Annotated in this window: 62 protein-coding genes; 7 read left to right on the top strand and 55 right to left on the bottom strand. The window is 61.8% G+C overall.

Translation table 11 applies throughout. The annotated features are described in order from the left end of the window. Nucleotides 1-124 precede the first annotated feature (124 nt). From NCS67_RS11635 to NCS67_RS11645, 3 genes are all read right to left on the bottom strand, one after another. Complete coding sequence (locus NCS67_RS11635) at nucleotides 125-1,591, bottom strand: glutamate synthase subunit beta (RefSeq protein ID WP_008344103.1); 1,467 nt, start codon at nucleotides 1,589-1,591, stop codon at nucleotides 125-127. A gap of 68 nt (nucleotides 1,592-1,659) precedes the next feature. Continuing rightward, nucleotides 1,660-6,363 carry a glutamate synthase-related protein gene (locus NCS67_RS11640; protein WP_250435262.1) on the bottom strand — a complete coding sequence of 1,568 codons (4,704 nt, stop codon included), beginning with the start codon at nucleotides 6,361-6,363 and terminating at the stop codon, nucleotides 1,660-1,662. A gap of 330 nt (nucleotides 6,364-6,693) precedes the next feature. Continuing rightward, on the bottom strand, nucleotides 6,694-7,401 hold the full coding sequence (locus tag NCS67_RS11645; RefSeq protein ID WP_250435276.1) for a transposase: 708 nt from the start codon (nucleotides 7,399-7,401) through the stop codon (nucleotides 6,694-6,696). A gap of 206 nt (nucleotides 7,402-7,607) precedes the next feature. Here NCS67_RS11645 and NCS67_RS11650 point away from each other — a divergent pair, with 206 nt between their 5' ends. Together NCS67_RS11650 and NCS67_RS11655 are read left to right on the top strand one after the other, a co-directional pair. After that, entirely contained in the window at nucleotides 7,608-8,333 is a 726-nt protein-coding gene (locus NCS67_RS11650) for an OmpW/AlkL family protein (protein WP_034473121.1), read from the top strand. A 294-nt stretch (nucleotides 8,334-8,627) separates the two neighbouring features. Further along, nucleotides 8,628-9,005 carry an ElaB/YgaM/YqjD family protein gene (locus tag NCS67_RS11655; RefSeq protein ID WP_033536968.1) on the top strand — a complete coding sequence of 126 codons (378 nt, stop codon included), beginning with the start codon at nucleotides 8,628-8,630 and terminating at the stop codon, nucleotides 9,003-9,005. Nucleotides 9,006-9,015: 10 nt separating this feature from the next. Here the strand turns inward: NCS67_RS11655 and ugpQ are convergent, their stop codons facing one another. The 12 genes from ugpQ to pilM all read right to left on the bottom strand — a co-directional run bounded on the left by ugpQ (nucleotide 9,016) and on the right by pilM (nucleotide 21,051). Then, on the bottom strand, nucleotides 9,016-9,765 hold the full coding sequence (ugpQ, locus tag NCS67_RS11660) for a glycerophosphodiester phosphodiesterase (protein WP_244807667.1): 750 nt from the start codon (nucleotides 9,763-9,765) through the stop codon (nucleotides 9,016-9,018). Between the two features lie 13 nt (nucleotides 9,766-9,778). Next, nucleotides 9,779-10,864, bottom strand: a complete 1,086-nt coding sequence (locus NCS67_RS11665; RefSeq protein ID WP_250435263.1) for a sn-glycerol-3-phosphate import ATP-binding protein UgpC — start codon at nucleotides 10,862-10,864, stop codon at nucleotides 9,779-9,781. Nucleotides 10,865-10,867: 3 nt separating this feature from the next. Next, nucleotides 10,868-11,713 (bottom strand): sn-glycerol-3-phosphate ABC transporter permease UgpE, encoded by an 846-nt coding sequence (gene ugpE / locus NCS67_RS11670; RefSeq protein ID WP_008344090.1) that lies wholly within the window; start codon nucleotides 11,711-11,713, stop codon nucleotides 10,868-10,870. Further along, the gene (gene ugpA / locus NCS67_RS11675) at nucleotides 11,710-12,594 is read right to left on the bottom strand and encodes a sn-glycerol-3-phosphate ABC transporter permease UgpA (RefSeq protein WP_008344088.1); all 885 of its coding nucleotides are present in this window, start codon (nucleotides 12,592-12,594) and stop codon (nucleotides 11,710-11,712) included. The genes ugpE and ugpA overlap by 4 nt, the downstream gene beginning before the upstream one ends. Before the next feature lie 49 nt (nucleotides 12,595-12,643). Further along, nucleotides 12,644-13,969 (bottom strand): sn-glycerol-3-phosphate ABC transporter substrate-binding protein UgpB, encoded by a 1,326-nt coding sequence (gene ugpB, locus NCS67_RS11680; RefSeq protein WP_250435264.1) that lies wholly within the window; start codon nucleotides 13,967-13,969, stop codon nucleotides 12,644-12,646. Nucleotides 13,970-13,998: 29 nt separating this feature from the next. Beyond that, nucleotides 13,999-15,219 (bottom strand): deoxyguanosinetriphosphate triphosphohydrolase, encoded by a 1,221-nt coding sequence (locus tag NCS67_RS11685; RefSeq protein WP_250435266.1) that lies wholly within the window; start codon nucleotides 15,217-15,219, stop codon nucleotides 13,999-14,001. A gap of 44 nt (nucleotides 15,220-15,263) precedes the next feature. Further along, nucleotides 15,264-16,340, bottom strand: coding sequence for a 3-dehydroquinate synthase (gene aroB, locus NCS67_RS11690; protein WP_034473117.1), 1,077 nt, complete (start codon nucleotides 16,338-16,340; stop codon nucleotides 15,264-15,266). Between the two features lie 16 nt (nucleotides 16,341-16,356). Next, entirely contained in the window at nucleotides 16,357-16,902 is a 546-nt protein-coding gene (locus NCS67_RS11695) for a shikimate kinase (RefSeq protein ID WP_008344080.1), read from the bottom strand. 93 nt (nucleotides 16,903-16,995) lie between these two features. Beyond that, nucleotides 16,996-18,453: a type IV pilus secretin PilQ gene (locus NCS67_RS11700; protein ID WP_250435268.1), complete on the bottom strand. Its 1,458-nt coding sequence runs from the start codon at nucleotides 18,451-18,453 to the stop codon at nucleotides 16,996-16,998. 53 nt (nucleotides 18,454-18,506) lie between these two features. Next, complete coding sequence (locus tag NCS67_RS11705; protein ID WP_250435269.1) at nucleotides 18,507-19,376, bottom strand: type IV pilus inner membrane component PilO; 870 nt, start codon at nucleotides 19,374-19,376, stop codon at nucleotides 18,507-18,509. Continuing rightward, a complete protein-coding gene (locus NCS67_RS11710) occupies nucleotides 19,373-20,053 on the bottom strand; it encodes a PilN family protein (RefSeq protein ID WP_033536969.1) in 681 nt (226 codons plus the stop codon). The genes NCS67_RS11705 and NCS67_RS11710 overlap by 4 nt, the downstream gene beginning before the upstream one ends. Continuing rightward, nucleotides 20,050-21,051 carry a type IV pilus biogenesis protein PilM gene (gene pilM / locus NCS67_RS11715; RefSeq protein WP_175983049.1) on the bottom strand — a complete coding sequence of 334 codons (1,002 nt, stop codon included), beginning with the start codon at nucleotides 21,049-21,051 and terminating at the stop codon, nucleotides 20,050-20,052. The genes NCS67_RS11710 and pilM overlap by 4 nt, the downstream gene beginning before the upstream one ends. A gap of 262 nt (nucleotides 21,052-21,313) precedes the next feature. On the opposite strand from pilM, the gene NCS67_RS11720 reads away from it, so the two are divergent. Further along, nucleotides 21,314-23,722: a penicillin-binding protein 1A gene (locus tag NCS67_RS11720; RefSeq protein ID WP_175983048.1), complete on the top strand. Its 2,409-nt coding sequence runs from the start codon at nucleotides 21,314-21,316 to the stop codon at nucleotides 23,720-23,722. Between the two features lie 63 nt (nucleotides 23,723-23,785). On the opposite strand, the gene cyaY is transcribed toward NCS67_RS11720, so the two are convergent. Further along, nucleotides 23,786-24,103 (bottom strand): iron donor protein CyaY, encoded by a 318-nt coding sequence (cyaY, locus tag NCS67_RS11725; protein ID WP_008344070.1) that lies wholly within the window; start codon nucleotides 24,101-24,103, stop codon nucleotides 23,786-23,788. Nucleotides 24,104-24,138: 35 nt separating this feature from the next. On the opposite strand from cyaY, the gene lptM reads away from it, so the two are divergent. Further along, nucleotides 24,139-24,420, top strand: coding sequence for an LPS translocon maturation chaperone LptM (lptM, locus tag NCS67_RS11730; RefSeq protein ID WP_008344068.1), 282 nt, complete (start codon nucleotides 24,139-24,141; stop codon nucleotides 24,418-24,420). Between the two features lie 44 nt (nucleotides 24,421-24,464). Continuing rightward, complete coding sequence (lysA, locus tag NCS67_RS11735) at nucleotides 24,465-25,727, top strand: diaminopimelate decarboxylase (protein WP_175983046.1); 1,263 nt, start codon at nucleotides 24,465-24,467, stop codon at nucleotides 25,725-25,727. A 50-nt stretch (nucleotides 25,728-25,777) separates the two neighbouring features. On the opposite strand, the gene msrQ is transcribed toward lysA, so the two are convergent. From msrQ to NCS67_RS11760, 5 genes are all read right to left on the bottom strand, one after another. Further along, entirely contained in the window at nucleotides 25,778-26,416 is a 639-nt protein-coding gene (gene msrQ, locus NCS67_RS11740) for a protein-methionine-sulfoxide reductase heme-binding subunit MsrQ (RefSeq protein ID WP_008344065.1), read from the bottom strand. 3 nt (nucleotides 26,417-26,419) lie between these two features. After that, entirely contained in the window at nucleotides 26,420-27,409 is a 990-nt protein-coding gene (gene msrP / locus NCS67_RS11745; RefSeq protein ID WP_250435270.1) for a protein-methionine-sulfoxide reductase catalytic subunit MsrP, read from the bottom strand. A gap of 132 nt (nucleotides 27,410-27,541) precedes the next feature. Continuing rightward, nucleotides 27,542-28,744 carry a c-type cytochrome biogenesis protein CcsB gene (gene ccsB, locus NCS67_RS11750; protein WP_008344060.1) on the bottom strand — a complete coding sequence of 401 codons (1,203 nt, stop codon included), beginning with the start codon at nucleotides 28,742-28,744 and terminating at the stop codon, nucleotides 27,542-27,544. Nucleotides 28,745-28,748: 4 nt separating this feature from the next. After that, nucleotides 28,749-30,980 (bottom strand): cytochrome c biogenesis protein ResB, encoded by a 2,232-nt coding sequence (locus NCS67_RS11755; protein WP_250435271.1) that lies wholly within the window; start codon nucleotides 30,978-30,980, stop codon nucleotides 28,749-28,751. A 176-nt stretch (nucleotides 30,981-31,156) separates the two neighbouring features. Next, entirely contained in the window at nucleotides 31,157-31,831 is a 675-nt protein-coding gene (locus tag NCS67_RS11760; protein ID WP_033536975.1) for a c-type cytochrome, read from the bottom strand. Between the two features lie 300 nt (nucleotides 31,832-32,131). Between NCS67_RS11760 and yihA the strand changes: the two genes are divergently transcribed. Both yihA and hemB read left to right on the top strand, forming a co-directional pair. Next, nucleotides 32,132-32,794, top strand: coding sequence for a ribosome biogenesis GTP-binding protein YihA/YsxC (gene yihA / locus NCS67_RS11765; protein ID WP_008344055.1), 663 nt, complete (start codon nucleotides 32,132-32,134; stop codon nucleotides 32,792-32,794). Nucleotides 32,795-33,048: 254 nt separating this feature from the next. After that, nucleotides 33,049-34,047, top strand: a complete 999-nt coding sequence (gene hemB, locus NCS67_RS11770) for a porphobilinogen synthase (RefSeq protein ID WP_008344053.1) — start codon at nucleotides 33,049-33,051, stop codon at nucleotides 34,045-34,047. A gap of 36 nt (nucleotides 34,048-34,083) precedes the next feature. Here the strand turns inward: hemB and dsbD are convergent, their stop codons facing one another. The 34 genes from dsbD to rpsG form a co-directional block, all read right to left on the bottom strand. Next, the gene (dsbD, locus tag NCS67_RS11775; protein WP_250435273.1) at nucleotides 34,084-35,904 is read right to left on the bottom strand and encodes a protein-disulfide reductase DsbD; all 1,821 of its coding nucleotides are present in this window, start codon (nucleotides 35,902-35,904) and stop codon (nucleotides 34,084-34,086) included. Continuing rightward, nucleotides 35,897-36,208, bottom strand: a complete 312-nt coding sequence (gene cutA / locus NCS67_RS11780; RefSeq protein WP_250435277.1) for a divalent-cation tolerance protein CutA — start codon at nucleotides 36,206-36,208, stop codon at nucleotides 35,897-35,899. The genes dsbD and cutA overlap by 8 nt, the downstream gene beginning before the upstream one ends. 168 nt (nucleotides 36,209-36,376) lie before the next feature. After that, nucleotides 36,377-36,772, bottom strand: coding sequence for a 50S ribosomal protein L17 (gene rplQ, locus NCS67_RS11785; protein ID WP_008344047.1), 396 nt, complete (start codon nucleotides 36,770-36,772; stop codon nucleotides 36,377-36,379). Nucleotides 36,773-36,910: 138 nt separating this feature from the next. After that, complete coding sequence (locus NCS67_RS11790; protein WP_008344045.1) at nucleotides 36,911-37,888, bottom strand: DNA-directed RNA polymerase subunit alpha; 978 nt, start codon at nucleotides 37,886-37,888, stop codon at nucleotides 36,911-36,913. A 134-nt stretch (nucleotides 37,889-38,022) separates the two neighbouring features. Beyond that, nucleotides 38,023-38,646 carry a 30S ribosomal protein S4 gene (gene rpsD / locus NCS67_RS11795; protein ID WP_008344042.1) on the bottom strand — a complete coding sequence of 208 codons (624 nt, stop codon included), beginning with the start codon at nucleotides 38,644-38,646 and terminating at the stop codon, nucleotides 38,023-38,025. A gap of 160 nt (nucleotides 38,647-38,806) precedes the next feature. Then, nucleotides 38,807-39,211 carry a 30S ribosomal protein S11 gene (gene rpsK / locus NCS67_RS11800; RefSeq protein WP_006052224.1) on the bottom strand — a complete coding sequence of 135 codons (405 nt, stop codon included), beginning with the start codon at nucleotides 39,209-39,211 and terminating at the stop codon, nucleotides 38,807-38,809. A gap of 28 nt (nucleotides 39,212-39,239) precedes the next feature. Next, nucleotides 39,240-39,605: a 30S ribosomal protein S13 gene (rpsM, locus tag NCS67_RS11805; RefSeq protein ID WP_008344037.1), complete on the bottom strand. Its 366-nt coding sequence runs from the start codon at nucleotides 39,603-39,605 to the stop codon at nucleotides 39,240-39,242. Between the two features lie 41 nt (nucleotides 39,606-39,646). Beyond that, entirely contained in the window at nucleotides 39,647-39,763 is a 117-nt protein-coding gene (rpmJ, locus tag NCS67_RS11810) for a 50S ribosomal protein L36 (protein ID WP_004199844.1), read from the bottom strand. 20 nt (nucleotides 39,764-39,783) lie between these two features. Continuing rightward, a complete protein-coding gene (gene infA / locus NCS67_RS11815) occupies nucleotides 39,784-40,002 on the bottom strand; it encodes a translation initiation factor IF-1 (RefSeq protein ID WP_004521905.1) in 219 nt (72 codons plus the stop codon). Between the two features lie 8 nt (nucleotides 40,003-40,010). Next, on the bottom strand, nucleotides 40,011-41,357 hold the full coding sequence (gene secY, locus NCS67_RS11820; protein ID WP_008343935.1) for a preprotein translocase subunit SecY: 1,347 nt from the start codon (nucleotides 41,355-41,357) through the stop codon (nucleotides 40,011-40,013). A gap of 41 nt (nucleotides 41,358-41,398) precedes the next feature. Continuing rightward, nucleotides 41,399-41,833: a 50S ribosomal protein L15 gene (gene rplO, locus NCS67_RS11825; RefSeq protein WP_008343934.1), complete on the bottom strand. Its 435-nt coding sequence runs from the start codon at nucleotides 41,831-41,833 to the stop codon at nucleotides 41,399-41,401. A 29-nt stretch (nucleotides 41,834-41,862) separates the two neighbouring features. Further along, complete coding sequence (gene rpmD / locus NCS67_RS11830; RefSeq protein ID WP_006400644.1) at nucleotides 41,863-42,045, bottom strand: 50S ribosomal protein L30; 183 nt, start codon at nucleotides 42,043-42,045, stop codon at nucleotides 41,863-41,865. A 10-nt stretch (nucleotides 42,046-42,055) separates the two neighbouring features. Beyond that, nucleotides 42,056-42,574, bottom strand: coding sequence for a 30S ribosomal protein S5 (rpsE, locus tag NCS67_RS11835; protein WP_008343875.1), 519 nt, complete (start codon nucleotides 42,572-42,574; stop codon nucleotides 42,056-42,058). A 14-nt stretch (nucleotides 42,575-42,588) separates the two neighbouring features. Next, the gene (rplR, locus tag NCS67_RS11840) at nucleotides 42,589-42,954 is read right to left on the bottom strand and encodes a 50S ribosomal protein L18 (protein WP_008343872.1); all 366 of its coding nucleotides are present in this window, start codon (nucleotides 42,952-42,954) and stop codon (nucleotides 42,589-42,591) included. A 12-nt stretch (nucleotides 42,955-42,966) separates the two neighbouring features. Next, a complete protein-coding gene (rplF, locus tag NCS67_RS11845) occupies nucleotides 42,967-43,497 on the bottom strand; it encodes a 50S ribosomal protein L6 (RefSeq protein WP_008343868.1) in 531 nt (176 codons plus the stop codon). A gap of 18 nt (nucleotides 43,498-43,515) precedes the next feature. After that, nucleotides 43,516-43,911, bottom strand: coding sequence for a 30S ribosomal protein S8 (gene rpsH / locus NCS67_RS11850; protein ID WP_008343866.1), 396 nt, complete (start codon nucleotides 43,909-43,911; stop codon nucleotides 43,516-43,518). A gap of 14 nt (nucleotides 43,912-43,925) precedes the next feature. Beyond that, nucleotides 43,926-44,231 (bottom strand): 30S ribosomal protein S14, encoded by a 306-nt coding sequence (gene rpsN, locus NCS67_RS11855; protein ID WP_008343864.1) that lies wholly within the window; start codon nucleotides 44,229-44,231, stop codon nucleotides 43,926-43,928. A gap of 7 nt (nucleotides 44,232-44,238) precedes the next feature. Next, nucleotides 44,239-44,778: a 50S ribosomal protein L5 gene (rplE, locus tag NCS67_RS11860; protein WP_008343862.1), complete on the bottom strand. Its 540-nt coding sequence runs from the start codon at nucleotides 44,776-44,778 to the stop codon at nucleotides 44,239-44,241. A 14-nt stretch (nucleotides 44,779-44,792) separates the two neighbouring features. Continuing rightward, entirely contained in the window at nucleotides 44,793-45,101 is a 309-nt protein-coding gene (gene rplX / locus NCS67_RS11865) for a 50S ribosomal protein L24 (RefSeq protein WP_008343860.1), read from the bottom strand. A 9-nt stretch (nucleotides 45,102-45,110) separates the two neighbouring features. Next, nucleotides 45,111-45,479, bottom strand: a complete 369-nt coding sequence (gene rplN / locus NCS67_RS11870) for a 50S ribosomal protein L14 (protein WP_006998478.1) — start codon at nucleotides 45,477-45,479, stop codon at nucleotides 45,111-45,113. Nucleotides 45,480-45,781: 302 nt separating this feature from the next. Next, nucleotides 45,782-46,054: a 30S ribosomal protein S17 gene (gene rpsQ, locus NCS67_RS11875; RefSeq protein WP_008343854.1), complete on the bottom strand. Its 273-nt coding sequence runs from the start codon at nucleotides 46,052-46,054 to the stop codon at nucleotides 45,782-45,784. Then, on the bottom strand, nucleotides 46,051-46,245 hold the full coding sequence (gene rpmC / locus NCS67_RS11880) for a 50S ribosomal protein L29 (protein WP_008343853.1): 195 nt from the start codon (nucleotides 46,243-46,245) through the stop codon (nucleotides 46,051-46,053). The genes rpsQ and rpmC overlap by 4 nt, the downstream gene beginning before the upstream one ends. A gap of 10 nt (nucleotides 46,246-46,255) precedes the next feature. Beyond that, nucleotides 46,256-46,672, bottom strand: coding sequence for a 50S ribosomal protein L16 (rplP, locus tag NCS67_RS11885; RefSeq protein ID WP_008343852.1), 417 nt, complete (start codon nucleotides 46,670-46,672; stop codon nucleotides 46,256-46,258). A gap of 2 nt (nucleotides 46,673-46,674) precedes the next feature. Continuing rightward, entirely contained in the window at nucleotides 46,675-47,469 is a 795-nt protein-coding gene (gene rpsC, locus NCS67_RS11890) for a 30S ribosomal protein S3 (protein ID WP_008343851.1), read from the bottom strand. Between the two features lie 10 nt (nucleotides 47,470-47,479). Beyond that, entirely contained in the window at nucleotides 47,480-47,809 is a 330-nt protein-coding gene (rplV, locus tag NCS67_RS11895) for a 50S ribosomal protein L22 (protein WP_007730533.1), read from the bottom strand. Nucleotides 47,810-47,821: 12 nt separating this feature from the next. Continuing rightward, on the bottom strand, nucleotides 47,822-48,097 hold the full coding sequence (gene rpsS / locus NCS67_RS11900) for a 30S ribosomal protein S19 (protein WP_008343850.1): 276 nt from the start codon (nucleotides 48,095-48,097) through the stop codon (nucleotides 47,822-47,824). Nucleotides 48,098-48,107: 10 nt separating this feature from the next. Next, entirely contained in the window at nucleotides 48,108-48,935 is an 828-nt protein-coding gene (gene rplB, locus NCS67_RS11905; protein WP_008343849.1) for a 50S ribosomal protein L2, read from the bottom strand. A 2-nt stretch (nucleotides 48,936-48,937) separates the two neighbouring features. Further along, nucleotides 48,938-49,252, bottom strand: a complete 315-nt coding sequence (gene rplW / locus NCS67_RS11910) for a 50S ribosomal protein L23 (RefSeq protein ID WP_008343846.1) — start codon at nucleotides 49,250-49,252, stop codon at nucleotides 48,938-48,940. Then, nucleotides 49,249-49,869, bottom strand: a complete 621-nt coding sequence (rplD, locus tag NCS67_RS11915; RefSeq protein WP_008343845.1) for a 50S ribosomal protein L4 — start codon at nucleotides 49,867-49,869, stop codon at nucleotides 49,249-49,251. The genes rplW and rplD overlap by 4 nt, the downstream gene beginning before the upstream one ends. Continuing rightward, nucleotides 49,869-50,528: a 50S ribosomal protein L3 gene (rplC, locus tag NCS67_RS11920; protein ID WP_008343843.1), complete on the bottom strand. Its 660-nt coding sequence runs from the start codon at nucleotides 50,526-50,528 to the stop codon at nucleotides 49,869-49,871. Before rplC ends, rplD begins: the two co-directional genes overlap by 1 nt. Before the next feature lie 210 nt (nucleotides 50,529-50,738). Next, on the bottom strand, nucleotides 50,739-51,050 hold the full coding sequence (gene rpsJ, locus NCS67_RS11925) for a 30S ribosomal protein S10 (protein WP_006998489.1): 312 nt from the start codon (nucleotides 51,048-51,050) through the stop codon (nucleotides 50,739-50,741). A 145-nt stretch (nucleotides 51,051-51,195) separates the two neighbouring features. After that, nucleotides 51,196-52,386: an elongation factor Tu gene (gene tuf, locus NCS67_RS11930; RefSeq protein WP_008343820.1), complete on the bottom strand. Its 1,191-nt coding sequence runs from the start codon at nucleotides 52,384-52,386 to the stop codon at nucleotides 51,196-51,198. A 69-nt stretch (nucleotides 52,387-52,455) separates the two neighbouring features. Then, nucleotides 52,456-54,558 (bottom strand): elongation factor G, encoded by a 2,103-nt coding sequence (gene fusA, locus NCS67_RS11935; protein WP_008343818.1) that lies wholly within the window; start codon nucleotides 54,556-54,558, stop codon nucleotides 52,456-52,458. A 119-nt stretch (nucleotides 54,559-54,677) separates the two neighbouring features. Further along, nucleotides 54,678-55,148, bottom strand: coding sequence for a 30S ribosomal protein S7 (rpsG, locus tag NCS67_RS11940; protein WP_008343817.1), 471 nt, complete (start codon nucleotides 55,146-55,148; stop codon nucleotides 54,678-54,680). Nucleotides 55,149-55,233: the final 85 nt, after the last annotated feature.

The raw sequence follows: 55,233 nt of genomic DNA on the forward strand, positions 1-55,233 counted from the left end.
GCTGAAAGGGCTGAGTCCTGTGATGTACAGAACTCAGCCCTTAGCGGCCTAGCCCAAAACTGTCCAACTTTGCGGGGACAGTTCACAATCGCGTGGCCTTTTTGCATGAAGCGTCGAGCGACGCTTACCGCGGCAACTCGCTCGATCCCATCAGATACGCATCCACCGATCGTGCGCACTGACGTCCTTCGCGAATCGCCCAGACGACCAGCGACTGCCCGCGACGCATATCGCCGGCGGTGAAGACTTTATCGACCGACGTGTAATACGCCTTGTCGCCTTCGGTCGCGGCGCGCACGTTGCCGCGCGCATCCTTCTCGACGCCGAACGCATCCAGCACCGGCGACACCGGCTGCGTGAAGCCCATCGCGAGCAGCACGAGATCGGCCTTCATCTCGAACTCGGAACCCGGCACTTCCTGCATCTTGCCGCCCTTCCACTCGACGCGCACGGCGATCAGCTTCTCGACCTTGCCGTTCTTGCCTTCGAAGCGCTTCGTCGCAACCGACCAGTCGCGCTCGCAACCTTCTTCATGCGACGACGACGTACGCAGCTTGATCGGCCAGTACGGCCACACGAGCGGCTTGTTCTCTTCCTCGGGCGGCTGCGCGAGCAGTTCGAACTGCGTCACGCTCTTCGCGCCATGACGATTCGACGTGCCCACGCAATCCGAACCCGTATCGCCGCCGCCGATCACGACGACATGCTTGCCCTTCGCGAGCAGTTGATCCGGCAGCTTGTCGCCCGCGTTGACCTTGTTCTGCTGCGGCAGGAATTCCATCGCGTAGTAGATGCCTTCGAGCTCGCGCCCCGGCACCGGCAGATCGCGCGGCGTTTCCGAGCCGCCCGCGATCACGACCGCGTCGAACTGTTCCTTCAGCTCGTCGGGCGTGATGGTTTCCTTCGCCGTATTCGCGATGTATTCCGGCAGCGCATCCTTGCCGATGAACACGTTCGTGCGGAACGACACGCCTTCCGCCTCCATCTGACGCATGCGGCGATCGATCAGCCACTTCTCCAGCTTGAAATCGGGGATGCCGTAACGCAGCAGACCGCCGATGCGATCGTTCTTTTCGAACACGACGACTTCATGGCCCGCGCGTCCGAGTTGCTGCGCGGCCGCGAGACCCGCGGGCCCCGAACCGACGACGGCGACCTTCTTGCCCGTCTTGTGCTTCGGCGGTTGCGGCACGACCCAGCCTTCGGCGAAAGCCTTGTCGATGATCGCGTGCTCGATCGACTTGATGCCGACCGGATCGTCGTTGATGCCCAATGTGCACGCCGCTTCGCACGGCGCCGGGCAGATGCGGCCCGTGAATTCCGGGAAGTTGTTGGTCGAATGCAGCACGTTGATCGCGCTCTTCCAGTCCTGCTGGAACACGAGATCGTTGAAGTCCGGAATGATGTTGTTGACCGGGCAGCCGTTGTTGCAGAACGGAATGCCGCAGTCCATGCAGCGCGCGCCTTGAACCTTCGCGTCTTCATCGGTCAGCGCGGCGACGAATTCCTTGTAATGCTTGACGCGGGTAAGCGGAGCTTCGTACGCCTCGTGGCGGCGTTCGAACTCGAGAAAACCGGTTGCCTTGCCCATTTCTTTCTCTGTATTTAGTGAGGATCGCGCGCGCTCCCGGAGCGCGCGTCTGTCTGATTGAACGAGGCTTAAGCCGCGACCGCTTCCTTGCCCTTCTTCGCGCCCATTTCGGTGAGCGCGCGACGGTACTCGGTCGGGAACACCTTGACGAACTGACGGCGAGCCGAATCCCAGTTTTCCAGCAGCGACTTCGCGCGCGGCGAGCCGGTGAACTGGAAGTGACGCTCGATCAGCCCCTTGAGCAGCGCTTCGTCGGTCTTGCCGGCGTGCCACAGCGTGCGATCCACCGTGCGCTCCTGTTCGGCCTGCTGCAGCACCGGATCGAGCGCGACCATCGACTTGTTGCACTTGCCGGCGAACGCGCCTTCCGGGTCGTACACGAACGCGATGCCGCCCGACATGCCCGCCGCGAAGTTGCGGCCCGTCTCGCCGAGCACGACCACCGTGCCGCCCGTCATGTATTCGCAGCCGTGATCGCCCGTGCCTTCGACGACCGCCGTCGCACCCGAGTTGCGCACGCAGAAGCGCTCGCCCGCGACGCCGCGGAAATACGATTCGCCTTCGATCGCGCCGTACATCACCGTGTTGCCGCAGATGATGTTTTCCTCGGACTTGCCGCGGAAGTCGTTGGTCGGGCGAATGATGATGCGCCCGCCCGACAGGCCCTTGCCGACGTAGTCGTTGCCGTCGCCGACGAGATCCAGCGTCACGCCCTTCGCGAGGAACGCGCCAAAGCTCTGGCCCGCCGTGCCCTTCAACTGGATGTGAATCGAGTCGTCGGGCAGGCCGTCGTGACCGTGCGTCTTCGCGATGAGGCCGGACAGCATCGCGCCGACCGTGCGATTCACGTTGCGCACCGGCTGGATGAACGACACATGCTCGCCCTTCTCGATCGCCGCCTTCGACTTCTCGATCAGCACGTGATCGAGCGCCTTGTCGAGACCGTGATCCTGCACGTCGACGTGCTTGCGCGCGACGTCTTCGCCCACCGGCACCTGATAGAAGATGCGCGAGAAGTCGAGGCCCTTAGCCTTCCAGTGCTCGATGCCCTTCTTCATGTCGAGCAGATCGACGCGGCCGATCAGGTCATCGAACTTGCGGATACCGAACTGCGCCATGATTTCGCGCACTTCTTCCGCAACGAAGAAGAAGAAGTTGACGACGTGTTCCGGCTGGCCCGAGAACTTCGCGCGCAGCACCGGGTCCTGCGTCGCGACGCCGACCGGGCACGTGTTCAGATGGCACTTGCGCATCATGATGCAGCCTTCGACGACGAGCGGCGCCGTCGCGAAGCCGAATTCGTCCGCGCCGAGCAGCGCGCCGATCACGACGTCGCGGCCGGTTTTCATCTGACCGTCGGCCTGCACGCGAATGCGCCCGCGCAGACGGTTCAGCACCAGCGTCTGCTGCGTTTCGGCGAGGCCGAGTTCCCACGGCGTGCCCGCGTGCTTGAGCGACGACAGCGGCGATGCGCCCGTGCCACCGTCATGGCCCGCGATCACGACGTGATCCGCCTTCGCCTTCGCAACGCCCGCGGCCACCGTGCCGACACCGACCTCCGACACCAGCTTCACCGAAATGCTCGACGACGAATTCACGTTCTTCAAATCGTGAATGAGTTGCGCGAGGTCTTCGATCGAATAGATGTCGTGGTGCGGCGGCGGCGAAATGAGGCCGACGCCCGGCACCGAATAACGCAGCTTGCCGATGTATTCGGACACCTTGTGGCCCGGCAGCTGACCGCCTTCGCCCGGCTTCGCGCCCTGCGCCATCTTGATCTGGATCTGGTCCGCCGACGACAGATACTCCGCCGTCACGCCGAAACGTCCCGACGCGACCTGCTTGATCTTCGAGCGCAGCGAATCGCCTTCCTTCAGCGGGATGTCGGTGACGACTTCCTTGCCGATGATCGATTGCAGCGTGTCGCCGTTCTTGATCGGAATGCCGCGCAGTTCGTTGCGATAACGCGTTTCGTCCTCGCCGCCTTCGCCCGTGTTCGATTTGCCGCCGATGCGGTTCATCGCGACGGCGAGCGTGGCGTGCGCTTCCGTGCTGATCGAGCCGAGCGACATCGCGCCCGTCGCAAAGCGCTTGACGATTTCCTTCGCCGATTCGACTTCATCGAGCGGAATCGCCTTCGACGGCGACACCTTGAACTCGAACAGACCGCGGAACGTCATGTGACGCTTCGTCTGGTCGTTGATGATGTGGGCGTATTCCTTGTACGTCTGATACGAGTTGCTGCGCGCCGAGTGCTGCAGCTTGGCGATCGCATCCGGCGTCCACATGTGCTCTTCGCCGCGCACGCGATACGCATATTCGCCGCCCGCGTCGAGCATGTTCGCGAGGACCGGGTTGTCGCCGAACGCTTCGCGATGCAGATGAATCGCTTCTTCCGCCACTTCGAAGATGCCGATGCCGCCGACCTTCGTCGCCGTGCCCTTGAAATACTTCTCGACGAGTTCCGACGACAGGCCGACGCCTTCGAAAATCTGCGCGCCGGTGTAGGACATATACGTCGAAATGCCCATCTTCGACATGACCTTCAACAGGCCCTTGCCGACCGCCTTCGTGAAGTTGTAGATGACCTTCTCCGCCGACAGATCGCCCTTCAGGCCTTCGGCCATGTTGGCGAGCGTTTCCAGCGCGAGGTATGGGTGAACGGCTTCCGCGCCGTAGCCCGCGAGCAGCGCGAAGTGATGCGTTTCGCGCGCCGAGCCCGTTTCCACGACGAGACCCGTGCTCGTGCGCAGACCGTGCGCGACGAGATGCGAGTGGATCGCGGACGTGGCGAGCAGCGCCGGGATCGCGACGTTGTCGCGGTCCATCTTGCGATCGGACACGATCAGGATGTTGTAGCCGGAGCGCACGGCATCCACGGCTTCCGCGCACAGCGACGCGATACGCGCCTCGATGCCTTCCTTGCCCCACGCCGCCGGATAGCAGATGTTCAGCTCATACGAGCTGAATTTGCCGCCGGTGTACTTGTCGATCGCGCGGATCTTCGCGATGTCCTTGAAGTCGAGCACGGGCTGCGACACTTCGAGGCGCATCGTCGGGTTGATGTTCGTCGTGTCGAGCAGGTTCGGTTTCGGGCCGATGAACGAGTTGAGCGACATGACGAGGTTTTCGCGGATCGGGTCGATCGGCGGGTTCGTCACCTGCGCGAACAGCTGCTTGAAGTAGTTGTAGAGCGTCTTGTTCTTGTTGGACATGACCGCGAGCGGCGAGTCGTTGCCCATCGAGCCGACGGCCTCTTCGCCCGATTGCGCCATCGGCGCCATCAGGAACTTGAGGTCTTCCTGCGTGTAGCCGAACGCCTGCTGACGGTCCAGCAGTGCGGCGGCTTCGCGGCGCTGCGTTTCGACGTCTTCCGCCTTCGGCTCGATCTCGTCGAGCTTGATGCGAACCGCGTCGATCCAGCTCTTGTACGGCTTCGCGTTGGACAGGTTGTCCTTCAGCTCCTTGTCCTCGATGATGCGGCCCTGCTCCATGTCGATCAGGAACATCTTGCCCGGCTGCAGACGCCACTTCTTGACGATCTTCGACTCGGGAATAGGCAGCACGCCGGATTCCGACGCGAGGATCACGAGATCGTCGTCGGTGACGAGATAGCGCGCCGGACGCAGGCCGTTACGGTCCAACGTCGCGCCGATCTGGCGGCCGTCCGTGAACGCGATGGCGGCGGGGCCGTCCCACGGTTCCATCATCGCGGCGTGGTATTCGTAGAACGCGCGGCGGTTGTCGTCCATCAGCGTGTGCTGTTCCCACGCTTCCGGGATCATCATCATCATTGCGTGGACGAGCGGGTAGCCGGCCATCACGAGCAGTTCGAGACAGTTGTCGAACGAAGCCGTGTCGGACTGGCCCGGATAGATCAGCGGCCAGAGCTTCGGCAGATCGTCGCCGAGCACGTACGACGCGATCGCGCCGGTGCGCGCGTTCAGCCAGTTGACGTTGCCCTTCACGGTGTTGATTTCACCGTTGTGCGCGATCATGCGATACGGGTGCGCGAGTTCCCACGCGGGGAACGTGTTCGTCGAGAAGCGCTGGTGCACGAGCGCGAGCGCCGACACGACGCGCTCGTCCTGCAGATCGCGGTAATACACGCCGACCTGGCCGGCCAGCAGCAGACCCTTGTAGACGACCGTGCGCGACGACATCGACGGCACGAAGTATTCCTTGCCGTGCTTGAGCTTCAACGCCTGGATGCGATGGCTCGCCGTCTTGCGGATGATGTACAGCTTGCGCTCGAGCGCGTCCGTCACGACGATGTCCTTGCCGCGCCCGATGAAAATCTGGCGGATCAGCGGCTCGCTCGCCTTCACGGTCGGCGAAATCGGCATGGTGGAATCGACCGGCACGTCGCGCCAGCCGAGCACGACTTGGCCCTCGGCCTTGACCGTGCGCTCCAGTTCCTGCTCGCACGCGAGACGCGATGCGTGCTCCTTCGGCAGGAAGATCATGCCGACGCCGTATTCGCCAGCAGGCGGCAAGGTCACGCCTTGCTTGGCCATTTCTTCGCGATAGAAGCCGTCCGGCACCTGAATGAGGATGCCGGCGCCGTCGCCCATCAGCGGATCGGCGCCGACCGCGCCGCGGTGATCGAGATTCTCAAGAATCTTGAGACCCTGCTGAATGATCTCGTGGCTCTTTTTTCCCTTGATATGGGCGACGAAACCGACGCCGCACGCGTCGTGTTCGTTCGCAGGGTCGTACATGCCCTGCGCGGCGGGAAGCGAACCGGCTGCCGGCTGCTGATGATCGTTCATGGGGACACCGTCTCTACTGTGAGGGGCCGAATCGACTCGGCCGTTGAACCATTTTCTTGTCGCTTGCGACGGTTTCTTTCAACTTGATGTGTCACGAAGCACGGTCGTGCGCGGCACGCTGCACCGCGGCAATTGCCGGAAATCGAAATATACGCGACGAATCAAAGCGATGGCAAATAAAACTTGATGATCTGACACCGATTATCGATATGGTGCAAAGGTGCCCCAACATATTGGGGTCGCATCGCTGACAGTCAAAAAGAAACGGCGAGACTCGGAAAATTCGAGACGCCGTTTCGTTTTTTGCTTCAGGAACGCCCGTGAAGGCCGTTATTGAGTCTGTGGAGTTTCGCGAATCTTGGGCGGACGTCCGCGCGGCAGCGGCGACACCCGGCGGTTGGCAGCATGCGACGCCCATTCCCGATAGGCATCGCTGCCGAGCACCCAGCCTTTAAGTGTCGCTTGCAGGAGACGGTTGGCCTCGCGCTCATCGGGCGGTTGCTCGCACAGTTCCTTGTAGGCGTGCTGGCGTTCGAACGGCGTATTGCCGAGCGACCAGAACAGCGGATGGTCGGTGATGAGGCTATCGAGCGTGAGCCCGATGTGATGACGGAAGCTGGACCATTTGTAGTCCTGCGGCGCCGCGACCAGTTGCGCGCGCACGGGCGCCATTTCTACGACGCGCGTGGCGAGCAGAAAGTATCGTTCGCCCTCGATGACCGTCGCGCGATAGCGGCCTTCCCAAAGCGTGCCGCGTCGCATGTATCGGCGATTGAAGTGCGCCACGTAACGACGTCCCACCGCTTGCATCGCTTTGGGCAGACTGGATTCGTCGCGCGGCGTGACGAGCAGATGTACCGCCTGCGGCATCAGCGCATAGGCGTGGATAGAGAGGTGATGATCACGTGAAGCAGTCCTCAAGCAGTCGATGAAGAGCTCGTAGTCCTGGTCGTCGACGAAGGCGGGTTGCTGGTCGAGACCACGCAGGATGACATGCTGCGGCTGTTCGGGAACGTAGAGTCGTGCAAGCCGTGCCATTCTGGATTTTCCGTTGGTCGCGTTTGTGTTACCCCGTTCGGGGACCTTTTGGAGCCGTTGCGGCAGCGTGGACAAAACACATGCAATTGCCGTGCAACCAGACCCCAAAGCCGCTCTTTGCCCTAGGGAGAATGCTCTACGGCACCGCTATGGTTAATGTGAAATCTTGTGTTCATAATGAGCGTGCTTTTTCGGAGGAGCACAAATTGAAAATAAAACAAGTCATCACGGGGATCGCGGCATTAGCGTGTGTGTCCACCGCGGCACATGCGCAATCTGCTGGATCCTTCTATGCAACAGCAGGCTGGTTTCACTTCGCCCCGCAAGACAGTAGTGGTCCGCTCAAAGAAACAAGTGTAGGCGGATCTCCGGTCAATATCGACGTTCCCGGCACAGGCGCAGGCATTTCGAGCGCCGACACCGCCGGCTTCACGTTGGGCTACTTCGCGACCGACCACATTGCCGCCGAACTCGAAATGGGCGTGCCGCCCACGTTCGATCTCGAAGGCAAGGGCACCTTGTCCCAGTACGGAAAGCTCGGCAGCGCGAAGCAGTGGAGCCCGACGCTGCTATTCAAATACTTCTTCAATGCTCCCACGGCGAAGTTCCGTCCGTTCGTGGGTCTTGGCGTGACGCGCACCTGGTTTACCGACGCGCAGATCACGAATCAGCAATTCGAAGGCTCGGTCCTGCATGGTCCGACCACCGTCGACACGGATAGTTCGTGGGCGCCCGTGTTTAATGTCGGCGCAACCTACAATTTCACGGAGCACTGGTTCGCCGGATTTTCCGTGTCGTTCATTCCGTTGAAGGCCACCGCGAAGTTGAACACGCAGGCTCAAACGCCTGTCGGCACGCTCAACGTTCAATCGCAGGCGAAAATCACGCTGAACCCGATCGTCACATATTTGCGAGTGGGCTATCGATTCTGAAGTGAGACTGCTCACAAGCATGTAACGACAATATAAGCGCCATAAAAAGAGAGATAACGCCGGCATGATTCACATATGCCGGCGTTACTTTTTGCATCGCCCTTGTAAATGTGACCTTCGTAAAAACGGTTTGCTTGCAGTTCTTACGCGCGATCGCGCGCGGAATGTGTTTCGCGGTCGCGCTTACCGAAGCTTTGCGCAACGTCGAAGCATCGGCATCGAATTTGCTGCATGATGAGTTTCCCCGCCACCTCGCGCGGGCTATCCACGACTCATCCATCGACGGAGCGATCTATGAACGCACTGCCTAATACGCGAGACGCCATCGGAGATTCCTGGACCACGACGAGCCGCCGCGCACGACGCATGGCACGGCATGGCCGCGAAGCAGCCGAGGATATCGGCTCCGAACTGCGCACCCTTCTCAGCGAACTCGAAAACACCCTGGCCGAAGGCACGTCGGCCGATGCGGCTGCGCTACGCGCGCAGATCAGCGACCGGCTCGTCAGCGCGCGCGCACGTCTGAACGATACGCACGCGGCGCTTCGCGAGCGCGCGGGCGCAGCGTTCGAAGACGCCGACGCCTTCCTTCACGAAAAGCCCTGGCAAACCATTGCATTGGTTGGCGGGTTGGCGCTGGTTGCGGGCGTGCTGCTCGCTCGCGTTCGCTGACATTTCAACCCTACGACGCCTCCAGAAAATCCGCGCCAATAATGTCGATGCGATCCGTGCAGATCGCATCGACGCCCCATTGCGCGAGCAACCGCGCGCGCGCCGGATCGTTCACCGTGTAGGCGAGAATGCGCAAGCCGGCATCCTTGATCTGCGCGACGAGCGCTTCATCGAGCGTGCGATGGTTCGCGTGCAGCGACACACACGATAACGCTGAAGTTTGCGCGCGCCAGTTCACGGGAACGCGCTCGTAAAGCATCCCTCGCGGAAGATTCGGCGCGACGTCGCGTGCGGCTTCCAGCGCCGCATATGAGAACGACGACATCAGCGGCGCGATTTCAGCGTCTGCCCACAAGTGCGCCGCCTCACGCGCGACGAGCACGCCTGTTTCCACGTCGCGCCCCTGACTCGGCTTGATCTCGATGTTCACCGCAAGCCCATGCTTCACGCATCGCTCGTGCACTTGGGCGAGCGTCGGCATACGCGCGTTTGCGAATTCGGCGCCGAACCAGGTGCCTGCATCGAGCGCGCGCAACTGCGCGTAGGTCATCGCTTTTGCCGCGCCGCGTCCGTTCGACGTTCGATCGACCGCGTCGTCGTGCAGCAGGAAGACGATGTCGTCAGCAGAAAGCTTCGCGTCGAACTCGATCATCTTGTGGCCGAAGCGCGCGCCCACGTCGATTGCTTCGAGCGTGTTCTCCGGCGCGAGTTTGCCGCCGCCGCGATGCGCGACGATCGCGGGATAAGGCCAGGTTCTCATCGCATCGCCTCCTTTAGTTCGCGCGCAGTCGCGTTGCCGGATCGAAAAAATGCAGATGCCGCGCGGGCAACGATACGCTCAACCGCTCGCCACGCTGCGGGCGATGCTCATGCGGCAAGCGCGCTGCGACGTCGTGCTTGCCCCACTTGCCGTGCGCGAGATTGTCCGCGCCAAGCAGTTCAGCCGAATCCACATCGAGCGTGGCGCTTGGCGCGTTCTCGTTGCCGGGCGTCATGTGCTCGGGACGAATGCCCACGATCCACTCGCGCCCGTGCATCGCGCTCGTCACGCCATTCGCGCCCGCGACCGGCAGCTTCGGACCGCCGCCCGCGATCTCGAAAGTCGATCCGTCTTCGAACAGACGTCCTTCGAGCAGATTCATCGCCGGCGATCCGATGAAGCTCGCCACGAATACGGTTGCCGGGCGTTCGTACACTGCGGTCGGCGCGCCGATCTGCTCCGCGTGACCCTTGTTCATCACGATGACGCGCTGCGCGAGCGTCATGGCTTCGATCTGATCGTGCGTAACGTACAGGCTCGTGGTCGCGAGACGCGCGTGCAGCCGCTGAATTTCGAGGCGCATCTGCACGCGCAGCTTGGCGTCGAGATTCGACAACGGTTCGTCGAACAAGAACACCGCCGGCTCGCGGACAATCGCGCGGCCCATTGCAACGCGCTGCCGCTGACCACCCGACAATTCGCGCGGCTTGCGTTCGAGCAGATGTTCGAGTTCGAGGATACGCGCGGCATTCGCGACGCGCGACTCGATGGTCTTCTTGTCCGCGCCGCCGATCTTCAGCGCGTACGCCATATTCTGCGCGACGCTCATGTGCGGATAAAGTGCGTAGTTCTGAAAAACCATCGCGATGTCGCGATCCTTCGGCTCCAGCTTGTTCACGACCTTGCCGCCGATTTCGATCGCGCCTTCGGACACGCTTTCGAGCCCCGCGACCATGCGCAGCAAAGTCGACTTTCCGCAGCCCGACGGCCCGACCATCACGACGAATTCGCCGTCCTCGATCGCGGCGTCGATGCCGTGCAGTACGTAGTTCGAGCCGTCGTATGTTTTCTTGACGCTTTTTAGATTCAATGCAGCCATGTTTTATTTCTCGGAATCGACGAGTCCGCGCACGAACCAGCGCTGCATCGTCAGGACGACCGCGAGCGGCGGCAGCATCGCGAGCAGCGTCGCGGTCATCACGTAGTGCCATTCGGTCGCTGTGTCGCCGGACGCGATCATGCTCTTGATGCCGACCACCGCCGTCTGCAGCGACACTTCGTTGGTGATGAGAATCGGCCAGAGATATTGATTCCAGCCGTAGATGAACGTGATGACGAAAAGCGCCGCGATGTTGGTCTTCGAAAGCGGCAGCACAACGTCCCAGAAGAAACGCAGCGGCCCCGCGCCGTCGATGCGCGCCGCTTCCATCAGTTCGTCGGGCAGCGTCATGAAGAACTGCCGGAAGAGGAACGTAGCCGTTGCGGAGGCGATCAGCGGCAGCGTCAATCCCGCATACGTGTTCGACAGATGCATCGACGAAACGACTTGCACCGTCGGGAAGATACGCACTTCGACGGGAAGCATCAGCGTGATGAAGATGAGCCAGAACGCGAGGTTCTTCAGCGGAAAGCGGAAGAAGACGATTGCATAGGCGGACACGATCGACACCGCGATCTTGCCGATGGAGATGACCAGCGCCATCACGAGACTGTTCGCCAGCATGCGTCCGAAGGGAGCGGCCGCGTTGCCGCTGCCGTGCGCCCAGATATACGCGATGTTCTCGAACAGATGCGTGCTCGGCACGAGCGAGAGCGGCACGCTGAACACTTCCTTCGAATTCATCGTGGCCGCGCAGAACGCGACGTACACAGGAAACACGATCAGCGCGACGCCGAGCAACAGCACCGCGTGACAGAAGATATCGAAGCCGCGACGGTTTTCGATCATGAGTATTGCACCCTGCGTTCGACGAAGCGGAACTGGACCACGGTGAGCACGACGACGATCACCATCAGCACGACCGACTGCGCGCCCGAACTGCCGATGTCGAGTCCCTGGAAGCCTTCCGCGAAGATCTTGTAGATGAGCGTCTTGGTCGATTGCGCGGGACCGCCGCCGGTCGCGGCGTCGATGACGGGGAACGTATCGAAGAACGCGTAGACGAGATTCACGACGAGCAGAAAGAACGACGTCGGCGACAGGAGCGGCAGCGCGATGCCGAAGAAGCGGCGCACCGGACCGGCCCCGTCGATGGCGGCGGCTTCGATCAGCGATTTCGGGATCGCCTGAAGACCCGCATAGAAGAACAGGAAGTTGTAGCTGACCTGCTTCCACACCGACGCGAGCACGACGAGGAACATGGCCTGCGTGCCGTTCAACGCGTGATTCCAGATGACGCCCTGCTTCGCCAGCGCATACGTCACGAGCCCGATGCTCGGATTGAACAGGAACGACCACAGCACGGCGGCGATCGCGGGCGCGACCGCATACGGCCAGATGAGCAGCGTCTGATACGCCTTCGCGCCGCGCGTCACGCGATCGGCGCACGCGGCGAGCAGAAGCGAGATCACGAGGCCCGACACGGTGACGAGCGCGCAGAAGATCATCGTCGTGTTGAACGACGACAGGTAGAGCGGATCGGCGAACAGTTGTTTGAAGTTCTGCAGGCCGACGAACTCGCTCGACGTGCCGAACGCATCCTGGCTTTGCGTGGCCTGCCAGAGGGCTTCGCCCGCGGGCCAGAGAAAGAACAGCGCGGTGATCGCGAGTTGTGGCGCGACGAGCAGATACGGCAAGACGCTCGTATCGAAACGAGAGCGCTTTTCCATGCTTTGATTTCCCGGAAGCGCCCGCGCTTCTACACGCGGGCGCGTGACCTTAATTGCCCGCCTTCTCGAAGCGGCGCAGCAGTTCGTCGCCGCGTTGCACCGACGCGTCCAGCGCCTGTTGCGGCGTCTTCTTCTCGGCCCAAACTTGCTCGAGCTCTTCGTCGACGATCGTGCGGATCTGAGGCATGTTGCCGAGGCGCAGGCCCTTCGTGTACGCGAGCGGCGGCTTGTTCAGCATCTGCTTGATCGCGATGTCCGCGCCGGGATTCTTGTCGTAGAAGCCCTGCTTTTGCGTGAGCTCGTACGCGGCCTGCGTGACCGGCAGATAGCCCGTGTCCTGATGCCACTTCGCCGCCACTTCCGGCGTCGCGAGATACGCGAGGAACTTGGCGACGCCCTTATAGACGGCCGTATCCTTGCCCGCCAGAACCCACAGACTCGCGCCGCCGATGATCGCGTTCTGCGGCGCGCCTTTCACATTCGCGTCGTACGGCATCATGCCGACGCCGTAATCGAACTTCGCGAATTTCGCGATGGTCGCGCGCGAACCCGACGAATTCGTGATGATCCCGCAATCGCCGCTATAGAACTTCGACACCGGCTCGTCCTTGCGGCCGACATACGTGAACGTGCCTTCCTTCGCCATGTTCTGCAGGAACTGGATGTGCGCGACCTGCAGCGGCTTGTTGAATTCGAGCTTCGCATCGAGGCCGTCGAAGCCGTTGTTCTTCGTCGCGAACGGCGCGGCGTGCCACGCGCTGTAGTTCTCGAGCTGAATCCAGCTCTGCCAGCCCGACGAATATCCGCACGAATAACCCGCGGCCTTCAGCTTCTTCGCGTCGGCTTCGACATCGGCCCAGGTTTTCGGCGGCTGGTTCGGATCGAGGCCGGCCTTCTTGAACGCGTCCTTGTTGTAGTAGAGAACGGGCGTCGAGCTGTTGAACGGCATCGAGATGAGATGGCCGGTCTTCGCGTCGCTGTAGTAACCGGCGATGGTCGGCACGAACGCCTTTTCGTCGAGCGGCACGCCGGCCTGCTTGAACACGTCGGAGACCGGGATGACGGCCTTTTTCGCCTGCATCATCGTCGCGGTGCCGACTTCGTAGACTTGCAGGATCGCGGGCGCATTGCCGCTGCGATACGCCGCGATGCCCGCTGCGAGCGCCTGGTCATACGTGCCCTTGAACACCGGGACGATCTTGTAATCGCTCTGAGACTTGTTGAAATCGTTGGCGATGTCGTTCACGCGCTCGCCGAGCGCGGCTTCCATCGCGTGCCAGAACTGGATTTCCGTCGCGGCGTGCGCGGCGGTGCTGACGCCGAACGTCAAGGCGGCAGCGGTCGTGACCAGGCGAAACAGGGGCTTGCGGACCATCGATGAGTCTCCGTATGAAACGTTATAAGTTAATTGTTATCGATGACAAACAGTCGTTGATATTCCTTCAATGCGTAACGGTCCGTCATTCCGGCGATGTAATGCGCGATGAGCCGCGCCTGCGAACTGTCGTGGCTCGACGAAGCCGCGTCGTTCGCCGATTCCTCCGTCACCGGTCCGCGCGCCTGATACGCGGGCGGCAAGAGACGCGGATCGTCGGAGAAGGCTTCGAAAAGGCCCGTCACGACGCGCTTCGCCTTGTTGGCCATACGCATCACGCGATAGTGCCGGTACAGGTTCTTGAACAGGAAACGCTTGAGTTGCGCCGCCTGTGCCGCGACTTCATCGCTGTGCGCGACGAGCGTGGGCGCGTTGCGCACGTCGTCGAGCGATTGCGGCGCGACGCGTTGGAGATTGCGGCTCGTCGCCTCGATCAGATCGACGATCAGCGTATTGATGATGCGGCGGATGGTTTCGTGAATGAGCCTGCGCCCTTCGATGTCCGGATACTCCGCGCGCGCCGCGTCGAAATGCGTGTGCCAGAGGCTCACTTCGGCAAGCTGCTCGAGCGTGATGAGGCCGGAGCGCAGGCCGTCGTCGACATCGTGATTGTTGTACGCGATTTCATCGGCGACATTGGCGATCTGCGCTTCGAGGGAAGGCTGCTTGCCCGTGAGAAAGCGCTCGCCGAGATCGCCGAGCTTGCGCGCGTTCTCGCGCGAGCAATGCTTGAGAATGCCTTCGCGCGTCTCGAAGCACAGGTTCAGGCCGTTGAACGCGCCGTAGTGCTCTTCGAGCTGATCGACCACCGCGAGGCTTTGCAGGTTGTGCTCGAAGCCGCCGTGATCGCGCATGCAGTCGTGCAGCGCGTCCTGTCCGGCGTGACCGAACGGCGTGTGGCCGAGATCGTGCGCGAGCGAAATGGCTTCGACGAGATCCTCGTTCAGCCGCAGATTGCGCGCGACGGAACGCGCGATCTGCGCGACTTCGAGGCTGTGCGTGAGGCGCGTGCGAAACAGGTCGCCTTCGTGATTGACGAAGACCTGGGTCTTGTATTCGAGCCGCCGAAACGCGGTCGAATGCACGATGCGGTCGCGATCTCGCTGGAACTCGGTGCGCGCCGCCGGGGGCGCTTCGGCGAAACGCCGTCCGCGCGATTGCGACGCGTGCGCGGCGTACGCCGCGAGATGCGCTTCGAGCGCGAGCGTCGACGGCGCGCCCGGCAAAACTTGATGCTCTTCTTCGCTCACCGGCTGCTCCGCATCGTCATGGTTCTGGCCGCCGCTCGCGCGGATCAGACGCTGGCTGCGAGCGTCGCGCGCACGGCCTGATCGGGCGCGCTCGTGATCTCGGTCGCGCCGAAGCGGGTCAGCAAAATGAATTTGATTTCACCGGCTTCGGCCTTTTTGTCGACCTTCATCAGATCGACGTAGCGGTCGTCGCCGAGCTTCGGCGCCGTGACCGGCAGCTTCGCCGCTTCGATCACGCGCACGAGACGCTGGCGCGCGGCTTCGTCGAGCCTGCCGAGGCGCACGGACAAATCCGCCGCCATCACCATGCCGCAACCGACCGCCTCGCCGTGCAGCCATTCGCCGTAGCCGAGACCGGCTTCGATCGCATGACCGAACGTATGGCCGAAATTGAGAATCGCGCGCTGCCCGCCCTCGCGCTCGTCGGATGCCACCACCGACGCCTTGATCTCGCACGAACGCTTCACCGCGTGCGCGAGGGCGTCGTCGTCGCGGCGATTCAGCGCGTCGATATTGCTTTCGATCCAGTCGAAGAATTCGGCGTCCGCGATGGCGGCCGTCTTGATGACTTCCGCGATGCCCGCCGCCAGCTCGCGCTCCGGCAAGGTGTGCAGCGCGCCGATGTCCGCGATTACCGCTTGCGGCTGATAGAACGCGCCGATCATGTTCTTGCCGAGCGGATGATTGATGCCCGTCTTGCCGCCCACCGACGAATCCACTTGCGAGAGCAGCGTGGTCGGCACCTGGATGAACGGCACGCCGCGCATATACGATGCGGCCGCGAAGCCCGTCATGTCGCCGACGACGCCGCCGCCGAGCGCGATCAGCGTCGTCTTGCGGTCGGCGCGCTCGGTCAAGAGCGCGTCGAAGATCGTGTTGAGCGTTTCCCAGTTCTTGTGCGCTTCGCCGTCCGGAAGCACGACGGTCGTGACTTTCTTGCCGAGCGGCGCGAGAGCCGCGCGCAACTGCTCGCCGTAGAGCGGATCGACGGTCGAGTTCGTGACGATCGCCACGGACGCGCCCTTGATGTGCGGAGCAAAGAGCTCGGTGCGGCCGATCAGCCCTGCACCGATATGAATGGGATAGGCGCGCTCGCCCAGTTCGACGTTGACGGTAATCATGGCGGACATGTGATCTTCAGGCCGGTTTGACGACGCCGGCGACCTCCAGTTGCATCAGGACCATATTGACGAGCGCGTTCACGGTCGGCCGTCCGGTTTCCACGACGAAATGCGCGCATTCGTGGTACAGCGGATCGCGCGCCTGAAAGAGCGCTTCGAGCTTGCCGCGCGGATCTTCGGTCTGCAGCAGCGGGCGATTCTTGTCGCGCCGTGTGCGCTGCCAGAGATCGTGCGGATTGGCGCGCAGATAGATGACGATGCCGCGATTCTTCAGATGTTCGCGATTGTCGGGGCGCAGCACCGCGCCGCCGCCCGTCGCGAGCACGATGCCATCGCGCTGCGACAGCTCGTCGATGACGTTCGCCTCGCGCTGGCGGAAACCCGCTTCGCCCTCGAGCTCCCAGATCACCGGGATGCGGGCGCCCGTGCGCGCCTCGATCTCATGATCCGAATCGATGAAGGAGCGCTGCAGACGGCGCGCAACCGCACGTCCCACGGTGGTTTTACCCGCCCCCATGAGTCCGACGAAAAAAATGTTCGCGTTCGCGTGCCCTTCCTGCAACTCGGTTTCCTTCCAGTTCGATGCAATTTGTTCGTGCGGCAGCTTAAGGGCAAACCGCCCGCTTTGTCGAGTTTCGCGGCCCTCGTGACGGGCCTAGCCGCTCGACGCGATCACATGCGGCGTAATCAAAATGACGAGTTCGCTCTTCGAGCTGCGCCGCGCGTCGTTGCGAAACAGCCAGCCGATCAGCGGCAATTTCGACAGTCCCGGCACGCCGGTCGTGTCTTCGTGTTCGTCATCGGAATAAATGCCGCCGATGGCCACGGTGCCGCCGTTTTCCACTTCCACGCGCGTCTGGATATGCTTGGTATGGATTGCCGGCCCGTTCGCCGTCTGCTCGCCGACACTGTCTTTCGTGATGTCGAGATCGAGAATGACGTGGCCATGCGGCGTGATCTGCGGCTCAACCTCCAGTTTGAGCGTTGCGCGCCGAAACTGCACGCCCGACATGCCATTGCCGACCTTCGCCTGATACGGCACTTCCATGCCCTGCTCGACGATCGACTTCACGCGGTCCGCCGTCACGACGCGCGGCCGCGAAACGATTTGTCCGCGCCCTTGCGCCTCCAGCGCGCTCAGTTGCACGTTGAGCAGCCGGGTGGCCTGCGCGACGAACAACGTGAGCCCGGCCGTCGCCGCGTCGAAACCGTTGATCGGCCCCGCCGACAAATCGTATACCACACCGTCCGCGCCGCCCGCGAACCCGGTCGCCGGATCGTTCTGCGCCGCGATGCCCAGCTTGACGCCGAGATTGCGCGACAGTCCCGCCTCGCCCTCGACGATCTTCGCCTCGATCATCACCTGCGGCGTCGGCTTGTCGATCAGCGCGACGAGTTCGGCGACCTGCCGCACGCGAGCGTCGAGATCGGTGATGAAGAGCAGATTCGTGCGCGCATCGGAGATGGCGGAACCGCGCTTCGACAGCACGCGCTGGCTGCCCGAGCCGGACAGCATCTTGCGCAGCTCTTCCGCGCGCGAATAACGCAGCACGAACGTACGGCTCGCGAGCGGCTCGAGGTCCGCGGCGCGCGCGTGGGCCTCGAAGCGCAGCTTCTCGCGCGCCGCCAGTTCCGCGAGCGGCGCGACCCAAATGACATTGCCGTGCCGCTCCATCGCGAGTCCGTGGACTTCGAGGAACGTGTCGAACGCGCGCCGCCACGGCACGGCGACGAGATTCATCGACACTTGTCCGCGCACCTTTTCGCTCGCGACGATGTTCAGGCCGGTGAAGCGCGCGAATGCGTGCAGCGCGGCGCTCAAGTCGGCGTTTTTCAGATCGAGCGTGATCGGCTTGCCGTCGTCGTCGTCGCTCTGCGATGCGTCGCTCAGACGCTCGAGTTTCGGCAAAGGCACGGGCGGGCCTTCCAGCGCCTCTGCCGTTTCCGTCTTCTCCGTTTCCGCCTGCTCCGCCGCGGGCTTCGCGGGCTGCGCTTCGGACGTCGCGACGATAGGCGGGTCGACAGCCTGCGCGTCGAACGATGCGGGCAGCGGCGGAAGCGGCGGGACGATCGCATCGGCGCTATCGGCGGCAAACGCCGTGTGCGCAGACATCGACAGCGCACCCGCCATTCCGATGAATCTGCCTGAAAGCTTCGCGAACCGGCTCACGTGCGATCCTCCGCGAAAGTCAGCTTGCGCGACATGCCGTCTTCTCGGGCGAGTTCGATTGCGCGCGGCACGACGCGCCCGAGCCGTTCGTCGCCGATTTTCTGCCCCGGCGCGAAGCTGTCGACGTCGCGGCCGCTTTGCAAAAGCGCCATCGCGCGACGCCGTGCGACGAACGTGCCCACCAGCAGCATGTCGCTTCCCTGCGCGGCGGCGTCCGCGCTGCCGAACGGATCGATGACGAACGCGTTGGCGCGCGACACTGCGGCGGGCGCGACCGCCGGCAACGTTTCGAAGATGCGCAATGTCGCTTCGATGGCGAGCGCGTTCGCCTGCCGCTTGATCTGCACGTTCGCGGGAACGACGAGTCGCGGCAGGCCGGCGAGCGCATCGAGAAAGCGCCGTAGCTCCGCGAAGCTGCCGTCCGCGCGCAGCTTGAGCGCGCGCTCAGGAAACGGCTCTCGCTGCTTCGGCGCCCCGCCCTTGACGGCGACAGGCTCGATGTCCGCGACGCGCACGCCGCTCTGGGCGGCCAGATCCGCGACCGCGCGCAACGCGTCGGCGGCGCTCCAGTGCTCCGGATCGAGGCGCCCCGACGACGCGCGCGCTCGCAAGCCGGACAGTTCGTCGGCAATGCGCGCCGCGTCCTGCGCCTTCGCTTGTGCCGCGGCCAACGCGACGCGGCTTTCATCGAGCCGGCTCGCGTCCGACATGCGCCACGCGCGCAGGCCGAACGCAAACACGACGACACTCAACGCGAGCGCGACACACGCGGTCCGTCGCCACGACCATTCGTCGAGCGGTTGCAGGATGGAGAGCGCGCCGCGCGGGCGCGTCTTCATGGCGATGTTCATCGGAATCGTGCTCATGGGCGTTCCCCCTGCGTTGCCGCCAAAACCGGACGTGCCTGACGCGACGCCGTTTCATCGCGCGAATGATCCGGCGCATAGCGCACCAGCGCGACGAACTCGAATCGCGCGGCGTGCTCGTCGGAGGCCGTCGATGCAGCGCGCCTGGCAGGCTGCGTCGACGGAATTCCGTTCGCGCGCCGTTTCATTTCGATCACTTCCACCGCCTGCACGCCGCGCAGGCGCTCCAGCCGCTTGAGCCATTGCGACGCTGCCTGCGAATCGGGTGCGAGCGCCGCCAGCTCGACCTCATTCGTTCGCTGCGACACGCGTTGAAGCGCGACGCCGCGTTGAAGAGGCGAGTCGGCGAGCGCTTCGAGCAGCGCGAGGAAACGCTCGCGCGGCAACGCCAACGGCTGCGCGGCCTCACGCGCGCGCCGCCGTTCGCTTTCTGCGCGCACGAGCCGTGCGTGTTCGTCGATCTGCGCGCTCGAAGCACGCAGCGACGTCTCCAGCGCGACACGCCGTTCATCCAGTCGCGCGCGCTCGAACAAGTCGCGGCCAGCGACGGCGCCAACGGCCGCGCAGCCCGCGAGCGTCACCGCGCCGATCAGCGCGAGCCGCTGCCGCCGTAGCTCGCGTCGCTTTCGCGCGCGATAAGGCAACAGATTGAATCCGTCGAGCATGGCAGCGTTCATTGCATCACCTCGCGCAACGCCAGGCCTACCGCAACCGCGAAACGCGGCGAATGCTTGTGCACCGTCTGAATCTCGGCCACCCCGTTGCAATACGGCGCGGCTTCGAACGGCAATGCCGCGCAGCCGAAAGTCTTGCCGAGCACGGGAAGCGGAAGGCCCGCGTGCGCCATCAACTCGATCTGCCCGCCGACGTAGATGCAATCGAGCGGCGCGTGTTCGCCAGCGAGTTCGTGCAACGCGTCCGAAATGCTCCGATGCTCGGGCGCGGGATACCGGACTTCGTTTTCGACGCCGCGCGAGCCGACGAGCCAGCCGTGCAAGCCGCTGCTTTCCAGCCAGCAGACGAGATAGCGCGCGTCGGCGTCCAGTTCGACGGAACCTGCATGGCGCATCGCGCGCAATGCGGCGGCCGGCTCGCTGTCGATGGCCGATAGCGCGATGCCCGCCTCCGCCGCGGTCTCGACTCGCGCCTCGACGTGTCGCCGCGCCGTCGCCGCTATCGCGACCAGCGCGTCGCCGTCTTCCCGCGTCTGCACGGACCAGTCGACCGCCAGCGCGCCGCGTTCGATGCCCGCCGCGCGCTCGGCTTCGGCGAGTACGGCCGGCTCGAGCAAGCCGCGCGGATCGCCGCCGATCGGGGCTGCGAGCTGCTCGTGGGTGTCGATGAGTCGGGCGAGCGGAACTTGCGTCGTAAGCGTCGCCGACGACGGCAAGCCCATCGCGCAACGCAGCGCACGCCAAGCCCCGCTTTCCGGCAGCCGCCCGAACGCCTCGCGCAACGCCGCGACGATAGGCGCGCGATCGACGAAATCGCCGCCGACCACCGCACCCGACGGCAGCGCCACCGACTCCAGATGCTCGACGCACACCGCCGCATTCGCCCTCAACCGCCTGCTCACGATGGCGAGGCGCACCGCGTCCTCGCTCACGTCGATGCCCGCCGCGTAGCGCCGCGTGACCGTCAGCATCGTGCCGCGCAGCATGTTTTCCTTGCTCATGACCGCTCCTTCCATTCGATCGCGCACCGAACCGTTCGGGCGCTTGATGTCGGAAGAATTGTCGCGAGCGCCGATCGCGGCGAACACTCGGCCGAATGGCCAACGCTCGCGTCGGAGGGATGCTTCCGCGCAGGATCGCGCGTATCTTGAAGACAACGGCAGACGCGTGTGCAGGCGCACACGGCGGCAGCGTGCGCCGTGTGCGTCAAGAAAAGTCAGAAACCCGGGCAGCTATAATCGCGTGACTGTTTTTGGTGGTGCTATGCAATCCTCTTCCCCGTCCAACCCGCCGTCCACGCCGCCCGAGAAGCCGAAAAAAGCCAAACGCCCATGGTGGGCGAGGCTCATGCTCGGATTTTTCGTCAGCGTTTTCGCGCTCGTCGTCTGCGCGGGTCTGGTGCTCGGCTACGCGCTCGTCGTTGCGATGCCGAACCTGCCGTCGCTCGAAGCGCTCACCGATTACAAGCCGAAGGTGCCGCTGCGCATCTACACGGCCGATCACGTTCTGATCGGCGAATTCGGCGAAGAGCGCCGCAGTGTCGTGCGCATTCAGGACGTGCCCGATCATCTGAAAAAAGCCGTGCTCGCCATCGAAGACGCGCGCTTTTACGATCACGGCGGCGTCGATCTCACCGGCATTCTGCGCGCGGGCTCGGTCGCCCTGACCAACGGCCACGCGTCGCAAGGCGCGAGCACGATCACGATGCAGGTCGCGCGCAATTTTTTCCTGTCGAGCGAGAAGACCTACACGCGCAAGATTTATGAAATGCTGCTCGCGTACAAGATCGAGCGCGCGTTGACGAAGGATCAGATTCTGGAGGTCTATATGAATCAGATCTATCTCGGGCAGCGCGCGTATGGTTTCGCGAGCGCGGCGCGGGTCTATTTCGGCAAGGATCTGAAGGACGTCTCGCTCGCCGAGGCGGCGATGCTCGCGGGTCTGCCGAAAGCGCCCTCGGCGTACAACCCGGTCGTCAATCCGAAGCGCGCGAAGGTGCGGCAGGAGTACATCCTGCAACGCATGCGCGAGCTGAACTTCATCACGCAGGCTGAGTACGAGCAGGCCGTGCAGCAGCCGCTCGTCGTGAAGGGACAGGGCCGCGAATTCAGCGTGCACGCCGAGTACGTCGCGGAAATGGTGCGTCAGATGCTGTACGCGCAATACCGCGAAGAAGCGTACACGCGCGGCCTGAATGTCGTGACGACGATCGATTCCGCCGACCAGGACGCCGCGTATCGCGCGGTGCGCAAGGGCCTGATGGATTACGAGCACCGGCACGGCTATCGCGGGCCGGAAGGTTACATCGATCTGCCGGCGAACGCGGATGACCGCGAGCAGGCCATCGACGATGCGCTCGCCGAGCATCCCGACAACGGCGAGATCGTCGCGGCGGTCGTGACGTCGGCGAGTCCGAAGGAAGTGAAGGCGAGCTTCATCGACGGCAACACGGCAACCATCAGCGGCAACGATCTGCGCTTCGTGCAGTTCGCGCTCTCGTCGCGCGCGCAGCCGAACTCGCGCATTCGTCCGGGCGCGATCGTGCGTCTCATGAAGGACGACGACGGCGACTGGATCATCACGCAATTGCCGCAAGTCGAAGGCGCGCTCGTGTCGATGGTGCCGCAGGACGGCGCGATCCGTGCGCTCGTCGGCGGCTTCGACTTCAACAAGAACAAGTTCAATCACGTCACGCAGGCATGGCGCCAGCCGGGATCGAGCTTCAAGCCGTTCATCTATTCGGCATCGCTCGAAAAGGGTCTCTCGCCCGCGACGATCATCAACGACGGACCGCTTTTCTTCAGCGCCGCCGAGACGGGCGGCCAGGCGTGGGAGCCGAAGAACTACGGCGGCGGCTTCGACGGCCCGATGACCATGCGCTCCGCGTTGCAGCGCTCGAAGAACATGGTGTCGATCCGCATCCTGAGTCATATCGGCACGAAGTACGCGCAGCAGTACATCACGCGCTTCGGCTTCGATGCGGACCGTCATCCCGCCTATCTGCCGATGGCGCTCGGCGCCGGCCTCGTTACACCGCTGCAAATGGCAGCCGGTTACGCGGTGTTCGCGAACGGTGGATATCGTGTGAATCCGTATCTGATCGCCGATATCACCGATCCGTACGGGCGCGTCGTGTCGCATCCGCAGCCGCTCGTCGCGCAGCAAAGCGCGCCGCTCGCGATCACGCCGCGCAACGCTTTCGTGATGAACAGCCTGTTGCAGAGCGTCGCGCAGCACGGCACGGGCGCGAAGACGAATCAACTGAAGCGCGGCGATCTGGCCGGCAAGACGGGCACGACGAACGATTCGCGCGATGCGTGGTTCGCCGGTTATCAGCGCACGCTCGTGGCGATCGCGTGGATCGGCTATGACAATCCCCGCAGCCTCGGCGACAAGGAAACGGGCGGCGGTCTCGCGCTGCCGGTGTGGATGGATTACATGGGCCGCGCGCTGAAGGGCGTGCCCGAGTACAAGCCGATGATGCCGCCCGATATCACGTCGCTCGGCAACGAGCTGTACTACGACGACATGACGCCGGGCCGCGGCTTCGTCGCAACGATCGGTGTGAGCCAGGCGCCGCCGCAGGAAGGCGTGTCAGGCGTGACTGCGCCCGCGCCCGAGGTTGGCGAGCAGGAAAAACAGGACATCATGAATCTGTTCAAGGGGCAGTAACCCGGCCCCTGCAAAGCAAAGCGAGCGGACCGAAAGGCCGCTCGTTTTTTTTTACGCCTCGATTTATGCCTTGAAGCGGATCGGCTCGCCGGCCTGCTCGCTCGAATATTTGCTCAGCGTCGCGAAGAATTCGCTGTTGTCGCGCGTGTCGCGCCAGGCGCCGTCGACGTATTTGTAGTGGAATCCGCCCGCCTTCGCCGCGAGCCAGATTTCGTGCTTCGGCGGCTGCAAGTTGACGATCACCTTCGTGCGATTCTCGAATTCCAGCGTGAGCACATTGCCGCTGCGCTCGAATTCGATGTCCGCTTCGGCGTTGTCCACCGAGCGCTCGATGGCCGTCAGCGCGGCCTCCGCCAGCGTCAGGTATTCCTGGTCTGTCATGCTAAACTCCATCGATTAAACGTATAGGGACGGTCATGCGAGTCGTTTTCAAGATGAGCGCGATTGTAGCGGCTTTGAGCATCGGCGCCGCGGCAACGCTCTCGCTCGGCGGTTGTGGGCAACGCGGTCCGCTGTATCTGCCAAGAGTGCCGCCGCTGCCGCAACGTCCCAACGACCTCCAGAATACGCCGCCTTCGAACGTCGCTCCGGACAGCGAAACGGCATCGAGACAGCCGCTCTCGCTTTCGCCCGAGACCGATCTCAAAACCAGTCCCAATGGTGCATCGGCGCCGAAAGCCGCGTCGTCCGCTTACTGATCCTCGAGCCTTAACGCCTTCCTGGCGCACTTTCGATTCCACGCATGAGTGATTCCGCATTCCACTACGTCGACGGCGTGTTGCACGTCGAAGGCGTCTCAGCCGCGTCGCTCGCGGACCAGTTCGGCACGCCGCTCTACGTCTATTCGCGCGATGCCCTCACGCGCGCCTATCACGCTTACGCCGATGCCTGCGCCGGCCGCAAGGCAACGGTGCACGTCGCGGTGAAGGCGAACAGCAATCTCGCGGTGCTCAACGTGTTCGCGCGCATGGGCGCGGGCTTCGACATCGTGTCGTCGGGCGAGCTCGCGCGCGTGCTCGCGGCCGGCGGCAAGGCGGAGAACACGGTGTTTTCGGGCGTCGGCAAGACGGCGGCCGAAATGCGCGAGGCGCTCGAAGCGGGCGTCAAGTGCTTCAACGTCGAGTCGATTCCCGAGTTGCACGCGCTCAACGAAGTCGCGAAGTCGCTCGGCAAGAAAGCGCCGGTTTCGCTGCGCGTGAATCCCGACGTCGATGCAAAAACGCATCCGTACATCTCCACCGGCCTCAAGTCGAACAAGTTCGGCGTCGCGTTCAGCGATGCGCGCGCGACGTACGCGCAAGCGCATGCCATGCCGAATCTCGATGTCGTCGGCATCGATTGCCATATCGGCTCGCAGATCACCGAAATCAGCCCGTATCTCGACGCGCTCGACAAGCTGCTCGAACTCGTCGAGCAGATCGAAGCGGACGGCATGAGCATTCGTCACGTCGATGTCGGCGGCGGTCTCGGCATCACCTACGACGACGAAACGCCGCCCGATATCGGCGTGTTCGTGAAGACGCTGCTCGATCACATCGAGAAGCGCGGCCACGGTCAGCGCGAAGTGTATTTCGAGCCGGGGCGCTCGCTCGTCGGCAACGCGGGCGTGCTGCTGACGCGCGTCGAGTTCCTGAAGCCGGGCGAGGAAAAGAACTTCGCCATCGTCGATGCCGCGATGAACGACCTCGCGCGTCCCGCGATGTACGAGGCGTTTCATCGCATCGTGCCGGTCGTGAAGCGCGACGAGAAAGCGCATACATACGATGTCGTCGGTCCGGTATGCGAAAGCGGCGACTGGCTCGGACGCGATCGCGAGCTGTCCATCGCGCCCGGCGATCTGCTCGCGATCTGCTCGGCGGGCGCGTACGGCTTCGTGATGAGCTCAAACTACAACACGCGTCCGCGCGCCGCCGAAATCATGGTCGATGGGGAACGCGCGCGGCTCGTGCGCGAGCGTGAGGAAGTGAAGCAGCTGTTCGCCGGCGAATCGATTCTGCCGGACTGAAGCGCCGCGCTTCGAACGAAAAAGCGATGCCCTGACAAGCATCGCTTTTTTTATGCGCGTCGCGCTTTGAGCCAGGCGATCACGCGCCAGCCGAGCAGCACGATCACGATCGAGCCGTAGATCTTCGGCAGTTCGAGATCGTGTTTGCCCGCCTTCATCCACCAGAAATGCAGGATCGCGAGCGCGGCGATCAGATAGATCGCGCGATGCAAGGTCTGCCAGCGACGGCCGAGCTTGCGCACCATCGCTTTCGGCGATGTGACCGCGAGCGGAATCAGCAGCACGAACGCCGCGAAACCGACCGTGATGAACGGCCGCTTGCCGATGTCCTTCAGCATCGCGGCGACATCGAACCATTTGTCGAACCAGATGTACGTCGTGAAGTGCAGTACGGCGAAGAAGAACGCGAAGAGACCGATCATCCGGCGAAAGCGCGCGAGCGCCGTCACGCCCGTCAGGCGGCGCACGGGCGTGATCGCGAGCGTGATGCACAGATACACGAGCGTCCAGAGGCCGGTCGAGCGCGTGATGAATTCGATCGGATTCGCGCCCAGGCCGCCCGTCGCGCCGAGCAGCACGAGACGTGCGAGCGGAAACAGCATCGCGACGAACACGACGATCTTGACCGGAACGATCCATCGCGGTCCCGTCGCGACGCGCGCGCTTTTGATCTGGGAAGCGGACGACATCGTTCAGAAGTTCTTCTTCAGATCCATGCCGGCATACATCGACGCGACCTGATCGCCGTAGCCGTTGAACATGAGCGTCTTGCGTTTCGGCTGAAAGAAACCGTCCTCGCCGATGCGCCGCTCGGTCGCCTGACTCCAGCGCGGATGATCGACATTCGGATTCACGTTCGAAAAGAAGCCGTATTCGCTCGGCGCGTAGAGATTCCAGCTCGTTGGCGGCTGCTTCTCGACAAAGCGGATTTTCACCAGCGATTTCGCGCTCTTGAAACCGTACTTCCACGGCACGACGACACGCACCGGCGCGCCGTTCTGGTGCGGCAGCACTTCGCCGTACAAGCCGACGGTCAGCAGCGTGAGCGGATTCATCGCCTCGTCCATGCGCAGACCTTCGGAATACGGCCATTCGAGGATCGGCGTCGAAAGTCCCGGCATCTGCGACGGATCGGCCAGCGTGATGAACTGCACGTACTTCGCGTTGCCCGTCGGCTCGGCGCGCTTGATGAGCTCCGACAACGACACGCCGATCCACGGAATCACCATCGACCAGCCTTCGACGCAGCGCAGCCGGTACACGCGTTCCTCGAGCGGCGCGAGCTTGAGAATGTCGTCGATGTCGTAGACCTTCGGATTCTTGATCGCGCCCTCGACGGACACTTTCCACGGCCGCGGACGCAGCGTGCCGGCGTGGGCGGCGGGATCGTCCTTGTCGGTGCCGAACTCGTAGAAGTTGTTGTAGCTCGTGATGTCCTTGAACGGCGTCGGCTTGTCGAGCGCGACGAACTTCGGGTTGGTCGTCGCGGCCAGCTTCTGGCCTTTGGCGTCGGGCGATGTCAGCGTCGCGTGGGCGAGGCCGCTCGCGCCGGCGAGTCCTGTCGCGGCGAGCGCGCCGAGCGAACGAAGCGTGCGCCGGCGATTCTCGAACACGTCGCGCGGCGTGATTTCGTGACTCGCAATGTCATCGCCGTACAGATTACGGCCTTGTTTGATCCACATGAAGCGTGACTCCTTCCGTTCATTCTTGTACGGAGAAAACAGCAGATTGGATGCCAGTATTCCACCGCAAAACGAAAAAAAACCGCCAGCGCTCGTCACGCATGGCGGTCTTTTTCGATTCGACGCTGCCGATCAGAGCTTGCCGTAACTATGCAAGCCCGAAAGGAACATGTTGACGCCGAGGAACGCGAAGGTCGTGACGATCAGGCCCGTCAGCGCCCACCATGCGGCGGCGGCGCCGCGCAGGCCTTTCATCAGGCGCATGTGCAGCCACGCGGCGTAGTTCAGCCAGACGATCAGCGCCCAGGTTTCCTTCGGATCCCAGCTCCAGTAGCCGCCCCACGCTTCCGCCGCCCACAGCGCGCCGAGGATCGTCGCGATGGTGAAGAACGCGAAGCCGACGGCGATCGACTTGTACATCACGTCGTCGAGCACTTCGAGCGACGGAAGGCGGTCCGCCATGAAACCGCGCTGCTTCGCGAGATACGCGACGGAGACCATCGCCGAGAGCGCAAAGCTGCCATAGCCGATGAAGTTCGCCGGAACGTGGATCTTCATCCACCAGCTTTGCAGCGCGGGGACGAGCGGCTGAATCTGCTGTGCATCGCGCGCGATCGAATACCACATCAGGAAACCGACCGCCGCGCTGATCACGAGCAGCACGAACGCGCCCATCGCGCGCGTCGAGTAATGCTGCTCGTAGTAGAGATAAAACAGCGACGTGATGAGGCAGAACAACACGAAGACTTCGTACAGATTCGAAATCGGAATATGGCCGACGTCCGAGCCGATCATGTAGGACTCATACCAGCGCACCATCAGGCCGGTGAAGCCCATCAGCACCGCGACCCACGTCATGCGCGAGCCGATCGCGCCGCCCGTCTGCGAGCGCGTCGCAAGGCCGATCCAGTAGAAGAGCGTCGCGAGGATGAAGAGCGCGCTCATCCACAAGATCGCGGACTGGCTCGACAGGAAGTACTTGAGGAAGAAGTTCGTGTCGGCGCGAGCGAGGTCGTGCTGATAGAGCTGGATCGAGAAAAGCGACAACACCGCGATCAACGCGATCAGCAGGCGTACCGGTTTCCAGCGCCAGCCGAGCACGACGAACGTCGGCACGGCGCCGACCAGCACGGCCGTGTCGTACACGTCCATGTACGCGTGATAGCGGTTCAGCGCGAAACCCGCGCCCGCGACCATCGCGAGGGCGAAGAGCCAGTCGATCAGCGTGAGCCTGCGCAGGAACGGACGATCGTCGAACTCGGCGACATCGGGAAGCCCCGATGCCGGACGTTCCGTCTTGGCGGAGGCGTGGGAGGAAGTCTGTGTGAGGTCCATGATCTTACCGTGTTGAAACTTCCGAGCTCGGGGTCTCGGTTTGCGAATGCCGGTGCGCGTTTTGCGCCGGGGACGGATCGGCCGGTACTTCCGGCTTCACGCCGAGCGCCGCTGCGATCTGCGCGCGCGTACGCACGAACTCTTTCTCGAAATCGAACGTGCGGCGGGCGGTGGACATCGCCATCAGCACGCTCGCGCCGCCCTGGCCCGTATCTTTGAGCCAGAACCAGAGCCGGCGTTCGCGCACGTAAAACATCGCGAAAATGCCGACGACCAGCAGAAGGCTGCCAAGATACACCAGATTTTTACCCGGCGCGCGCGTCAACTGGAATACCGAAGCTTGCACCTGCCTGAAGTTGTCCAGTTGCAGAAAGACCGGCGAACCGTACAGAAAGCTGTCGGAAAGCGCGTTGATGGACGATTGCACGAACGCGGCGTTCTTATCGTCCACTTTAGCCGCGGGCTGGCCGTTTTGCTCTCGGGAAATCTGCCATACGTCCCACATCGCGCCTTCGAGCATCCTCATCAGCAGGCCGGCGGCTTTCTCCTGCTCGCCCTTCGGCACCGATTTGTCGATAAACATCGCGATGCTCTGGAAACCGCCAATCATCTGCGGATTCGTCGTCGCCTTGCCGGTTTCATCGGCGCCTGCGAAAAGATTCAGCACGCGGACGGCGCTTTCCTCCAGATGTTTCTGCAGTTCACCGTTTTCCTGCGGCACCGAACGCAACGCGAAACGATGCGCGGCTTCGGCGCGCGTCGCCGGCGTCGCGAGCGCGGCGCGCAGGTCCATCCACTGTTTGACGGTGCCCTGATCGTCGGCGGGAATGCGCAGATAGCGGAACGGATCGTTCGGGCTCAGGCGCATGCCCGCGAGGAACATACGCTGGCCGCTCACGTCCACGGGCACCATGTAGTTGCTGTATTCGCGCGCCTGGCCGTCCGTGCCGCGCACCTTGTATTGCACCGACGGGCCGATATTGCGCAGATCCGTCGGTCTCGACGTTTTGGCGCCTGAGCCGAGGCGCTCGTCGAATGCATCGCGCAGCGTTTCCTTCTTGCCGACGCCGCGCGCGTCGGGCGCGCCGCTGCCGTCGGTCATGTTCTCGACGTTGATCGCGCGGAAATCCGTGAACTCGACCGTCTCGCCCTGCGCGCCCGCGAACTGCGCGCCGATGGGCGCCGTGCCGCCGATCGTCCCGCTGAACGGCGCGGTCTTCGCGCTGCCGCCGGTCATCGGCCAGGCGGTCATTTCGAGTTTCGAGCCGCCGTCCTGAAAGCTCGATTGATAGATCGAAATGCCGTCGTAGGTGAACGGCTTGTTCACTTCGATGCGCGCCGGAATGCGCTTGCCTGTCTTGTGATCGATCACGACGATATCGCTCGCGAAGAGCTTCGGCATGCCGGTCGAGTAGTAATCGACGATGAACTTATTGAGCTGAATCGAGAACGGCAGGTCCTGAATGATCGAGCCGTCTTGCTGATTCAGTATCGCCGTGCCGACGAACTGCCCTTCGGGCACCCATGCGTAGCCGCGGAAAGTCGGATTCGACGTTGAAAGACGATGCTCGCGCGGAATGTCGTTGATGACGGCGTTGCTGTTGATCGGCGTCTTGTTGAACATCCACATCTGCAGCTTGATGGGCAGATTGCTGTCCAGCAGACCGCCGATACAGATCACGACGATCGCCAGATGCGCCGAGATATAGCCGATCTTGGTCATCGCGCCGCGCTTGGCGGTGATGAGCGTCGCGCCGTTGTCGGTCTCGCGCGTCTTGAAGCGGTAGCCCATCTTCGCGGACAGGCGTTCGAGCGTCGCGGCGGTCTGCGCGCGATCGGCCGTGACCGTGAACTCGCCCTTGTGATGGAACGCGCGCAGCCCGCCTTCGTGCACGCGATCCTTCCAGCTCTTGATGTCCGCGATCATCTTCGGGCTGTTTCGGATCACGCACAGCGACACCGAGATTACGAGGAAAATCAGGATCAGCATGAACCACCATGCGCTGTACACGGTGTAGATGCTCAAGCCACGGAAGATGTCCGCCCAGAACGGGCCGAATTGATTGACGTAGTTCGGATACGGATCGTCCTGCGTAAGCACCGTGCCGATGATGCTCGCGATCGCCAGAATGACCAGCAATGCGATGGCGAAGCGCATCGAACTGACGAGTTCGACGAAATGCCTGATGGCCCGACGGCTCGACTTCGACTGCAAACCCGATGTGGTGACGCTCATTCAAACTCCGGCTGGACAGCAAAAAAGGGTGGAGACGCTGGCGGTCTTTGTCGACCGACGTCCCACCCTTTTCTTGTTTTCGCGCCGGTCTTCTCGGATAGTCCGGGACCGGCTTCGTAGTATGGGCGATTCTCCGTCTCTGCATGGAGAACCGCTGGACGCTGACTGCTATGCGTTCAATGCAAACCGGCGATGTAGTCGGCGACCGCCTTCATCTCCGCTTCGTTCAGGCGCGAGGAAATCTGGTGCATCGGCTCGCTGTTGTTGCGTTGTCCCGATGCGAAGGCGTTCAACTGCGCCACTGTGTAATCGCCCCACTGCCACGACAGCCGCGGATACTGCACCGGAATGCCCATGCCCGTCGCGCCGTGGCACGCCGCACACGCCGGCACGCCCTTGTCCGCGATGCCGCCGCGGTAGATCTTCTGGCCCAACGCGACGTCGTTCTTGTCGCGCGCGTAATTGGGCTTTGCCTTCTGCGACGCGAAGTACGCCGCGACGTTCACCATGTCCTGATCCGATAGCGCGCCCGCGATGCCCGCCATGATCGGATTGTTGCGCGCCGGTGCCTTTGCACCCGGCTGCGTCTTGTAATCCTTCAACTGCTTGACGATGTACTCGGCGTGCTGCCCCGCGAGCCGCGGAAATGCCGCGCCGGCGCTGTTGCCGTCTGCCGCGTGACACGCCGCGCACACCTGAGTCGCGATAGCCTGGCCTCGCGTCACATCCGGCTTGGCCGGTTGCGCGGGCTCCGCCGCACTCACTGACGTCGATACCGCCAGACCACTCAAACCTGCACCGAAAGCCGCCGCTGCCCGAATCACCACCAGAGACCTGTACAGTCGGTTCATTCGCGTACCCTGTTTTTCGTCTTGTGAGAATGTGAGGTTCTGCAAAAAACGACGGCGACCGATCATCGCCGCAAGATACCCGAACTCGCTGAACGAAGAGGCCAAAAGTACGCCTCTGAAAACTGTCTCGCTCCTTGTGGGTGCCGCCTGCGGCTTGGGTCTTGCGTGCCCGCTGATCTTTAAAAATCCGTCGTATTGTACAATAACCCGCTATACGCAAAGACGCCAGTCGGGGCATGCCCAGTATTTGCCGGGTTCTCAAGGCTTCGGTTTTCGCAGCGCTTTCGATTGGACCCGCCCATGTCATTCCTGCTTCATCAATCCCGCTTCTTCACGACCGTCAACCATCTGCGCGATCTGCCGCCGACGCCGCAACCCGAAATCGCATTTGCGGGGCGCTCGAACGCCGGTAAATCGACGGCGATCAATATCCTCTGCAATCAGAAGCGGCTTGCTTTCGCGAGTAAAACGCCGGGGCGCACGCAGCACATCAATTACTTCTCCGTCGGTCCGGAAGCCGCGCCGGTCGGCTATCTCGTCGACCTTCCCGGATACGGTTACGCCGAAGTGCCGGGCGCCGCGAAGGAACATTGGCAGCGGCTGCTTTCGACGTACCTGCAAAGCCGCGCGCAACTGTGCGGCATGATCCTGATGATGGATTCGCGCCGGCCGCTCACCGACCTCGATCGCATCATGATCGACTGGTTCGCGCCGACCGGAAAACCGATTCACGCGCTGCTCACCAAATGCGACAAATTGACGCGACAGGAGATGACGAACGCTCTGCGTGCGACCAAGAAATCCTTCGCTGAATATAAAGACGCGGGCTATCGCGGCGAACTCACGGCGCAGCTCTTTTCGGCGCTCAAACGGACCGGCATCGACGAGGCTCACGAACAGATCGAAAGCTGGCTGATACCGGAAGAAGCCGGCGAAAACGCGTCAGAAGACGCAGCCGAGTGAGCGCGGCGCGTGCGCGCCGGCATAAAAAAACCCGCCGCATAACGGCGGGTTAATAGCCTAATCGAATAACGACAGGCACCCGCTCAGGGAGGAGAAGCGGGGAGTCCGGCGGCAAGCGCCTCGCTCGATCGGTATGATATACCATTGTCTCAAAGCGGTTTCAGACGCAGCCAAGTGCTTGTTCGGCAAGGGTTTAGGCGTCTCGGAACACGTTTTCGACCTCCCCTGAAGACCACCCAAATTCGAGTCGAAATATGAGCTTCTATCCTCACCATCGCCCGCGCCGGATGCGCCGCGATGACTTCTCGCGCCGTCTGATGCGCGAAAACATCCTCACGACGAACGACCTCATCTATCCCGTGTTCATCGTCGAAGGTACGAATGTGCGGCAGGCCGTGCCGTCGATGCCCGGCGTCGAGCGCACGTCCGTCGATTTGCTGATGAAAGTCGCCGAGCAATGCGTCGAACTTGGCGTGCCGGTGCTGTCGCTGTTCCCGGCGATCGAACCGTCGATCAAGACGCCCGATGGCCGCGAAGCCACGAATCCGGACGGTCTCATTCCGCGCGCCGTGCGCGAGCTGAAGAAGAACTTCCCGATGCTCGGCGTGCTGACCGACGTCGCGCTCGATCCGTACACGAGCCACGGCCAGGACGGCGTGCTCGACGAAGAAGGCTACGTGAAGAACGACGAAACGAGCGAAATTCTCGTCGAGCAGGCGCGCACCCAAGCTGAAGCGGGCGTGGATATCGTCGCGCCGTCGGACATGATGGACGGGCGCATCGGCGCGATCCGCGAGATGCTCGAAAGCGAAAGCCACATCCACACGCGCATCATGGCGTATGCGGCGAAGTACGCGTCGGCATTCTACGGCCCGTTCCGTGACGCCGTCGGTTCCGCAGCGAATCTCGGCAAGAGCAACAAGATGACGTATCAGATGGACCCGGCCAACTCCGACGAAGCGATGCGCGAAGTGCGCATGGACATCGAGGAAGGCGCGGACATGGTGATGGTCAAGCCGGGCATGCCGTACCTCGACATCGTGCGGCGCGTGAAGGACGAGTTCCGCTTCCCGACGTACGCGTATCAGGTGAGCGGCGAGTACGCGATGATCAAGGCGGCCGCGCAGAACGGCTGGATCGATCACGACAAGGTCATGATGGAAGCGCTGCTCGCGTTCAAGCGCGCGGGCGCGGACGGCGTGCTGACGTACTTCGCGCTGGATGCGGCGCGGATCATTCGCGCTTCCGTGTAAGCGCCAAAAGGGCGATGCGAGTGCATCGCCCTTTTTTTATCCGTTCAGTTTATCGAGACTCTTCAGGAACGTATCCGCCGATTCATACCCGACCACGCGCGCGACTTCGTTGCCCTGCGCATCGAAGAAGATGATTCCCGGCGGCCCGAAAAGCTTGAAGCGCTTGAGGAGAATTTGATCGTTCGTGTTGTTGGCGGTCACGTCCGCGCGCAGAAGATTCAGTTGCGCGAGGCGCGCTTGCACACGGGCGTCGGAGAAAGTCAGCTTCTCCATTTCCTTGCACGACACGCACCAGTCCGCGTAGAAATCGAGCATCGCGGGACGCGCCGCCGCTTTGACCGCCGAGTCCAGTTCCGCCGATGAACGCACCGGCGCGAAGATCAGGCCCTGCGATCGCGCATTCGCCGACGGCTCGCTGCGGGAAGCCAGCACGGCGAGCGGGCGCAGCGGATCTGTCGAACCCGCCGCCAATCCGACGAGCAGCGTCGCCGCCCAGATCGCGAATGCCGCTCCGAGCCCGCGCCCGAGCCGCTTCCACACACCGACAGGCGCCGCCGCGCCCGACGAGAACAATCCGAGCGATGCCGCCGCGATCAGCAGCCATAGCGCCGCGAGCAGCATCTGCGCAACGCCGCCGATGACCGGCCAGACGATCCACAGCGCGGCCGCGAGCAGCACGACGCCGAAGAAGACCTTCACGCCGTCCATCCACGCACCGGCGCGCGGCAGAACCGAACCCGCGCCGAGCCCGATGACGAGCAGCGGCACGCCCAGTCCGATGCCCATTGCGAAGAGCGCGGCGCCGCCGAGCGCAGCGTTGCCGGTGTGCGCGATGAACGCGAGCACCGCGAAAAGTGGCGCAGTCATGCACGCGCCGACCACGAGCGCGGACAGCGCGCCCATCGCCGCGACTGCCGCGAACTTGCCGCCGCTGCGCTTCTGCGATGCTTCGTTGACGCCCGCTTGCCAGCGCGCGGGCAGCGCGATATCGACGCCCGAGATCAACGCGATGGCGAACGCCGCGAGCAGCAGGCCGAACGCGCCGAGCACCCACGGGTTCTGCAGCCACGCGCCGAGGCTTTGTCCGATCAACGCGGCAGCGACGCCGAGCGCGGTATAGACGAGCGCCATGCCGATCACGTACGAAACCGACAATGCGAATCCGCGCGAACGCGTCACGCGCGCGCCTTCGCCGACGATGATCGCGGACAGAATCGGGATCATCGGATACGAGCATGGCAGGAGGCTCAGCACCATGCCGGCAAGGAAATAGAGTCCGACGACTGTGAAGAATCCGCCGCCCTCGAGCATCGATTGCGCGTAGTCGGCGCTGGTCGCGCGCTCGAACCAGGTGTCGCCGGTGTTTGCGCTCGTCGTCGCGGTCGGTGCCGCGCCCGCGGGCTGGAGCGCGTCGCCGCGCACACGATAGGCCTTCTCCATCGGCGGATAGCAGATGCCGCCATCCGCGCAACCCTGCGACGTCACCGCGAGCTCGAACGGCCCGTTCGCTTTCGTCACCGGAATACGGATGATCAGTTCGCCGCGATACGTCTCGACGTCCTTGTTGAACGTCTGATCGAAATGAACCTTGCCCGCCGGAAGTTGCGCCGCGCCTATGGTCGCGTCGCCGCTCTTCACCGCGAACGCGAAACGCTCACGGTACATGTAGTAGCCGTCGGCGATCTTGTAGCGCACGTCCACTTCGCCCGGCTTTTCGGATGCGCTGAATTTGAACGCGACGTCGGGATCGAGGAAATCGTCGGCTGCGCGCGCGGCGCCCGACAGCAGCGCGAACGCCGCCAGGAAGAGAAACGCGCCGAAAAGTCGCCGCGTGACAAGGCGAGAAAACTCAAACATGAAGAAGACGCTGCGTTTCTGCGTTGACCCACTGGCCGTATCCCGGCGATGCATCGACCTGCCAGACGAGGATTTCGGGCGTTTCATACGGATGTCGAGCCTCGACGAAGCGCTGCAATTCTGCGCTGCGCGCGACGCTCGTCTTGAACAACAACTGCACTTCCTGCGACGACTCCAGCACGCCCTTCCAGTGATAGTGCGACGACACGGCGCCGAGATTCGTCACGCACGCCGCGAGCCGCGCGTCCAGCGCCGCTTGCGCGAGCGCATCGGCTGCGGCGGCGTCGGGCAGCGTGGACAGCATCAAAACGACGGGGACGTTCACTCGGCGTGCTCCGAGAGGTTAATTGCGTATCGTAGCATCGGCGGCTGACACTCACTTTTACGCCTCGGCGCGCTGAAATGTCGCAGCCAGAAAGCAAAAAGGCCAAGCTCTAAGCCTGGCCTTTCTGGTAACAACCGAAAACGGGATTTATTCCGCTTCTTGCACTTCTTCCGTCTCTTCGACTTCCGGGCGATCCATCAGTTGGACCAGCGCCATCGGGGCGTTATCGCCGACGCGGAAACCGAACTTCAGGATGCTCAGGTAGCCGCCCGGGCGGTTCGCGTAGCGCGGGCCGAGGACGTCGAACAGCTTCGCGACGGAATCACGATCGCGCAGGCGGTTGAACGCCAGACGACGGTTCGCGAGCGACGGCTTCTTGCCCAGCGTGATGAGGGGCTCGACGACCTTGCGCAGTTCCTTGGCCTTCGGCAGCGTCGTCTTGATGACTTCGTGCTCGATCAGCGAGTTCGACATATTGCGGAGCATTGCCAGACGATGGCTGCTCGTGCGGTTCAGTTTCCGCAGACCATGCTTATGACGCATTTCAGTTCCTTTAACGAGTTTTGATCCAGCTCTTCTATTGCACCCTAATTTGCGTGCACGGGCCGGTCAGGTAAAAGCAAGACGCGGATTTTAAAGCAAAATCCGCGTCTTTGCCAAGTTACGCGACTGCGTTTGGTATTACTTGTCCAACCCGGCCGGCGGCCAGTTTTCGAGCTTCATACCGAGCGTCAGACCGCGCGACGCCAGCACTTCCTTGATTTCGTTCAGCGACTTGCGGCCGAGGTTCGGCGTCTTCAGCAGCTCGTTTTCCGTGCGCTGGATCAGGTCGCCGATGTAGTAGATGTTCTCGGCCTTCAGGCAGTTCGCCGAGCGAACCGTGAGTTCGAGATCGTCCACCGGACGCAGCAAGATCGGGTCGATCTGCGGTGCGCGCGACGGTGCTTCTGCTGCCGCTTCCGTGCCTTCCAGTGCGGCGAACACCGACAACTGATCGACCAGAATGCGAGCCGACTGGCGGATCGCTTCTTCCGGCGAAATCACGCCGTTGGTCTCGATGTTCATCACGAGCTTGTCGAGGTCGGTGCGCTGTTCGACACGTGCGCTTTCGACGGCGTAGCTCACGCGGCGAACCGGCGAGAACGACGCGTCCAGCACGATGCGGCCGATGATCTTGGCCGACTCTTCGCCATAGCGACGCACGTTGCCCGGCACGTAGCCGCGGCCCTTTTCGATCTTGATCTGAACGTCGAGCTTGCCGCCCTTCGACAGGTGAGCGATCACGTGTTCCGGATTGATGACCTCGCAATCGTGCGCGAGTTCGATATCGCCGGCCGTGACAACGCCTTCGCCTTCCTTGCGCAGCGTCACCGTGACTTCGTCGCGGTTGTGCAGCTTGAAGACGACACCCTTCAGGTTCAACAGCAGGTTGACCACATCCTCTTGCACACCATCGAGCGTCGAGTATTCGTGCACGACGCCTGCGATCGTCACTTCGGTCGGCGCGTAGCCGATCATCGACGACAGCAGCACGCGCCGAAGCGCGTTACCCAAGGTGTGGCCATAGCCGCGTTCGAACGGCTCCATAACCACTTTCGCATGGTTCTCACCAAGCGATTCAACTGCAATGATCTTGGGCTTCAACAAACTGGTTTGCATAGGTTTTCCTTTTCAATACCCTCGGCTCGTTACACCGATAAGGCTGACCGGTGACAACCTGAAAATAAACAGCCGAGGCCACCTCTTGCCACGAGCAATCAGGCTCCCCGGCTGTCCATCCATTACCGCCGCGATTAACGCGAATACAATTCGACGATCAGGCTTTCGTTGATGTCGCCGGCGATGTCGCTACGCTCGGGCATCGACTTGAACGTGCCTTCGAACTTCTTCTCGTCGACCGACACCCAGCTCGGCATGCCGCCTTGCTGCGCCAGCGAGAGAGCTTCGACGATACGAGCCTGCTTGCGCGACTGCTCGCGCACGGACACGACGTCGCCCGACTTCACTTGCAGCGACGGGATGTTCGCGACTTGGCCGTTCACCATGATCGCCTTGTGGCTCACGAGCTGACGTGCTTCAGCGCGCGTCGAGCCGAAGCCCATGCGATACACGACGTTGTCGAGACGCGACTCGAGCAATTGCAGCAGGTTTTCGCCCGTCGGGCCCTTGCGGCGGTCGGCTTCAGCGAAGTAGCGGCGGAACTGACGCTCCAGCACACCGTAGATACGCTTCACTTTCTGCTTTTCGCGCAACTGGGTACCGTAGTCGGACGTACGCGCGCCCGAGGTGCGGCCGTGCTGGCCGGGCTTGCTGTCGAGCTTGCACTTGTCGGCGAGGGAGCGGCGTGCGCTCTTCAGGAACAGATCAGTGCCTTCACGGCGGGACAGCTTTGCTTTGGGACCGGTATAGCGTGCCACGTTGCATCCTTAAATATTGATCACGCAAACTTCCGTTGAACTTCAGTCTGCGCTAGTCCGAACCCTTTGGGCCGAACGGTGGGCTTAGTCAAAACTTACTAACGCACGAAACCCGCCGATACTCGCGCATCGACAGGCAACATGCGGTTGCGTCGACGTATTAGATACGACGGCGCTTCGGCGGACGGCAGCCGTTGTGCGGGACCGGCGTCACGTCGGAGATCGCGGTGATCTTGATGCCAAGACCATGCAACGCGCGCACCGCCGATTCGCGGCCAGGACCGGGGCCCTTGATCCGCACTTCGAGGTTCTTCACGCCGTATTCCATTGCCACGCGACCAGCCGATTCGGCTGCGACCTGAGCTGCGAAGGGCGTCGACTTACGCGAGCCCTTGAAGCCCTGACCACCCGAGGTCGCCCATGCCAGCGCGTTACCTTGACGGTCGGTGATCGTGATAATGGTGTTGTTGAACGACGCGTGAACGTGAACCACGCCCTCGGCGACGTTCTTCTTGACCTTCTTGCGAACGCGTTGCGCCGCGGAGTTGTTCGAAGCCTTAGCCATTACGTTTTCCTGTAACTGTCAGTTCCGCTTACTTCTTCAGCGATTGCGCTGCACGACGCGGACCCTTGCGCGTACGGGCATTCGTGCGCGTACGCTGGCCACGCAGGGGCAGGCCCTTGCGATGGCGCATGCCGCGGTAGCAACCCAAGTCCATCAGGCGCTTGATGTTCATCGTCACTTCACGGCGCAGGTCGCCTTCGACGATGAACTTGCCCACTTCGTCACGCAGCTTTTCGAGGTCTGCGTCGGTAAGGTCTTTGACCTTCTTCGAAAATTCCACGCCAGCAGCGGTGCAGATGCCACGCGAACGCGTGCGGCCGATGCCGAAGATTGCCGTCAGGCCGATCTCGGTATGCTGGTGATTCGGGATGTTAACCCCTGCGATACGAGCCATTGTTTTTCCTCAAACAAAAAGCGCAAGCAAAAGCGCGGCGTTCAGCCTTGACGCTGTTTGTGGCGCGGATCAGAGCTGCAAATCACGCGCACAACGCCCTTGCGCTTGATGATCTTGCAATTGCGGCAAATGCGCTTAACCGATGCCATCACTTTCATGATATTACCCTTTTTTCAAATCACTTCGCCCGGAACACGATCCGTGCACGAGACAGATCGTAAGGCGTCAATTCAACCGTAACCTTGTCGCCCGGCAGGATGCGGATGTAGTGCATCCGCATCTTTCCGGAAATATGTCCCAGGACGACATGGCCATTTTCCAATTTCACCCGGAAAGTAGCGTTGGGAAGGTTTTCGATGACCTCACCCTGCATCTGGATAACATCGTCTTTGGCCATAGTCCTTATTAACGCATCGGGACGTTGCCACCCTTGAAGTTTGCCTTCTTGAGCAGCGATTCATATTGTTGCGACATAACGTACGACTGCACCTGAGCCATGAAGTCCATCGTGACGACGACAATGATCAGCAGCGACGTTCCACCAAAATAAAACGGCACGTTCCAGCGCAACACCAGAAACTCAGGCAGCAGGCACACGAATACGATGTAGATCGCACCAGCCAGCGTAAGACGCGTGAGGATGCGGTCGATATATCGTGCAGTCTGATCGCCCGGACGGATACCCGGAACGAAAGCACCGCTCTTCTTCAAGTTGTCGGCGGTCTCCCGGCTGTTGAACACCAGTGCGGTGTAGAAGAAGCAGAAGAAGACGATCGCCAACGCATACAGCAGCACGTACACGGGTTGACCGGGCTTCAGCGCCTCGGCCACGTTGTGCAGCGTGTTCGCGAACCAGTTGGTGCGCGTACCCGAACTGAACCAGTTCAGGATGGTTGCCGGGAAGAGGATGATCGACGACGCGAAGATCGGCGGAATCACACCCGACATGTTCAACTTCAGCGGCAGATGAGACGACTGTCCGCCGTAAATCTTGTTACCGACCTGGCGCTTCGCATAGTTCACGAGGATCTTGCGCTGACCGCGTTCGATGAACACGACCAGATACGTGACCGCCGCGATCAAGACCACGATGATGATCGCCGAGATGATGCTCATCGAACCGGTGCGAACCAGTTCGAACAGACCACCGATCGCGTTCGGGAAACCCGCTGCGATACCACCGAAGATGATGATCGAGATGCCGTTGCCGAGACCACGCTCCGTGATCTGCTCACCGAGCCACATCAGGAACATCGTGCCCGTCACGAGCGTGACGACCGTCGTCAGCCGGAACACCATGCCGGGGTCCAGCACCAGAGCCGGCTGGTTTTCCAGCGCGACCGCGATACCGAACGCCTGGAAGGTCGCCAGAACCACCGTGAAGATACGCGTGTACTGCGTGATCTTACGCTGTCCCGCCTGCCCTTCCTTCTTCAGCGCCTCCATCTGCGGCGACACGATCGACAGCAACTGCATGATGATCGACGCCGAAATGTAGGGCATGATGCCCAGCGCAAAGATCGTGAACCGCGACAGTGCGCCACCCGAGAACATGTTGAACATGCCAAGGATGCCGCCCGACTGGCTCTGGAACAGCTTCGCCAGTTGATCCGGATCGATGCCGGGCACCGGAATATGCGCCCCAATGCGGTAGACGATCAGCGCAAGCAGCAGGAACACTGCACGCCGGCGCAGATCGCCGAATTTCGCCGCGCTTCGACCGGTTTTTGCGAGACTCGGGCTGTTAGCCAAGTACCTTCTCCGATGCTAGTGCTAGTAACGGCGAAAGCGCGTTACTCGGCGAAAGAGCCGCCAGCGGCTTCGATTGCCTCACGGGCGCCCTTCGTTGCCGTCAGGCCCTTCACCGTGACCTTGCGCGTGATCTCGCCGGTCTTGATGATCTTCGCGCTCTTGATGAGCTCGCCGACCAGACCCGCTTGCTTCAACGCCAACAGATCGATTTCGTCGACCGGCAGCTTCTCGAGATCAGCCAGGCGCACTTCACCGACGAATTCCTTCGTCAGCGAGGTGAAGCCGCGCTTCGGCAGACGACGCTGCAGAGGCATCTGACCGCCTTCGAAGCCGACCTTGTGAAAGCCGCCCGAACGCGATTTCTGACCCTTGTGGCCGCGGCCAGCGGTCTTGCCGAGGCCCGAACCGATACCGCGACCGACGCGACGCTTAGCGTGCTTCGCGCCTTCCGCCGGCTTCAGGTTATTCAATTCCATGTTCAACTCCTTGGATCCGTAGGTCGCGCTTAGGCGATGACCTTAACGAGGTACGAGACCTTGTTGATCATCCCGCGCACTGCCGGCGTGTCCTGCAGCTCGGAAACCGAGTTCAGGCGACGCAGGCCGAGGCCACGCACCGTTGCGCGGTGCGATTCGCGGGTCCCGATCAGGCTCTTGACGAGCTGAACCTTGACAGTTTTTTCAGACATGGTGACCACCTTAGCCCAGAATGTCTTCGACGGACTTACCACGCTTCGCAGCGATGTCTGCCGGGGTCGACTGCTTGCGCAGGCCGTCCAGCGTCGCACGAACGAGGTTGTACGGGTTCGTCGAACCGTGGCTCTTGGCCACAACGTTTTGAACGCCCATCACGTCGAACACTGCGCGCATCGGGCCGCCAGCGATCACGCCGGTACCGTCCTTCGCCGGAGCGAGGAGAACCGCCGATGCGCCGTGCTTGCCGTGCACTTCGTGTTGCAGCGTGCCGTTCTTCAGGGGCACCTTGAACATGTTGCGGCGGGCCTGCTCCATTGCCTTTTGAACGGCAACCGGAACTTCCTTGGCCTTGCCCTTGCCCATGCCGATCCGGCCGTCACCGTCGCCAACCACGGTCAGTGCGGCGAAGCCGAGAATACGGCCACCCTTCACGACCTTGGTCACGCGGTTGACCGAAATCATCTTTTCGCGCAGGCCGTCGTCGCGTTCGTCAGCCTGAACTTTCGCTTGCATCTTTGCCATGACGAATTCTTCCCTTAGAACTTGAGCCCGGCTTCACGCGCCGCATCAGCCAGCGCCTTCACGCGGCCGTGGTAGCGGAAACCCGAGCGGTCAAAGGCGACGGATTCGATGCCGGCAGCCTTGGCCTTTTCGGCGATACGCTTGCCGATCAAGGTCGCGGCGTTGACGTTGCCGCCCTTGCCCGACTTGTCGGCCAGTTCAGCGCGCACTTCAGCTTCCAGCGTCGAGGCGCTTGCCACGACCTTCGTGCCGCATGCCGAGAACACTTGCGCGTAGATATGCGTATTCGTGCGATGCACGGCCAGACGCGGAACCTGCAGCTCAGCGATCTTGATACGCGTCTGACGAGCGCGGCGCAGGCGAGATTGAGTCTTATCCATGATTGCGCACCCTTACTTCTTCTTCGTTTCTTTGAGGATCACGACCTCGTCGGAATAGCGCACGCCCTTGCCCTTGTACGGCTCGGGCGGACGATAGCCGCGCACTTCTGCTGCGGTCTGTCCGACTTTCTGCTTGTCGATCCCCTTGATCACGATTTCGGTCTGCGACGGGGTTTCAGCCTTGACGCCTTCCGGCATCTGGTGCACCACGGGGTGCGAGAAACCCAGCGACAGGTTCAGCTTGTCGCCTTGCGCTTGCGCACGATAACCGACGCCAACCAGCGTCAGCTTGCGCTCGAAACCCTTGGTGACGCCTTGCACCATGTTCGCCAGGAGGGCGCGCATCGTGCCGGACATCGCGTTCGCTTCGCGGCTTTCATCCGTCGGAGCCAGCTTCAACGTGCCGTCTTCGTTCGTCACGGCAACCAGCTTGTTGACCGGTTGCGAGATCGTGCCGAGCGGACCCTTCACGGTGATGACGTCGCTCTTGATGGCCACTTCCGCGCCTTGCAGCGCGATCGGGCTTTTACCTACTCGAGACATGTTTCTTCTCCTTAGGCGTTAAGCGACGTAGCAGATGACTTCGCCACCGACGCCGTTCTGGCGCGCCTTGCGGTCGGTCATCACACCCTTCGGCGTCGACACGATTGCAACGCCCAGGCCGTTCATCACGGTCGGGATGTCATTGCGACCGCGGTACACGCGCAGACCGGGCTTCGATACGCGCTCGAGGCGCTCGATAACCGGACGGCCAGCGTAGTACTTCAACGCGATGTTCAATTCCGTCTTCGCACCTTCCGACTTGACTGCGAAGTCGTCGATATAACCTTCGTCCTTCAAAACCTGCGCAATCGCAACCTTGACTTTCGACGAGGGCATAGTCACCGAAACCTTCTCGACCATCTGCGCGTTGCGGATGCGAGTCAGCATATCGGCGATAGGATCACTCATGCTCATTTATGTTTCTCCTATTACCAGCTCGCCTTGGTCAGGCCAGGGATTTCGCCGCGGAAAGCGATTTCACGAATCTTGCCGCGTGCGAGTCCGAACTTGCGGAACGTGCCACGCGGACGACCCGTGATCGCGCAGCGGTTACGCTTGCGAGTGGGGTTCGAGTTACGCGGCAGTTGTTGCAGTGCCAGACGCGCGAGGTAACGCTCTTCGTCCGACTTGCTTGCGTCGTCGATCACAGCCTTCAGCTCAGCACGCTTCGGAGCGTACTTGGCTGCCAGGCGCGCGCGCTTCTTTTCACGTTCGATCAGTGCCAGTTTAGCCACGGTAACCTCAGTTTCTGAACGGGAACTTGAAGCCGGCGAGCAATGCCTTTGCTTCTTCGTCGGTCTTCGCGGTGGTCGTGATGCTGATGTTCAGCCCACGCAGCGCGTCGATCTTGTCGTAGTCGATTTCGGGGAAAATGATTTGCTCTTTCACACCGATGTTGTAGTTACCACGGCCGTCGAACGCCTTGCCCGACACGCCACGGAAGTCGCGCACGCGAGGCAGCGCAACCGTCACGAAACGGTCCAGGAATTCGTACATGGCATTGCCACGCAGGGTAACCATCGTGCCAATCGGGTAGCCTTCGCGGATCTTGAAACCAGCGATTGCCTTGCGCGACTTGGTGATGACGGGCTTTTGGCCCGCGATCTTCGTGAGGTCACCAACGGCGTGCTCAAGCACCTTCTTGTCAGCGACGGCTTCGCCAAGCCCCATATTCAGGGTGATCTTGGTGAGGCGCGGCACTTCCATAATCGACTTGTAGCCGAACTTTTCAACCAGTTCCGGCACAACCTTTTCTTTGTAAATCTCTTGCAGACGAGCCATTTTTTAACTCCGCGTCAGGCGTTAAGCGTGGCGCCGGTCGACTTCAAGAAGCGAACCTTCTTGCCGTCTTCGACCTTGATGCCCACACGCGATGCCTTGCCATTCGCGTCGACCAATGCGACGTTCGAAATATGCAGCGGCATCGTTTTGGCTTCCACACCGCCCGTCGTACCCTTCATCGGGTTCGGCTTCACGTGCTTCTTGACGAGGTTGATGCCCTCGACGGTGACACGGTCGTCCGCAACGGCCAGCACGGTGCCGCGCTTGCCCTTGTCCTTGCCGGTGGTGACGATGACTTCGTCACCCTTGCGAATCTTGTTCATCGCGACTCCTTACAGCACTTCCGGAGCGAGCGAAACGATCTTCATGAATCGTTCGCTACGCAGTTCACGCGTAACCGGCCCGAAAATACGCGTGCCGATCGGCTCGAGCTTCGTGTTCAGCAGAACGGCGGCATTGCCGTCGAACTTGATGAGCGAGCCATCCTGGCGACGCACGCCCTTGGCCGTACGAACGACCACGGCGTTGTAGATTTCGCCCTTTTTCACGCGTCCGCGCGGCGTCGCTTCCTTGACGGTCACCTTGATGATGTCGCCAATGCTTGCGTAACGACGCTTCGAGCCGCCGAGCACCTTGATGCACATGACTTCACGCGCACCCGTGTTGTCGGCCACTTCAAGCCGAGTTTCGGTCTGGATCATGGTTTATCTTTCCCAACTTAATCCGATTGCACCACCATGGCACAGCCGGTCAGTCTTGGTCCCGTCAGCCAAATGGCTGCTTGGGTTAGAACAGGCAGCAACGGCAGACGAAACCCGCCATCGCAATCCGGTGAATCTGTCGACTCAGGCTAGCGCCCGAACCGGCTTCCCCCACCAATTTCGCCCGCGACGGGGCTCCCACAAAGAGGGAAGACCGAGATTATAACAAATAATCCCGGTCTTGCAAGCGAAACTTACTGCGATACAACTACTTAGAGCATCGCGGCACTACAACTTCAGCTTTAGATCACGCGAGCCGCTTCAACCAGCTTCGACACAACCCAGGCCTTCGTCTTCGAAATCGGACGAGTTTCCTGGATTTCGACGAGATCGCCTTCGTTGTACGTGTTCGCGTCGTCATGCGCGTGGTACTTCTTCGAACGCACGACGTACTTGCCGTAGATCGGATGCTTCACGCGGTGCTCGACCAGCACGGTGACCGTCTTGTCCATCTTGTTGCTGACGACCTTGCCGACCAGCGTCCGCTTGAGCGAGGTTTTTACGCTATCGTTCATTTCTGGTTCGCCTTCTCGGTCATGACGGTACGCACGCGTGCGATGTCGCGACGGACCTTCTTCAGCTGGCTCGTGTTCGTGAGCTGCTGGGTCGCGAGCTGCATACGCAAGCCAAATTGCGCCTTGAGCAGATCCGACAGCTCCTTGTTGAGCGCGGCCTGGTCTTTTTGGCGAAGTTCAGTTGCCTTCATCATTTACTCCTTAGGCGCCGAGCTGACGGACCACGAAGTTCGTCTTGAGCGGCAGCTTGGCTGCCGCCAGACGGAACGCTTCGCGCGCCAGTTCTTCGGAGACACCGTCCATTTCGTACAGCATCTTGCCCGGTTGAATTTCAGCGACGTAGTACTCAGGGTTACCCTTACCGTTACCCATACGCACTTCGGCCGGCTTTTGCGAAATCGGCTTGTCCGGGAAGATACGGATCCAGATCCGGCCGCCACGCTTGATGTGACGCGTCATTGCACGACGCGCCGCTTCGATTTGACGCGCGGTCAAACGGCCGCGACCGATAGCCTTCAGACCGTATTCACCGAACGACACCGCGTTGCCGCGCGTCGCCTTACCGGTGTTACGACCTTTCTGCTCTTTGCGATACTTTCTGCGTTTCGGTTGCAGCATCGTTATTCTCCAGTCTTCGCGTCACCGCCAGCGCGACGGGGTGCGCCACGACGCGCGCCGCCCGGAGCGCCTTCACCGTCACGGCGCGGACGGCGATCGCCACCCGGACGTGCGTTGCGGCGCGGACGCTTTTCTTCCGCCACTTCTTCCACGACCGGCGCTTCGTTGCGGCCCAGGGTATCGCCCTTGTAGACCCACACCTTCACGCCGATGATGCCGTACGTGGTCTTCGCTTCGGACGTCGCGTAGTCGATATCCGCACGCAGCGTATGGAGGGGCACGCGACCTTCGCGATACCACTCGGTACGAGCGATTTCGATACCGTTCAGACGACCCGCGCTCATGATCTTGATGCCTTGTGCACCAAGACGCATCGCGTTTTGCATCGCGCGCTTCATCGCACGGCGGAACATGATCCGGCGCTCGAGCTGCTGCGTGATGGAATCGGCGATCAGTTGCGCGTCCGTTTCCGGCTTGCGAATCTCTTCGATGTTGACGTGAACCGGAACGCCCATGCGCTTCTGCAGTTCAGCCTTCAGCGATTCGATGTCCTCGCCCTTCTTGCCGATGACAACGCCCGGACGCGAGCTGTAAATCGTGATGCGCGCGTTCTTCGCCGGACGCTCGATGACGACGCGACCAACCGAAGCGTTCTTCAGCTTCTTCTTCAGGTATTCACGAACACCGATGTCTTCCTGCAACATCGCCGCGAAATTGTTGTTGTTCGCATACCAGCGCGAAGCCCAATTGCGGCTGACGGCCAAACGGAAGCCAGTCGGATGAATTTTCTGTCCCATCGTTGGCTCCTTAATTCCCGACCGTCACAGTGATGTGACAGGATTGCTTCTCGATGCGGTTACCACGACCCTTTGCGCGTGCGGTGAAACGCTTCAGCGAAGCAGCCTTGTCGACGTAGATGCTCGTGATCTTGAGCTCGTCGATGTCGGCGCCTTCGTTGTGTTCCGCATTCGCGATCGCAGACAGCACGACCTTCTTGACGATACCCGCCGCCTTCTTCGGCGAGAACGTCAGGACGTTCAGCGCCTTGTCGACCGGCAAACCACGAATCTGGTCAGCCACAAGGCGCGTTTTCTGCGCCGAGATGCGGGCACCGCGATGAATTGCTTTCACTTCCATCTTGATTGCCCCTTATTTCTTGGCCTTCTTGTCGGCCGCGTGACCCTTGAACGTACGGGTCAGTGCGAACTCGCCAAGCTTGTGGCCGACCATGTTTTCCGTGACGTACACCGGAACGTGTTGGCGACCGTTGTGAACAGCGATCGTCAGACCGATGAAGTCCGGCAGAATCGTCGAACGACGCGACCAGGTCTTGATCGGCTTCTTGTCACGCGTCGATGCAGCCGCCTCAACCTTCTTCAGCAAATGAGCGTCGCAGAACGGACCTTTTTTAGCAGAACGTGTCATTGCCTACTCCTTAACGCTTGTGACGGCGCTGGACGATCATCGTCGTCGTGCGCTTGTTGCTGCGGGTGCGATAACCCTTCGTCGGCGTGCCCCACGGGCTCACCGGATCGCGACCTGCAGCCGTCTTACCTTCACCACCGCCGTGCGGGTGATCGACCGGGTTCATTGCAACACCACGCACCGTCGGACGGATACCGCGCCAGCGGTTCGCACCGGCCTTACCGATTTGACGGAGGCTGTGCTCTTCGTTGCCGACTTCACCGATCGTTGCGCGGCACTCGACGTGCACGCGGCGGATTTCGCCCGAACGCAGACGCACTTGAGCGTAGACGCCTTCGCGCGCCAGCAGCATTGCCGACGTACCAGCCGAACGCGCGATCTGCGCGCCCTTGCCCGGCAGCATTTCGATGCAGTGGATCGTGGTACCGACCGGGATATTGCGGATCGGCAGAGCGTTGCCTGCGCGGATCGGCGCTTCCGAACCGGACATCAGTTGCGCGCCGACCGCCACGCCCTTCGGCGCGATGATGTAGCGACGCTCGCCGTCTGCGTACAGAACCAGCGCGATGTTCGCGCTACGGTTCGGGTCGTACTCGAGACGTTCGACCTTTGCCGGAATGCCGTCCTTGTTGCGACGGAAATCGACGATACGGTAGTGCTGCTTGTGACCACCACCTTGGTGACGCGTGGTGATACGGCCGTTGTTGTTACGGCCCGCCGACTTGGATTGCGTGTCGAGCAGCGCTGCGTGCGGCTTGCCCTTGTGCAGATCCTTGTTGACGATCTTGACCATCGCGCGGCGACCCGGCGAGGTCGGCTTAACTTTCACGATTGCCATGATTACTTGGCCTCCGCTTCAAAGTTGATTTCCTGGCCGGGCTTCAGGCAGACGTACGCCTTCTTCACGTCCTTGCGCTTGCCATTGAAGCGGCCAAAGCGCTTTGCCTTGCCCTTCGTGACGAGCACGTTGACGGAATTGACTTCGACCTTGAACAGCAGCTCGACAGCAGCCTTGACTTCCTGCTTCGTGGCGTCCGGCGCGACTTCGAACACGACTTGTTCGTTCTTGTCGGCAACCAGCGTCGCCTTTTCGGAGATCACCGGCGCGAGCAGAACTTGCATCAAACGATGATCGTTTTTGCGAATCTCGCTCATGACAGCAACTCCTCGATCTGAGCGACCGCAGCCTTCGTGATCAGAACCTTCTTGAAGTAGATCAGCGAGAGCGGGTCGGCGTAACGCGGCTCGACAACCGCCACGTGGGCCAGGTTGCGCGACGCGAGGTACAGGTTTTCGTCGACCGTATCGGTGATGACCAACACGGAGTCGAGACCCATTGCCTTGAATTTTTCGGCCAGCAGCTTGGTCTTCGGGGCTTCGAGCACGAAGTCTTCGACCACGGCGATACGGCCTTCGCGAGCCAACTGCGAGAAAATCGAGCGGAGACCCGCGCGATGCATCTTCTTGTTGACCTTGTGCGAGAAGTTTTCTTCCGGCGAATTCGGGAAGATACGACCACCGCCGCGCCACAACGGGCTCGACGACATACCGGCACGAGCGCGGCCCGTACCTTTCTGACGCCACGGCTTCTTGGTGGTGTGCTTGACCTGCTCGCGGTCCTTCTGCGCGCGGTTGCCGCTACGTGCGTTCGCCTGATAAGCGACGACGACCTGGTGAATCAGGGCTTCGTTGTAATCGCGACCGAACACGACGTCCGATGCGTTCACGCCAGCGCCTTCCTGACCATTGGCATTCAGGAGCTTAAGTTCCATTATTTCGCTCCTTTCACAGCACGCGTCTTGACGGCCGGGGTCACGAAGACCTTGCCACCCTTCGCACCCGGAACAGCACCGCGGACGAGCAGCAGATTGCGCTCAGCGTCGATGCGGGCGATTTCGAGATTCTGGACCGTGACGGTCTCGTCACCGAGGTGACCGGTCATGCGCTTGCCCGGGAACACGCGGCCCGGATCCTGCGCCATACCGATCGAACCCGGAACGTTGTGCGAACGCGAGTTACCGTGCGATGCGCGGCCCGAAGCGAAGTTGTAGCGCTTGATCGTACCGGCGTAGCCCTTACCGATCGACGTGCCTTGCACGTCAACTTTCTGGCCGACTTCGAAAATATCCGTACCGACGACGGCACCATTCGACAGTTCACCTGCCTTGGCCGCATCGATATGGAATTCCTTGAGGATTTCACCGGCTTGAACGCCGGCTTTGGCGAGGTGGCCCGCCAACGGCTTCGTCACGCGCGATGCGCGGCGAGTACCGAATGCAACCTGAACGGCGGTATAACCATCCGTTTCAACGGTCTTGATCTGCGTCACGCGGTTGTCCGACACGTCCAGCACGGTGACGGGGATCGAATCCCCCTCAGGCGTGAAGATACGGGTCATGCCAACCTTGCGACCTACGAGTCCAAGGCTCATCGTTTTCTCCATTCCCAACTGCGATTGGTCGGGGCTGATTTACAAATGCCGGCTTCGTTACGAGAAACTGGGTCGGCTATTCTTGCACCACTTTCTTGCGCCTTTGCATGCGCATAGGCGCGAAAAGCCTTGGAGTATAACAAGGCTTTTCGAATCCTGCAAGCAATCAAAGACTTAGCTCCGTCTGGCACGCCAGCGGAGCTTTTGGACTTACTGCAGCTTGATTTCGACGTCGACGCCTGCCGGCAGGTCGAGCTTCATCAGCGCGTCGACGGTCTTGTCCGTCGGATCGACGATGTCCATCAGGCGCTGGTGGGTACGGATTTCGAGCTGGTCGCGCGACGTCTTGTTGACGTGCGGCGAACGCAGGATGTCAAAACGCTGAATACGCGTCGGCAGCGGCACCGGGCCACGAACGATCGCGCCAGTCCGCTTCGCCGTGTCGACGATCTCGGCTGCCGATTGATCGATCAGGCGATAGTCGAAAGCCTTCAGACGAATGCGGATTTTCTGGTTCTGCATGACGATTCCTTGAAAAGAGCGAGGCGGTATTGCACCGCACATTGGCAAAAGAGCGTGGGACCGAGCGCTCGCGGAGAGCGAACGCCCGGTCCCGGTCGATACTGCTACTGCTTTACTTCGAGTTCAATCGAGCAAGCCCGATATCTTACTCGATAATCTTCGCCACGACACCGGCGCCGACGGTACGGCCGCCTTCGCGGATTGCGAAGCGCAGGCCTTCTTCCATGGCGATCGGAGCGATCAGCTTGACCGTAATCGACACGTTGTCGCCCGGCATCACCATTTCCTTGTCCTTCGGCAGCTCGATTGAGCCGGTCACGTCCGTCGTACGGAAGTAGAACTGCGGACGGTAGTTGTTGAAGAACGGCGTGTGACGGCCGCCTTCGTCCTTGCTCAGCACGTACACTTCAGCCGTGAAGTGCGTGTGCGGCGTGATCGAACCCGGCTTGGCCAGAACCTGGCCGCGCTCCACGTCTTCACGCTTCGTGCCGCGCAGCAGGATACCGACGTTGTCGCCTGCCTGACCTTGGTCGAGCAGCTTGCGGAACATTTCCACGCCCGTGCAGGTCGTCTTCACCGTCGGCTTGATACCGACGATTTCGATTTCCTCGCCGACCTTGACGATGCCGCGCTCGACGCGACCCGTCACCACCGTGCCGCGACCCGAGATCGAGAACACGTCTTCCACCGGCATCAGGAACGCGCCGTCAACTGCACGCTCCGGCGTCGGGATGTACGAATCCAGCGCGTCGGCCAGGTTCATGATCGCCACTTCGCCCAGCTCGCCCTTGTCGCCTTCCAGCGCCAGCTTGGCCGAACCCTTGATGATCGGGGTGTCGTCGCCCGGGAAGTCGTACTTCGACAGCAGTTCGCGCACTTCCATTTCGACGAGCTCGAGCAGCTCGGCGTCGTCCACCATGTCGCACTTGTTCAGGAACACGATGATGTACGGCACGCCAACCTGACGGGCCAGCAGGATGTGCTCACGCGTTTGCGGCATCGGGCCGTCAGCAGCCGAACACACCAGGATTGCGCCGTCCATCTGCGCGGCGCCCGTGATCATGTTCTTCACGTAGTCGGCGTGGCCCGGGCAGTCGACGTGTGCGTAGTGGCGGTTAGCCGTTTCGTACTCGACGTGCGCGGTGTTGATGGTAATACCGCGCGCCTTTTCTTCCGGCGCTGCGTCGATCTGGTCGTACGCCTTCGCTTCGCCGCCGAACTTCTGCGTGAGAACCGTCGTGATCGCTGCCGTCAGCGTGGTCTTGCCGTGGTCAACGTGACCGATCGTGCCCACGTTCACGTGCGGCTTGGTCCGCTCGAATTTACCTTTTGCCATGATTACCTTCGTTCAAAAGTTTGGTTATCGGTTTAAAGCTTGTGGCTTGCGCCGAATTACTTGCGGGAATTACTTACCCTTGGCGTTGATGATCGCGTCGGCGACGTTACGCGGAGCTTCAGCATAGTGCTTGAATTCCATCGTGTACGTTGCACGGCCTTGCGTCAGCGAACGCAGCGAGGTCGAGTAGCCGAACATTTCCGACAGCGGCACTTCGGCGCGGACGATCTTGCCGCCGCCAACCATGTCTTCCATGCCCTGGACGATACCGCGACGGCCCGACAAATCGCCCATCACGTTGCCCATGTAGTCTTCAGGCGTTTCGACTTCCACAGCCATCATCGGTTCGAGGATGACCGGGCTTGCCTTGCGCATTGCTTCCTTGAAGGCCATCGAACCGGCCATGCGGAACGCGTTTTCGTTCGAGTCGACGTCGTGGTACGAACCGAACGTCAGGTGAACCTTCACGTCCACAACCGGGAAGCCAGCCAGCACGCCCGACTTCAGCGTTTCCTGGATGCCCTTGTCCACTGCCGGGATGTATTCGCGCGGAATTACACCGCCCTTGATCTCGTCCAGGAACTCGTAGCCCTTGCCCTGCTCGTTCGGCTCGAGCGTGATGACCGCGTGACCGTACTGGCCGCGACCACCCGACTGCTTGACGAACTTGCCGTCGACGTCTGCCGCCGTCGTGCGGATCGTTTCGCGGTATGCAACCTGCGGCTTGCCGACGGTCGCTTCCACGTTGAATTCGCGCTTCATGCGGTCGACCAGAATTTCGAGGTGGAGCTCGCCCATGCCCGAAATGATGGTCTGGCCCGATTCTTCGTCCGTCTGGACGCGGAACGACGGGTCTTCCTGCGCGAGACGGTTCAGCGCCAGGCCCATCTTTTCCTGGTCAGCCTTCGTCTTCGGCTCGACTGCCTGCGAAATCACCGGTTCCGGGAAAATCATGCGTTCCAGAACGATCGGGTGCTGCGGATCGCACAGCGTGTCGCCCGTGGTCGCTTCCTTCAGGCCGACGGCCGCGGCGATGTCGCCCGCGCGAACTTCCTTGATTTCTTCGCGCTGGTTCGCGTGCATCTGCAGAATACGGCCCAGACGTTCCTTCTTGTCCTTGGTCGCGTTCAGCACGGTGTCACCCGAATTCACGACGCCCGAGTACACGCGGAAGAAGATCAGCTGACCGACGAACGGGTCCGTCATGATCTTGAACGCCAGCGACGAGAACTTCTCGTCGTCGGCTGCGCGACGCTCGGCCTTTTCACCGCTTTCGAGTTCGCCCGTAACCGGGGGAATGTCGACCGGCGACGGCAGGAAGTCGATCACGGCGTCGAGCATGCGCTGCACGCCCTTGTTCTTGAACGCGGTGCCGCACAGCATCGGCTGGATTTCGCACGCGATGGTCCGGTCGCGGATCGCCTTGACGATCTCCGCTTCGCTCAGCTCTTCGCCGCCGAGGTACTTTTCCATCAGCTCTTCGCTGGCTTCCGCAGCCGACTCGATCATCTTCTCCCGCCACTCGTTGCACGTGTCAACGAGTTCGGCCGGGATGTCGACGTAGTCGAACTTCGTGCCTTGCGATGCTTCGTCCCAAATGATCGCTTTCATCTTCAGGAGGTCGACGACGCCCTTGAAGTTTTCTTCAGCGCCGATCGGCACGACGACGGGAACCGGGTTCGCCTTCAGGCGGTTCTTCAGTTGGTCATAGACCTTGAAGAAGTTCGCGCCGGTACGGTCCATCTTGTTGACGAACGCGAGACGGGGAACCTTGTACTTGTTCGCCTGGCGCCACACGGTTTCCGACTGCGGCTGCACGCCGCCCACTGCGCAGTAGACCATGCACGCGCCGTCGAGAACGCGCATCGAGCGTTCCACTTCGATCGTGAAGTCGACGTGTCCCGGCGTGTCGATGATGTTGATGCGGTGCTCGGGGTAGTTGCCGCCCATGCCCTTCCAGAAGGCCGTGGTAGCAGCCGACGTGATGGTGATGCCGCGCTCCTGCTCCTGCTCCATCCAGTCCATCGTTGCTGCGCCGTCGTGAACTTCACCGATCTTGTGGTTCACGCCCGTGTAGAACAGGATGCGCTCGGTCGTCGTCGTCTTGCCGGCGTCGATGTGAGCGCTAATACCGATATTGCGGTAGCGCTCGATAGGTGTCTTGCGAGCCACTTTGGATCCTTTTTCGGTCGACGCGCCGGCGAAATACCGGCCGCGTCCTAACACAAACGGGCGAGGCGCCAAAACTAGCGCACCCGCCCTGATTTTCCGTTTGCCCGGTGAGCGGGAGCTTAGAAACGGAAGTGCGAGAATGCCTTGTTGGCTTCTGCCATGCGGTGAACTTCGTCGCGCTTCTTCATTGCGCCACCACGGCCTTCAGCCGCTTCCTGCAGTTCACCTGCGAGACGCAGGGCCATCGACTTTTCGCTGCGCTTCTTCGCGGCTTCACGCAACCAACGCATCGCCAATGCCATACGACGCGAGGGACGCACTTCGACCGGAACCTGATAGTTCGCACCACCAACGCGACGGCTCTTCACTTCGACCACCGGCTTCACGTTGTTGAGCGCAACCGTGAACACTTCCAGCGGGTCCTTGCCACCCTTGGTCTGGATCTGTTCAAAAGCGCCGTACACGATACGCTCGGCAACCGACTTCTTGCCGGAGAGCATCAGCACGTTCATGAACTTGGCTACATCTACGTTGCCGAACTTCGGATCCGGCAACACTTCCCGCTTGGGGACTTCGCGACGACGCGGCATGATTCTTCCTTTACTTTTTCAGTTGGAGCGATTCCCCGCTCCGCGGCCACCAACTAACCCGATCCATCTATTCGACTAAACCAGC

It is taken from the genome of Caballeronia sp. ATUFL_F2_KS9A (genome assembly GCF_023630765.1).
Classification (GTDB): domain Bacteria; phylum Pseudomonadota; class Gammaproteobacteria; order Burkholderiales; family Burkholderiaceae; genus Caballeronia; species Caballeronia zhejiangensis.

Bases quoted from the DNA above. Each gene is read 5' to 3' on its own strand.
- NCS67_RS11635 (WP_008344103.1), bottom strand. From the start codon at position 1,591: ATGGGCAAGGCAACCGGTTTTCTCGAGTTCGAACGCCGCCACGAGGCG.
- NCS67_RS11640 (WP_250435262.1), bottom strand. From the start codon at position 6,363: ATGAACGATCATCAGCAGCCGGCAGCCGGTTCGCTTCCCGCCGCGCAG.
- NCS67_RS11645 (WP_250435276.1), bottom strand. From the start codon at position 7,401: ATGGCACGGCTTGCACGACTCTACGTTCCCGAACAGCCGCAGCATGTC.
- NCS67_RS11655 (WP_033536968.1), top strand. From the start codon at position 8,628: ATGAACGCACTGCCTAATACGCGAGACGCCATCGGAGATTCCTGGACC.
- ugpQ (WP_244807667.1), bottom strand. From the start codon at position 9,765: ATGAGAACCTGGCCTTATCCCGCGATCGTCGCGCATCGCGGCGGCGGC.
- NCS67_RS11665 (WP_250435263.1), bottom strand. From the start codon at position 10,864: ATGGCTGCATTGAATCTAAAAAGCGTCAAGAAAACATACGACGGCTCG.
- ugpE (WP_008344090.1), bottom strand. From the start codon at position 11,713: ATGATCGAAAACCGTCGCGGCTTCGATATCTTCTGTCACGCGGTGCTG.
- ugpA (WP_008344088.1), bottom strand. From the start codon at position 12,594: ATGGAAAAGCGCTCTCGTTTCGATACGAGCGTCTTGCCGTATCTGCTC.
- ugpB (WP_250435264.1), bottom strand. From the start codon at position 13,969: ATGGTCCGCAAGCCCCTGTTTCGCCTGGTCACGACCGCTGCCGCCTTG.
- aroB (WP_034473117.1), bottom strand. From the start codon at position 16,340: ATGATTACCGTCAACGTCGAACTGGGCGAGCGCGCCTATCCCATTCAT.
- NCS67_RS11700 (WP_250435268.1), bottom strand. From the start codon at position 18,453: ATGTCTGCGCACACGGCGTTTGCCGCCGATAGCGCCGATGCGATCGTC.
- NCS67_RS11705 (WP_250435269.1), bottom strand. From the start codon at position 19,376: ATGAGCACGATTCCGATGAACATCGCCATGAAGACGCGCCCGCGCGGC.
- NCS67_RS11710 (WP_033536969.1), bottom strand. From the start codon at position 20,053: ATGAACGCTGCCATGCTCGACGGATTCAATCTGTTGCCTTATCGCGCG.
- pilM (WP_175983049.1), bottom strand. From the start codon at position 21,051: ATGAGCAAGGAAAACATGCTGCGCGGCACGATGCTGACGGTCACGCGG.
- NCS67_RS11720 (WP_175983048.1), top strand. From the start codon at position 21,314: ATGCAATCCTCTTCCCCGTCCAACCCGCCGTCCACGCCGCCCGAGAAG.
- cyaY (WP_008344070.1), bottom strand. From the start codon at position 24,103: ATGACAGACCAGGAATACCTGACGCTGGCGGAGGCCGCGCTGACGGCC.
- lptM (WP_008344068.1), top strand. From the start codon at position 24,139: ATGCGAGTCGTTTTCAAGATGAGCGCGATTGTAGCGGCTTTGAGCATC.
- lysA (WP_175983046.1), top strand. From the start codon at position 24,465: ATGAGTGATTCCGCATTCCACTACGTCGACGGCGTGTTGCACGTCGAA.
- msrQ (WP_008344065.1), bottom strand. From the start codon at position 26,416: ATGTCGTCCGCTTCCCAGATCAAAAGCGCGCGCGTCGCGACGGGACCG.
- msrP (WP_250435270.1), bottom strand. From the start codon at position 27,409: ATGTGGATCAAACAAGGCCGTAATCTGTACGGCGATGACATTGCGAGT.
- ccsB (WP_008344060.1), bottom strand. From the start codon at position 28,744: ATGGACCTCACACAGACTTCCTCCCACGCCTCCGCCAAGACGGAACGT.
- NCS67_RS11755 (WP_250435271.1), bottom strand. From the start codon at position 30,980: ATGAGCGTCACCACATCGGGTTTGCAGTCGAAGTCGAGCCGTCGGGCC.
- NCS67_RS11760 (WP_033536975.1), bottom strand. From the start codon at position 31,831: ATGAACCGACTGTACAGGTCTCTGGTGGTGATTCGGGCAGCGGCGGCT.
- yihA (WP_008344055.1), top strand. From the start codon at position 32,132: ATGTCATTCCTGCTTCATCAATCCCGCTTCTTCACGACCGTCAACCAT.
- hemB (WP_008344053.1), top strand. From the start codon at position 33,049: ATGAGCTTCTATCCTCACCATCGCCCGCGCCGGATGCGCCGCGATGAC.
- dsbD (WP_250435273.1), bottom strand. From the start codon at position 35,904: ATGTTTGAGTTTTCTCGCCTTGTCACGCGGCGACTTTTCGGCGCGTTT.
- cutA (WP_250435277.1), bottom strand. From the start codon at position 36,208: ATGCTGTCCACGCTGCCCGACGCCGCCGCAGCCGATGCGCTCGCGCAA.
- rplQ (WP_008344047.1), bottom strand. From the start codon at position 36,772: ATGCGTCATAAGCATGGTCTGCGGAAACTGAACCGCACGAGCAGCCAT.
- NCS67_RS11790 (WP_008344045.1), bottom strand. From the start codon at position 37,888: ATGCAAACCAGTTTGTTGAAGCCCAAGATCATTGCAGTTGAATCGCTT.
- rpsK (WP_006052224.1), bottom strand. From the start codon at position 39,211: ATGGCTAAGGCTTCGAACAACTCCGCGGCGCAACGCGTTCGCAAGAAG.
- rpsM (WP_008344037.1), bottom strand. From the start codon at position 39,605: ATGGCTCGTATCGCAGGGGTTAACATCCCGAATCACCAGCATACCGAG.
- rpmJ (WP_004199844.1), bottom strand. From the start codon at position 39,763: ATGAAAGTGATGGCATCGGTTAAGCGCATTTGCCGCAATTGCAAGATC.
- infA (WP_004521905.1), bottom strand. From the start codon at position 40,002: ATGGCCAAAGACGATGTTATCCAGATGCAGGGTGAGGTCATCGAAAAC.
- rplO (WP_008343934.1), bottom strand. From the start codon at position 41,833: ATGGAATTGAATAACCTGAAGCCGGCGGAAGGCGCGAAGCACGCTAAG.
- rpmD (WP_006400644.1), bottom strand. From the start codon at position 42,045: ATGTCTGAAAAAACTGTCAAGGTTCAGCTCGTCAAGAGCCTGATCGGG.
- rpsE (WP_008343875.1), bottom strand. From the start codon at position 42,574: ATGGCAAAGATGCAAGCGAAAGTTCAGGCTGACGAACGCGACGACGGC.
- rplR (WP_008343872.1), bottom strand. From the start codon at position 42,954: ATGGATAAGACTCAATCTCGCCTGCGCCGCGCTCGTCAGACGCGTATC.
- rplF (WP_008343868.1), bottom strand. From the start codon at position 43,497: ATGTCTCGAGTAGGTAAAAGCCCGATCGCGCTGCAAGGCGCGGAAGTG.
- rpsH (WP_008343866.1), bottom strand. From the start codon at position 43,911: ATGAGCATGAGTGATCCTATCGCCGATATGCTGACTCGCATCCGCAAC.
- rplE (WP_008343862.1), bottom strand. From the start codon at position 44,778: ATGGCTCGTCTGCAAGAGATTTACAAAGAAAAGGTTGTGCCGGAACTG.
- rplX (WP_008343860.1), bottom strand. From the start codon at position 45,101: ATGAACAAGATTCGCAAGGGTGACGAAGTCATCGTCACCACCGGCAAG.
- rplN (WP_006998478.1), bottom strand. From the start codon at position 45,479: ATGATCCAGACCGAAACTCGGCTTGAAGTGGCCGACAACACGGGTGCG.
- rpsQ (WP_008343854.1), bottom strand. From the start codon at position 46,054: ATGAACGATAGCGTAAAAACCTCGCTCAAGCGGACGCTGGTCGGCAAG.
- rpmC (WP_008343853.1), bottom strand. From the start codon at position 46,245: ATGAAGGCAACTGAACTTCGCCAAAAAGACCAGGCCGCGCTCAACAAG.
- rplP (WP_008343852.1), bottom strand. From the start codon at position 46,672: ATGCTGCAACCGAAACGCAGAAAGTATCGCAAAGAGCAGAAAGGTCGT.
- rpsC (WP_008343851.1), bottom strand. From the start codon at position 47,469: ATGGGACAGAAAATTCATCCGACTGGCTTCCGTTTGGCCGTCAGCCGC.
- rplV (WP_007730533.1), bottom strand. From the start codon at position 47,809: ATGGAAGTGAAAGCAATTCATCGCGGTGCCCGCATCTCGGCGCAGAAA.
- rpsS (WP_008343850.1), bottom strand. From the start codon at position 48,097: ATGACACGTTCTGCTAAAAAAGGTCCGTTCTGCGACGCTCATTTGCTG.
- rplB (WP_008343849.1), bottom strand. From the start codon at position 48,935: ATGGCAATCGTGAAAGTTAAGCCGACCTCGCCGGGTCGCCGCGCGATG.
- rplW (WP_008343846.1), bottom strand. From the start codon at position 49,252: ATGAGCGAGATTCGCAAAAACGATCATCGTTTGATGCAAGTTCTGCTC.
- rplD (WP_008343845.1), bottom strand. From the start codon at position 49,869: ATGGAACTTAAGCTCCTGAATGCCAATGGTCAGGAAGGCGCTGGCGTG.
- rplC (WP_008343843.1), bottom strand. From the start codon at position 50,528: ATGAGCCTTGGACTCGTAGGTCGCAAGGTTGGCATGACCCGTATCTTC.
- rpsJ (WP_006998489.1), bottom strand. From the start codon at position 51,050: ATGCAGAACCAGAAAATCCGCATTCGTCTGAAGGCTTTCGACTATCGC.
- tuf (WP_008343820.1), bottom strand. From the start codon at position 52,386: ATGGCAAAAGGTAAATTCGAGCGGACCAAGCCGCACGTGAACGTGGGC.
- rpsG (WP_008343817.1), bottom strand. From the start codon at position 55,148: ATGCCGCGTCGTCGCGAAGTCCCCAAGCGGGAAGTGTTGCCGGATCCG.